Source organism: Acinetobacter proteolyticus, from assembly GCF_000367945.1.
Classification (GTDB): Bacteria; Pseudomonadota; Gammaproteobacteria; order Pseudomonadales; family Moraxellaceae; genus Acinetobacter; species Acinetobacter proteolyticus.
This window is the reverse complement of record NZ_KB849179.1, coordinates 2,000,723-2,058,393: the sequence shown is the minus strand read 5'-3', so window position 1 is coordinate 2,058,393 and position 57,671 is coordinate 2,000,723. Positions and strand designations below refer to the sequence as shown.

Genomic DNA, 57,671 nt, shown 5'->3' with positions numbered 1-57,671 from the left:
CACATTTCGAATCGGTATTTTTAACTCCCTCTGAGCAATATTCATTTATCTCATCGACTTTGGTAAGAGAAATTGCTCGCTTAAAAGGTGATGTGACCAAATTTGTGCCTGCCGTTGTGGTTGAGGCCTTTGAACGTAAACATCAACAAGGTTGGTAGCGTGTCTTTATATATTACAGATGAATGCATTAACTGTGATGTCTGTGAACCTGTATGTCCCAATGAAGCCATTTATATGGGTGAGCTGATTTATGAGATTGATCCTGCACTCTGTACAGAATGTATCGGTCACCATGATCAGCCACAGTGTCAGTTGTTTTGCCCTGTGGATTGTATTCCGCTCGATCCCCAACATGTCGAATCACATGATGACTTGATGGCGAAATACAAAAAGTTGACTGCGCAAAAAAATACGAGCAATTAACGGCGAACTTTGATAAGATGCGCCACGAAGTGGGCCGGACGGTCGCTGCTGTGGAGGTCTCCGTGACTGAAGCAGGGGAGGAAAGTCCGGGCTTCATAGGGCAAGGTGCCAGGTAACGCCTGGGCGGCGAAAGCCGACGGCAAGTGCAGCAGAGAGTAGACCGCCAATCCCTCCGTTCATCCCTTTAATAAAGGGAGGTTAGGTAGGATTCGGTAAGGGTGAAAGGGTGCGGTAAGAGCGCACCGCGTGTCTGGTAACAGTTCACGGCAAGGTAAACCCCACCAGAAGCAAGACCAAATAGGAATCCTGAGGCATGGCCCGTGCTGGATTCGGGTAGGTCGCTTGAGCGTATGAGTGATTGTACGCCTAGAGGAATGATCGTCCTCGACAGAACCCGGCTTATAGGCCCACTTCTCAAATTTTTTAAAATTGTGCTTGACGTGTGTATTGAAAGTTAAGATAATGCGCGCACAGTTTTCGGCTATGTAGCTCAGTTGGTTAGAGCACCGCACTCATAATGCGGGGGTCACAAGTTCAAGTCTCGTCATAGCCACCATTTTATAGACCACGCTCCTGCGTGGTCTCTTTTTATCTGCAGTTTTTGTAATCTTCAAAATAATCTTTTTGGCGCTAATTTTTCTGGTTATTTTTATTCGAATAAAAGTTCAAGCGTATCTACATCTCATCGTTGAGGTATAGATGTGTTGAAATTTGATCAATTAAAGATTAAAAGCCTAAAAACTATCCATATGTTCTATATTTTCAAGATCATAGACTTGACCCATTGTGCGGAACACTAGATAATGCGCACACAGTTTACGGCTATGTAGCTCAGTTGGTTAGAGCACCGCACTCATAATGCGGGGGTCACAAGTTCAAGTCTCGTCATAGCCACCATTTTAAAAACCACGCTCCTGCGTGGTTTCTTTTTATCTGCTTATTGGGTAAAAATAATTCATCAGATGTGCAAAAGCCTGTAAATGAGTCTTTCATTTACAGGCTTTATTTTTATAGATGCTTTTCAATACTGGCGTGGGTTTGTGGGTTTTCATAGAACGGTTTTAGGATCAGCGTAATGATTGGTTCTAATACGCCGTGTTCATCTAAAGCTTTCACAACTTTGGGATAGAATCGCACAGCCTCATTCAGCAGGTCAGTTTCTTCCAAGCCAATTGCTGTAAAGACGTCGGCTAGGCTTTCATCTTTATAGAAGTCATAAAATACTTTCACGCCATATAAAATTAAGTCTTGTATGAAGGTCGACTGGCGTAATTCTTTCCAGTACTCATAAATCATGACAAAGAATTCTTCGACGTCAAGTGGTGTCACTTGTTTGGTGTATTCAGATAGGGGCTGAGCTTTGTTATCGTCCCAGATATTGCGTGCAAGGCTTTCAAGGTCATCATTTGAAAGCAAGCTGAGATCAACCAGCTGTTCTTGAATGAATCGACCAATGCTTTCTTCAATTTTTTGTTCAATACGTTGTTGTTGGCGATACGAAAAGCTTTTGAGTTTTTGTTGCCATTCATATTTGCTTTCAGAAATGCGTTCTTCATCCGATTGCGTAAACAGTTTCGGTAATTTGTTTTGTAGTGTTGTCGTGGCGATGTATTGGCACAACTGCTGAATCGAAGGACTTTCTTTTAAAAACTGATTTAAATAATGGCGGATATTTTCTAGCTCTAAAAACTTGGACAGCCACATTTCAAACTGGTGATCTGAGAATACGTCTTGTAACTGTGCCGAGGATTGCAGCGAAAACACATGCAGTCTCTGCGCAATTTCTCCAATAAATTCTAATAAGCCTGCACCGAGCTGCATTTCAAAGGCATAGCGCTTTACTACAGCCTGAATTTGCGCGAGTTCAACCACTTCCTTAAGTTGAATATTAGGCGCATGTTGCAGAAACAGTTGAATAAATTGCTGGAAAAAATCAGCAGAAAGTTGGGTAGTGAGTTGGTTTTTATAAAATGCAACTTGCTCAAGCATTAAAGCTTGAGCAAGTAATTGTGACTTTTCAGAAACAATTTTTTCAGTCATTCGCGGTCCATCCGTTGACGATCGGGTAGCGTCGCTCACGACTGAAGGCACGTGAACTAATACGTGGTCCAATCGCGCCCTGACGACGCTTGTATTCATTACGATCCACCAAACGAATCACTTTCTCGACTACTTCGGTTGGGTAGCCTTTGGCGATAATATCGGCTTGGCTGAGATCTTCCTCAATATAAGCATATAAGATGGCATCAAGTACATCATAAGCAGGTAATGAATCTTGGTCTTTTTGATCTGGACGAAGTTCTGCCGATGGTGGACGTGTAATCACACGCTCTGGAATCACAGGTGTTTCTTCTAGCGTGTTACGGTATTTTGCCAGTTCAAACACAATGGTCTTGTATACATCTTTGAGAACCGAGAAACCACCGACCATGTCACCATACAGGGTGCAATAGCCCACTGAGATTTCAGACTTGTTGCCTGTCGAGAGCACGAGATTGCCAAACTTATTTGATAAGCCCATCAATAGGGTGCCGCGAGTACGTGCTTGTAAGTTTTCTTCAGTCGCGTCAGCAGGTGAGTTGCCAAAGAATGGGAATAAGGTTTGCATGAAGCTGTTCACGATTGGGTGAATTTCGGCAATACCAAAGGTGACACCCATACGACGTGCTTGCTCAGTCGCATCTTCAACACTCATTTGTGACGTGTAAGTATATGGCATCATCACCGCTTGGACTTTCTCAGCGCCAATCGCATCAACAGCAATCGCCAAGGTTAAGGCAGAGTCGATTCCACCCGATAAACCTAGGATGACACCTGGGAAGCCTGAGCGTTGCACGTAATCACGTGTTGCCATCACGAGTGCTTGGTAAATTTCAGCAAAAGTTTCTAATGCTGGAATCGCTTCACTTGTTTTAAATTGCTTTTGTTCTGCATCATATTCAGCATAGACAAGCGCTTCTTGGAAGCTTGGAATTTGCAGTGCAAGTTGACCATTATTGTTGCTGACAAAACTTGAACCATCAAAAATTAGGTCGTCTTGCCCACCGACTTGGTTGACATAGATCAGATTGAGATTTAACTGTTTTGCCAGTTCATTTAAGGTTTGGATGCGATGTTGTGGTTTACCTACTTCATAAGGTGAAGCATTTAACACCAACACGGTTTCAACATTGAGCTGACTGAGTTGTTTGACGGTATTGAGTGACCACACATCTTCACAAATCAGCACACCAAACTTGTGACCTAGATATTCAAACACAAGGTGTTGATGACCTTGTTGGAAATAGCGTTTTTCATCAAACACGCCATAATTGGGCAAGTTGTGTTTGTTATAAACACCTAAAACCTGCCCATCTTTCATTACCGCAGCCGAGTTATAACGATGACCATCCTCAGTTTGGTGCACAAAACCGAACACCATTAGGATATCTTTCACTTCGCTGAGTTGAGCAAACGCTTTTTGAGTGCGTTTTTGTAGATTGGGGCGAAGTATTAAGTCTTCTGCAGGGTAACCTAGCGTAGAAAGTTCAGGGAAGACGATCAAATCAGCCTGTTGTTGTTTCGCTAAATTTGCTTGCTCAACCATCTTTTGAGTATTTGCATCAATATTGCCAATGTGCGGAGAGAATTGAGCAAGGGCAACTTTAAAATTTTTCATTCAAACCTAATCCTAAGTCTTAACAAGTTCTGATATACAAGTTTTTGATTTATATGGGTATAGTTATTAAAAACAAGTGTATATCATGGCGCCAAACATTTTATATCTTAAAGAAAAATGACAAGTTTACTAATATATACTAAATGCGCATTTTTCTGCGTAAAAATAACAAGTTTTTCTGTATAAAACAGCAACATTTCTCAATGTTTGCGTGATTATGGTGCATGATTGTGAATAAATTGAATAGAGCAATATAAAGTTTTTTTCATGTCATTTTCGCATTTCGCTGTGACACATCAATTACAGAGTCGATAAATATAAAAAATCTGAGAAAAAGTAATTATTTTCACGTCTTTATGTGCTTTATAAGAATATTGAGTACATATGTACTTTTTTAAAAAATAAATTAATTCATTGTATTATGTATTTATTGTGCGTTTTTTATACCGTTTGTCGGGAATATCTTTGCGACACTTGAGTGTACATTTGTGCACTGCTATTATCCTAATTAATGTGAACAGGCGTACACTTTGATGCTAATCCAGTGTACTCAAACACGAAAATGAAGAGGTAACAACAATGTCCGTTTTATTATTTCCTGTGATTGCTTTTGGATTGGCTGTTGTGGTTGGTCGTGTAGGCACCGTAATGTTCCAAGAAAAAGATCAGCAAGTTTAATTGATCACTCAATTTTGATTGATTCATACATGAGGTAAAGACAATGTCGGTTTTATTATTTCCAGTGGTTGCATTTGGTTTAGCAGTGGTTGTTGGTCGTATTGGCACAGTAATGTTCCGTGAGCAAGATCAACAATCTTGATTTATTCATTTCAATAAGAGGTAGACCATTATGGTTTCAACAATTTTATTGCCTGTCATTGCCTTTGGTTTGGCCATTGGTGTAGGGCGTATAGGTACCATTGTTAAGGATGCAATGCGCGTAGATTTTTCGACTGATATGGATGATAGTCATGAACACCCAACTGAAACTGGTAAAGGCACTGCTGCATAATTCTTCTTGCACAATGCTTACTTAAAAAGCCCTGTAGTTAAAACTTACAGGGCTTTTTATTTTTCTAGAATAATGTTGGGGATTTTGTTTAAAAAGATATCGCGCGCAATATCACCTTGTTGCTCTATGTTATAGCTAGAAAAAGTTTTACCTTGGATCAAGTGATATTGATAAGGGTTATATTGTTTAAAGCTGAGGTAATAGCCTGCCTGAAGAATTGCACCTTTAACAATTACATTAGTGTGCTGTTGAAACTGTAAAATATGTGCCAGTTCGTGAATGAAAATTCCTTGCAAGGATATGGAGCAGGTTGAGTAATCTGGGCTGAAATATTTTTGATGGACGAACAGGTTGCCATTCGGTGCCATAAAAATATTGACCGGTTGCCAAGGCAAGTAGGGAATGTTAAAGATTTTGATTTTTGCATAGTCAATTAAATGACCAAAGACTGGACGTGCCATTTCGATTTCGCCAGACGTCAAACCACGATATTGAAATTGATTCATTTTGAGGTAAAAAATTAGGCTGGAAATGAATCGAGCTTTCAATTTTTGTATGGCGTACTGAAAGGGTGTGTTCATCTGAACTATGCGTCTAAAAAAACGTGAAAATCTGGTTTATTCTAGAATAAAAGCGAACTGAGTAGGGTGAATTTTGGTATGCGAAGCATTAAATTAATTGTTTTTGCACTCTGCTGGATGAACTGCACCGCTTATGCAAATTTAGATATACAGCACTATAAAAATTGTACGGGATCGCCATTAAAAGCGTTACAGGTGGATTCCAGGCTTATTTTCTTAACCATCGATGCTTATAAAAATAATCAATACAACTATGCTGCAATCTTGGATGCATCTGAAACTGAAATGACGGAGTGTCTTATTGTTGATATAAGTCGAAAAGTGATTTTAGATACGATACCCAGCATGATTTCTAACAGTTGCAGCGGACAATGGGATAAAAAAAGTCATACACCCGTTTGGATGGCTGATATTGGTGGGGGAAAAGATGGGGTTAACTATTTTCATTATTTATCCTCGGAACAGTTAAAGCAACTCAATAAAAGAGATGCGACTGAGATAGAGCAAATTATTGAAAGTATTGATTGTCAATTACCTACCTACCAAAAACAGGATGTAGCGGAGCTAAATGATGCTGCATTTTTACTCTACAAACTTGAGTATTATGCTGAATCGCTAAAGGTATTAAATCAGGTTGTTCAGTTAGATCCGAATAGAACTGTCGCTTATTTAAATCGAGCGGATACTTACTTAGCATTAAAAAATAAAGCACAAGCCAGAAAAAATTACATGATGTATGCTGATCAAATGAAAAAGTTGGGCTTATCCAACAAAGTCCCGTTAAGAATAAAGAAATATTTATAATCTGAAGATGAGAGCAGAAATATAGAGCAGTCATTGCTAGCAAGAGATGAAATGAATGATGAAACAAACTTTATGGTTGTGCCTATTTTTATCTGTGTGCGTACAGGCCTATGCAAGTAATGAATATTACTGTTTTGCTGATGGCAAAAAAACAATTTTATTGGTTTCACCAGAATATCAAAAGATACAGTTGATTAAGTATTATCCTTATCTGAAAAATATCAAGCTTTCTGCTCCAGTCCATATTGAAGAGGTTGAGATGGGCGAATTCGCGCAGCCTGAAGTTTATAAGACCATGAACGAGCTGATTGATGGTAAAGTGACAGGGCAATATACCTTTATGACGCAAGGTTATATTCTTTATGGTGCAAGCTATCGAAATCTGAAAACAAAAAAACAGACCCACTTTGAGCAAGTGTCTTTAAACTTGAAGGGGATAAGCTGTTTGTAGTTTGGATTGGGGTTAATGCTGTAGTCTAAGCTACAGCATTAGAAAAAGAAGAGTTCTGTTGAGTTAAAATTGAGGTTTTACTACGACTAAAATGACTACGGCAAACAAGATCAGGGTTGGCATCTCATTAAAGAAGCGCCAAAACTTATGCGATTTATAATGCGCATTGCCAATCAGTTTTTTACGGTAATAACCACACACAAAATGGTAAATTACCAATAATCCGACCAAACCGACTTTGAGGTAAAACCATAAAGCTTCATGGTAATGTCGGGTTGCATCGCCCCAATCAACCAAAAAGTGCGCGGTAATGAGTGTGGCAATCATAGACGGCCACATAATACCGCGATACAACTTGCGTTCCATCACCTCAAAGCGTTGATGACTGACGGCATCTTCGCTCATGGCATGGTAAACAAAAAGGCGTGGTAAGTAGAATAAAGCAGCGAACCAACACACCACAGCAATAATATGTAATGCTTTTACCCACAAGAAAGCATCAGAAGGTGCATCCATCGATAATCCTACGCAGGATTATGCATCCCACTTCTTGAAAATGAGGCAGGCATTGACGCCGCCAAAGCCAAAACTGTTACTCATGACAGTATTCAGTTTTGCATCACGTTTTTCAAGTACAATATCGAAACCTTGTGCGCCTTCATCCAGCTCAGTCACGTTGATATTTGGTGCAATAAAATCATTTTGCATCATTAATACCGAGTAAATCGCTTCCTGCACACCCGCTGCGCCTAAGCTATGACCCGTCATTGACTTGGTTGAACTGAGTGGAGGAACTTGACCTTCACCAAATGCACGTTCCATGGCTTTAAGCTCAGTCACGTCACCTGCTGGTGTTGAGGTACCATGGGTGTTGACATAGTCAATATTCTCTACGCCGTGTTGTTTGGCTTCATCCAATGCCATCAAGATACAACGTGTTGCGCCTTCGCCACTTGGTGCAACCATGTCAGCACCATCACTGTTTGCAGCATAGCCAATCACTTCAGCTAGAATGTTGGCCCCACGTGCTTGCGCATGTTCAAGTGATTCAAGCACCACGAAACCACCACCACCAGCAATGACGAAACCGTCACGGTCTTTTGAGTATGGGCGTGATGCAGTTTCAGGTGTGTCATTGTATTTTGAACACAATGCGCCCATCGCATCAAACAATAAGCTTTGTGACCAGTGATCTTCTTCACCGCCGCCAGCAAGCATTAAATCTTGTTTACCCAATTGAATCAGGTTGTAGGCATAACCAATCGCATCGGCAGAGGTTGCGCATGCGCTGGTAATCGAGTGAGACACACCTTGTAGTTTAAATGCCACACCCACATTCGCAGTGATGGTGTTACTCATATTACGAGGTACAAAGAAAGGACCGATTTTACGTGCGCCTTTTTCTTCTAACAGTTTGATCATTTCTGCAACAGATGCAGTTGAGTTACCACCAGAACCGCCAGCAATGCCGTAACGTGGGTTGTTTGCCAAATCTTCTTGTTTTAGTCCAGCATGTTCTACTGCAGCAACTGCCGCGTTGTAAGCATACATCGCACAAACACCCATAAAGCGTTTAAGTTTGCGATCAATGCCATCAAAATCCTGTTCAGCTGCAGCGCTGACATGGCTTTTGAAATTCAGTTCTGCATAAGTTGGGTTTAAACGTGTGCCTGAGATTCCATTTTTTAAAGAATGAGTGACCTCTTCTAAAGAGTTACCGATACATGAGTTAATGCCCATACCAGTGATTACAACACGTTTCATTTACAGATCCCTTTTATGGTAATACTAAGCCTGTGCATCTCGCTATGAATACAAGTCAGGAGAAAAATAACGATTAAAATGGCTTATGAGTGAATGACACCATGATAGCAGAAAGGTTTTTTATTTCTTATGGCAAATTTTATGCCTATTTCCAGTTGTGTAAATATTCGTAAATATTCGCGATGTTGTGACGAAACGAAATGAAAGTACACAGATAAAAGTTGAGATAAATCTGCATTCAACCTAGTATTTACCTAGACATGCACAGATTACACGACAGAGGTACTTGATGACAAAATCTAAAAACAAGCAATCTTCAGGTTTATTTGCACAAGCCTTTGGAGTGGCTAAAAAGCTCAGTTCTGAATTAAAGAAACTTCAAGTTGCCCCAACCACATCGGGTGCAGAACTTGCAAATTCGTCCCAGATTGTTGAAGGAAAAGCACGTTTCAAAAGCCCTTTTGAAATAGAAAAATATGAAAATCCACAACAAATGTTGCGTCAACAATTTCCAAAACTATCTCATCAATTGTTAGGTCGTCATTATAATCGAGTGAATAGTGTAGCTTCGTTTGTCTCACCAGATTTGGGAGAACGGGTTTCCGATTATTTATTTCAATGGTTAAATGAGTTTAGTTCGAATAGTTCTCTGACTGAAAAAATTCTGGAAGAAGCAGGAGTGAAGGACATTATCGAACTCACTCAAGACACAGGCCGTTCTCAGCGCCTAAGTCAGGCCCTAATTGAACAGAATAAGTTGCTTGCAGCGGTTCAAGGTGCAATTACAGGCGCAACTGGTGTCTGGGGAGCTGCAATTGATATTCCTGCTTCAATTGTGTTGGCTTTGAGAACGATTTATCAGACAGGGCGTTCACATGGTTTTGATTTAACTGAAGATGCAGATCAAGAGATTGTTGCTTTTATTTTCAAAGAAATTGATTTGAGTTTAGTTGCAGAAAAACAAACATTATTGGTTGCATTAAAAGCGCTGCAGTCTATGTTGGAAACCCATGATTTACAGCAATTCCAACAACTACTGGGTTCAAATAATGATATTGAGCTAGTGAAAAAATGGTTGGTGGATGAAAGTGGTCAGTTTAAATGGAGTTGGTTAAATCGTATTCCTCAAGCATCAGTGATTGGTAAATTAACACCTGTTGCGGGTGCTGCTCTCGGTGGTTTCTATAGTTGGAGATTGTTAGAAGATGTTGGGCACAAATCTCAATCGGTTTTTGGAGCGGCTCGCTTCTATATCAATGAACATTCTCAAGAAAAGCTTTCACCTTTAGAGGCATACTTCAAAGCAGAAGCAATGTCGAAAAAGAGTCCACGGTTATTAAGTGCCAATGCGCCTGAAACAAACAAAGTTCAATCAGATGAACAGAATGATGTGATTACCAAAGTCAGTGTTCAAGTCAAGGCCAATACACCTTCTCTTGTTTCAGTTGATGATAAGGTAGAAGAGGGCATTCAACAGTTGGCTGAGCAGCATGTGGTTGAACATCCGTATAGTGAACAGCAACCTGCTTTAAAGGATCAGTCAGATGAATTATTGGCTGAAGATGACGCGGAAATTGGTACCGAAACCAAATCAATAGATATTGAACCGGCGTCCACAAAACACAGTTAATACGATGTTGTGAAGTCACTGATATCGAAAAGCAACAAAATTATAGAAATGGTCAACACTTGCCTTGTCCCGCAATGTTGACCATTTTTACTTCTTAGCTTACAATTATGTGCCCTTAAAAAGAGGTTATTTTCTTTTTAAGGTTGTTTAATAACGGGAGAATTGCCAAATGGCAACAACAAATCAGTTGATCCGTAAGGGTCGTACGACTTTGATTGAAAAATCAAAAGTTCCTGCGTTGAAGGCTTGTCCGCAACGTCGTGGTGTATGTACACGTGTTTATACTACTACACCTAAAAAACCTAACTCAGCAATGCGTAAGGTTTGCCGTGTTCGCTTAACTTCAGGTTTTGAAGTATCTAGCTACATCGGTGGTGAAGGTCATAACCTACAAGAGCACAGTGTTGTTCTTATCCGTGGTGGTCGTGTTAAAGACTTACCAGGTGTACGTTACCATACCGTTCGTGGTTCTTTAGACTGTGCTGGCGTTAAAGATCGTAACCAGTCACGTTCTAAATACGGTGCTAAGCGTCCTAAGAAGTAATTCTAGGAAACTTGCCCAAGCAACCCTTTAGCGTTTCGCTTGTTTGAATTCTTCATAGATTTGTAATTCAAGCGACGTATAGTAAGGCCAGCGTCGTGTACATGACACTTGTACAAACTGCTGGATTATCCTGAAGTGTCATATTATTAGGTGTATTAAAATGCCAAGACGTCGCGTAGTCGCTGCTCGTGAGATCCTTCCAGATCCAAAATTTAGCAGCCAAACAATCGCTAAATTCATGAACCACGTAATGCAAGATGGTAAAAAATCTATTGCTGAAAGTATCGTTTACGGTGCTTTAGACCGCGTTCAAGAAAAAAACAAAGTAGACCCAGTTGAATTTTTCGAGACTACTCTTGAAAAAGTTCGTCCTATGGTTGAAGTAAAAGCACGCCGTGTTGGTGGTGCTACTTATCAAGTACCTATGGAAGTACGCCCATCCCGTCGTACTGCTCTAGCGATGCGTTGGTTAGTAGATGCTGCTGCTAAGCGTTCTGAAAAAACGATGGCTTTACGTCTTGCTGGTGAGTTGCTTGATGCAGCTGAAGGTAAAGGTGCAGCGATCAAAAAACGTGAAGACGTGCATCGTATGGCTGAAGCCAACAAAGCCTTCTCTCACTACCGTTTCTAAGCGGATAAAACAGTCCCTAATCAGGAGAATATTCATGCGTACCGCAGCTCGATTCAACATCGCTCTTTACCAAAGTGGGGGCTTTGCGGGTATTTAAGTTGCCTGCTTGGATATTCGTGCGCATCAATTTAATTGGTGCGTCCTGTTTTAAATATAACATTTAGGAATGTAGACATCATGGCTCGCCAAACCCCAATTAGTAATTACCGTAACATCGGTATTTCTGCGCACATTGACGCAGGTAAAACAACTACAACTGAACGTATTTTGTTCTACACAGGTGTATCTCACAAAATTGGTGAAGTACACGATGGTGCAGCAACAATGGACTGGATGGAACAAGAGCAAGAGCGTGGTATTACAATTACCTCTGCTGCTACAACTTGTTTCTGGTCTGGTATGGCTAACCAATTCCAACAACACCGTATCAACGTAATTGATACACCGGGACACGTTGACTTCACAATCGAAGTTGAACGTTCTATGCGTGTTCTTGACGGTGCGTGCATGGTTTACTGTGCAGTTGGTGGTGTACAGCCTCAGTCTGAAACTGTATGGCGTCAAGCGAACAAATATAAAGTGCCTCGTTTAGCATTCGTGAACAAGATGGACCGTACTGGTGCAAACTTCTTCCGTGCTGTTGAGCAAGTTAAAACTCGTTTAGGTGGTAATCCTGTACCTATCGTTGTGCCAATCGGTGCAGAAGATACGTTTGCAGGTGTTGTTGACCTTATCGAAATGAAAGCGATTATCTGGGATGAAGCATCTCAAGGTATGAAGTTCGAATACGGTGATATTCCTGCTGACCTCGTTGAGACTTCTCAAGAATGGCGTACTAAGATGGTTGAAGCTGCGGCTGAAGCATCTGAAGAGTTAATGGACAAATACTTAGAAGAAGGTGATCTTTCTAAAGAAGAAATCATCGCTGGTCTTCGTACACGTACATTGGCATCTGAAATCCAAGTTATGCTTTGTGGTTCAGCGTTCAAGAACAAAGGTGTTCAACGTATGTTGGATGCTGTAATTCAATTCTTGCCTTCTCCAACAGAAGTTAAAGCAATTGAAGGTATTCTTGACGACAAAGATGAAACTAAAGCATCTCGTGAAGCATCTGACGAAGCGCCGTTCTCTGCACTTGCGTTCAAAATCATGAACGATAAGTTCGTAGGTAACTTAACATTCGTACGTGTTTATTCTGGTGTTCTTAAACAAGGTGATCCGGTTTATAACCCAGTTAAGTCTAAGCGTGAACGTATTGGTCGTATCGTGCAAATGCATGCGAACGAACGTCAAGATCTTGAAGAAATCCGTGCAGGTGATATCGCAGCGTGTGTAGGTCTTAAAGACGTTACTACGGGTGATACATTGTGTGATGAGAAAAACATCATTACCCTTGAGCGTATGGAATTCCCTGAGCCAGTAATTTCATTGGCTGTTGAACCAAAAACTAAAGCTGACCAAGAAAAAATGTCTATCGCTTTAGGTCGTTTGGCTAAAGAAGATCCATCGTTCCGCGTTCGTACAGACGAAGAATCTGGTCAAACAATTATTGCTGGTATGGGTGAGCTTCACCTTGACATCATCGTTGACCGTATGAAGCGTGAATTCGGTGTTGAAGCGAATATTGGTAAACCAATGGTTGCTTACCGTGAAACGATCAAAAAGTCTGTTGAACAAGAAGGTAAGTTTGTTCGTCAAACAGGTGGTAAAGGTAAATTCGGTCATGTATATGTTCGTTTAGAGCCTATGGATGTTGAAGAAGCTGGTAAAGAATACCAATTCGCTGAAGAAGTTGTCGGCGGTACTGTACCTAAAGAATTCTTCGGTGCGGTTGATAAAGGTATTCAAGAACGTATGAAGAATGGTGTATTGGCTGGTTACCCTGTTGTGGGTATCAAAGCGACATTATTCGACGGTTCTTACCACGATGTCGACTCTGATGAATTATCGTTCAAAATGGCTGGTTCATACGCTTTCCGTGACGGTTTCATGAAAGCTGATCCTGTTCTTCTTGAACCAATCATGAAAGTTGAAGTAGAAACTCCAGAAGATTACATGGGCGATATCATGGGTGACTTAAACCGTCGTCGTGGTATGGTTCAAGGTATGGACGATCTTCCTGGTGGAACAAAAGCAATTAAAGCAGAAGTTCCATTGGCTGAGATGTTTGGTTACGCAACTCAAATGCGTTCTATGTCTCAAGGTCGTGCGACGTATTCTATGGAATTCGCTAAATACGCTGAAACTCCACGTAACGTGGCTGAAGGCATCATCGCTAAGTTCCAAGCTGGCGGTAAAAAAGGTGACGACGAGTAATCTTTCGATTACTATATTACCCAACTAAATTTAGTTAAAAAACCAAGTGCTCATGGGCGACCCTCATGAGCAGTTTATAAAGGAAGATCATCATGGCTAAAGCCAAGTTTGAACGTAATAAACCACACGTAAACGTGGGTACAATTGGTCACGTTGACCATGGTAAAACAACTTTAACTGCTGCAATTGCAACTATTTGTGCAAAAACTTACGGCGGTGAAGCGAAAGATTACTCACAAATCGACTCAGCTCCTGAAGAAAAAGCACGTGGTATTACAATTAATACTTCACACGTAGAATACGATTCTCCAATCCGTCACTACGCTCACGTAGACTGCCCGGGCCACGCCGATTATGTTAAAAACATGATTACTGGTGCTGCTCAGATGGACGGCGCGATCCTTGTATGTGCTGCGACTGATGGTCCAATGCCACAAACTCGTGAACACATCCTTCTTTCACGTCAGGTTGGTGTACCTTACATCATCGTATTCTTGAACAAGTGTGACCTTGTTGATGATGAAGAATTACTTGAATTAGTAGAAATGGAAGTTCGTGAACTTCTTTCTACTTATGACTTCCCAGGTGATGACACTCCTGTTATCCGTGGTTCAGCACTTGCTGCACTTAACGGTGACGCTGGTCAATATGGTGAGTCTTCAGTTCTTGCTCTTGTTGAAGCGCTTGACTCTTACATCCCAGAACCAGAACGTGCTATCGACAAAGCATTCTTGATGCCAATCGAAGACGTATTCTCAATTTCTGGTCGTGGTACTGTAGTAACAGGCCGTGTAGAAGCTGGTATCGTTAAAGTTGGTGAAGAAGTAGAGATCGTTGGTATTAAAGATACAGTTAAAACAACTGTAACTGGCGTAGAAATGTTCCGTAAACTTCTTGACGAAGGCCGTGCAGGTGAGAACTGTGGTATCTTACTTCGTGGTACTAAGCGTGAAGACGTACAACGTGGTCAAGTACTTGCTAAACCAGGTACAATCAAGCCGCACACTAAATTCGACGCAGAAGTATACGTACTTTCTAAAGAAGAAGGTGGTCGTCATACTCCATTCCTTAACGGTTACCGTCCACAGTTCTACTTCCGTACAACTGACGTAACTGGCGCGATCAAATTACAAGATGGCGTAGAAATGGTAATGCCTGGTGACAACGTTGAGATGTCAGTAGAGTTAATTCACCCGATCGCAATGGACCCAGGTCTACGTTTTGCGATCCGTGAAGGTGGTCGTACTGTAGGCGCTGGTGTTGTTGCTAAAGTAACTGCATAATCGCTTAGAGTGATAAAAAAACACCCCTCTGGGGTGTTTTTTTTGTTTATTGTTAGACAATCCTTTTGTAAGAGTGTCCTTAACTGATAGTTTGCTGTCCCAAACTGCACTTAATTGATTTGCATAACAACGTAATATAAAACGCAAGAAACAGACAAAAGTGCTCAGTGGAAGGTTTCACTGAAAAGGAGTTGGCAGCATGAATGCTAAAGTAAATATTTCAAATCGTGCGGGTGCAAGCTTCCCAGTCCGTCGTATGAACTTTGATTTTGATCAAGTCCCGGAATACTGGATGAACGGTTCGGCAGGTTTAACTCATTTCATGACAGGTTTATCTGCACTGTTCCCAGATGGTGAAAAATTATTTATTGATGCGGTACGTGCAGTTCGTTATTACCCAGCAATTAAAGACAACGAAGAGCTGCAAAAAGAAATCAGTGCCTTTATTGGCCAAGAAGCCATGCATACTCAGGAGCATGTTAACTTTAATGCCTCTGCACAGAAATATGGACATGATGTAAGAACTTTAGAGCAAATTACTGGTCGTTATATTCAATTTGCATTAAATAACTTTTCTAAAGTGGTTAAACCTTTTGGTATGACCCGCGAAATGGTCAACCTCACCGCAACAACGGCCTTAGAACATTTTACGGCGACCATTGCTTCTGAATTATTACGTAATCCGCATATTCAGGACTTAATGACCGACGATACCATGTCTTATATGTGGTTCTGGCATGCAGTAGAAGAAAATGAACATAAAGCGGTTGCTTATGATGTCTATGAGGCAGTATTTGGTAAGGGATTAAAAGCCTATAGCTTGCGTACCTCGGCGCTGGTATTTGCCATGGCCTTGATTTTTATTCTTCAGTCCTATTTTACTTTACGTTTACTGCAACAGGACAAGAAGCTGAACTTTAAAGAATTGGCGATGATTTACAAATATGGCTATAGTCCTTCAAAAGGCATTATTACGGGTATGGCAGGGGAGATGCTGGCTTACTTTAAACCAGGATTCCATCCTAATGATCTGGACACGGTACAGTTGTTAAAAGACTGGAAAGCGAAACTGGGTTTCTAATTTTTATCTTTAAATAAATCGATTTAAAAGGGCAATCAAAATTGCCCTTTTTGTTTTTTATTCAATTATTTCATACATAATTTTCAAGGTGATGACATGTCCTAAGATGATGCTTTTCTGACCTTATCTGCACTTATTCGATGCACTGAAAAGGGCGTATAAAAGAACTATCAAGCATCATTTATCAAGAATATTCACGGATAGGAGAAAAGGGTATGAATGCTAAAGTCAATATTTCAAACAGAGCTGGCGCCAGTTTCCCTGTACGCCGAATGGATTTTGAATTTGGTGAGGTGCCACGTTATTGGGCCAATGGTGATGCTGCTTTAACTCATTTTATGACTGCGCTTTCAGCATTGTTCCCAGAAGGTGAGCAATTCTTTGTGAACAGTACCCGTGCAGTGCGGAATGATCCTAAACTCGCAGATGAGCGACTTCAGAAAGAAATCAGCGCCTTTATTGGTCAAGAAGCCATGCATTCAAAAGAGCATCTAGCATTTAATGCTTCTGCAGAGGCCTATGGTTATGCTGTTCGCGAAATGGAAGGTCAAACAGGTCGTTTAATCAATCGTACTATTGGAATAACTGCAAAATTTTTAAAGCCTTTTGGTTTTACCAAAGAAATGATTGGTTTAACAGGAACTTGTGCGTTGGAGCACTTCACTTCAACTATCGCTGAAGAGTTATTAAGTAATCCCGATATCCAAGCCATGTTTATGGATCAGACCATGTACCATTTATGGATGTGGCATGCGGTAGAAGAAAATGAGCATAAAGCGGTTGCCTTTGATGTCTATCAAGCCATGTATGGTCAAGGTCCTAAAGCGTATTTTATGCGCTCATTGGCTTTAGTCATTGCAATGGGGCTCATTTTTATTACTCAGTCTTATTTCACGGCCAAACTGCTACAAACAGATGGCAAGCTGACATGGCGTGATACCAAATACATGATTAAATTTATGTATGGCTATAAAGGTTTTATGACTCGTCAAATCCCGACCTTATTAGATTTTTTAAGACCGAAATTTCATCCGAATGATGACGATACTACCGCACTTTTGAATAAATGGCGTGCTGAATTAGGTTTTAATCTAAGTTAAGTATATAGGGCAGCAAAACTGCCCATTTTTTTATTCAAATTTTGTTTTAAATTGCTGATAATCTGCACCAGTATTTTATAGAGTGATAGATCGTGATTCGATTGATGCAAGAAAATGACTTGGAGAGGGTGACTGCGATTGAGCGCTTGGTGCAAACCCATCCTTGGTCTAGGCAACAGTTCCAAGAATCCTTGGCTTCGTATCAATGTACGGTTTATGAGCAAGCCAATCAGGTCGTGGGATTCTGTATTCTACAGCCCGTTTTAGATGAAGCAAATTTATTGTTGATGGCGATAGATCCGAGCCAGCAAGGGAAGGGGCTCGGTTATAAATTATTGGATGAGTCTATCCAGCAATTAAAAAACAATCCAATTCAGATTTTTTTAGAAGTTCGTGAAAGTAATACAGCCGCCATTGGTTTGTATGAAAAAATAGGTTTTCATCAAATTGACTTACGCAAGAATTATTATCCAAACCCTGATGGTTCAAGAGAGCATGCCGTGATTATGGTCAAGACATGCACGGATGATTTTGCAGCGTTATTTAATAATTAAATTATTCCACTCGGAAGGTAGCGTGCTCATTAATGAATTGCCGAGCTGATGGATTTCATGGTCTGAAAGAGGACGATTGAGTCGACGCCATTGTCCATCGAGTAATAATTCCAGTGGCGTATATTGCGATTTATAATTCATTTTGGATGAATGTGGTACCCAATAACCGAGGTAGAGATAATCCAGATTGAGTGTACATACTCGATTTGTTTAAGGATCGCGAACACACCTAAAGAACGGCGTTGTTCATCTGGATCAAAAAAAGTATATACCGCAGAGAGACCATCATCCATTAAGTCGCAGGTTGAAACAGCAATCAGTTTTTGATCTTTCCATAATTCGATAAAGAAGCTTTCTGTGCAGCTATGCACCAGAAATTTTTCAAACTGGTCTAGGCTGGCTGGGTACATATCCCCATCTGCATGACGTTCATTGATATAACGTTCGTACAGATCATAATGCTGCTGAGTTGCTTGCGAGGTTGGCAAAATACTCATTTGCAAATCTTGATTGCGTTTCCATGCCTTTTTTTGGCTGCTATTCATTTTAAATTCTTGAACAGGAACACGACAGGATAAACACTGGCGACACAGATGACATTCAGGGCGATAGACAAAATCGCCACTACGCCGAAAACCGACACGAGAAAGTTCTGACAAAGTCACCACATCAATACGGTGAATTGGATCTAAAAACACCATCCGTGCTGATTTGTTATCAAGATAACTGCAATCATGTGGCGGCGTAATATAGTACTGTAAGTCATTTAAAAGGGACTTGGGTTGATATGATTTCATTAATCTGTCCCTCCAAGGTGTTAATCCGTTAACCGTCTAATTTTGCAAAAACTGCTATTGTTTTACTTGAAAATACACGTTCTTGATAACTTTTCCAATTGATAGAGGGGGCAATAATTACATCTTGTAACGATTTAAGATAGTCTTGGCGAGAAAGTGTACATGCACCAAGGCTTAAAAGATGGTCATTGACCAATTGACAGTCAATCCATGGCAACTGATTTTCCTGTCCAATCAGCATCAGCGTATAGAAAGCCATTTTAGAGACATCGGTTTCGGTACTAAACATGGATTCACCAAAGCAGCCTTTACCAATAGTGACACCATAGAGTCCGCCAACCAATTTATCCTGCTGCCAGACTTCAATACTATAAGCATAGCCTGCTTGGAATAATGCACAATAGCCTTCAATGATATCTTCACTGATCCAGGTTTCATTGGCATAGCTTCGAGGCAATGAACAAGAACGAATCACGTCTTCAAAAGCATGATTGACGGTAATCCGATAATCATGTTTCTTCATATTCCGAAGCAAAGATTTACTAGGTGTATAAGCATGAGGTTCGATAATGCAACGGGGTTCAGGACTCCACCAGCAAATCGGGTCATCTTCATTGAACCATGGAAATAATCCATGCGTATAGGCTTCGAATAAGGTAGAAGGGCTAAGGTCGGCGCCAATACAGATAAATCCCTGACCGTCTGGATCCGCTTCGATTGGATTGGGAAAAATATATTGTGAGGGAGGGAGTTGTTGCATAGTGGAAGAAATCAATCAGACTCATTCTAAGCTAACTGATGTTATCGGGAATGGCAATCTTTGTCGTTGCCATTCCCCAAACACCTTTAATTAAATAAACGGAGTTGTTTCGCAATCAATAGCTTTTTGCTGTCTAAGAAAATTTGTGCTTTGCCTTGAATAATTTCAAGACTCTTGGCTTGGTCAGAGACGGTTTTGCCATCTTTATCTAAGACTAGCCAATTAAGTTGGCTGATCACATCTTGTACATATTGCGCAAATTCACTTGCCGATTCTAAGCCGTCAATAAAATGTGCGCGATAGAACAGCTGATGGAAATGTTCTGTTGGGATGCCGATACCAGTAATTGGGCTGATCAGAACATTGTAGTTCTGGTGGAAACTCGCTTGCTTTAATAAGTAGTGATTTAAACGATGGCATTGCTCTAGCGTCTGTCGCTTTGGTTCTAGACTTTGGCAAGGTTGTGCCAAGCCTAAATGCGATAAAATGACTAAGGCATTGAGAATCTTTGCATAGCTGAGCGTAGGCAGACTCTGTTCTAACTCCGCAATGGTTAGAGCTTGGTAGTTGGCCTGTGCAAAGGTATCACCGATCGGTTGATAGATTTCCTCAATTAAATTAAAGGTGCCTAACAGGCCACTGATACTGGTTGGCAGTTGTTCTTTGGCTGTAAGCAATACAAAGGCGGTTTTACGTAGTCGTTCTTGGGTCTGTAACGGCGTTAAATTATTTTTCCCGCGAATAAACAGATCACGTCTGAATTGGGTGTTGGCAAAATAATCACGGCACTGCTCTTTAAAAATAGGATGTTCAATGGCATTCAGAAAAGCTTGGTGTTGTTCTGAAAAATTAATGTTATCGAGGTGGGTGCTTAAATCGGTAGAACCAGCATAAGACAGTTTAATTTCATCCAAAATACGGACAATTTGCTGGAAGGAAAAACATTGCCAATCTTGATTCAGATATTCATGGATTAGGTAATTCGGGTTTTGTTGTTTTAAGTCAGCAACTTTCTGCACTGCATTAGGATTGCGTTGTGCAAAAATCGGATTCTGTTTAAGTAAATCCTCACTGAAGCTGAGAGCTTCATTGACCTTTTGCAATGGATTGGTACTTTTACTGTTGAATTTAAAATGACTGTGGAATAACTCGCGAATTGGCATATTGGCAGCCCAACCGGTAACGCAGTTATAGCTGATATAGACAATACCGTTGGGTTTTAGGAATTTACGAATAAATTTGAGAATAATGTGCTGGTTTTCATAGCTGATCCAGCTCCAAATTCCATGTAGGCTGATCGAATCAAACATGGGAAGATCAGAACGATTAAGCAGCTCTTCAAAACTATCATCATAGAAATAATGTTCAGTTTGGGTTTGTTCGGCCAGTTGATTGGCATGGGCAGCATGGGCTGGGTTAAAATCCGTCCCGTAAAATGCCGCTTCATTACAGGTCGCATGAATATTGATACTGACGCCCTGTCCAAAACCAAGTTCGCAATGCTTGTGATTTTCCTGAAAGTCGGGGCTATCGATACCATTTAAAAGTAAGCAAAACTTTTGGAAATTCGGGCTGAGGTCTCGATAATAACCGTAGGTATAATTTACTTCTGTTTGATAGCCATTCGTCCAGGTCGTTGTCATTGAAATATCCTATAAACTGATTGTTGGAGTGTTTAAAAAGTCATCATTTTTTTGATTGTATGGATACTGGCAAAAAAAAACCACCAAAGATTGGTGGTTTTACGATATTGGCCTAATTAGTTTAAATTATCGAGATATTTCTCTGCATCTAAGGCAGCCATACAGCCTGAACCCGCTGAGGTAATGGCTTGACGATAGATACTATCTGCGACATCACCCGCAGCAAATACGCCTTCTACAGAGGCAGCAGTGGCATTGCCCGCTGTACCACTATGCACTTGGATATAGCCATCACGCAGATTCAACTGACCATCAAACATGCCTGTATTTGGCTTATGTCCGATCGCAACAAACAAGCCTTGAACTTGGATATCCTGAGTGCTTGCATCTTGTGTTGATTTGATACGAACAGCGGTTACGCCGGTTTTATCACCCAAGACTTCATCCACTTGATGGTTCCAGATAATACTGATTTTGCCTTCTTTTTCTTTGGCAAAGAGGTGATCTTGTAAAATCTTTTCAGAACGTAAGCTGTCACGACGGTGAACCAGTGTTACATGCGCTGCAATATTCGATAGATACAGTGCTTCTTCAACCGCAGTATTACCACCACCCACAACCATGACATTTTGGTTCTTATAGAAGAAGCCATCACAGGTTGCACATGCACTTACACCTTGCCCCATAAACGCAGCTTCAGATTCAAGCCCTAAATATTGTGCAGTTGCACCTGTTGCAATAATCAACGCATCACACGTGTACTCTTCCATATCGCCTTTGAGAACGAACGGACGAATATTCAGGTCTACTTCATTGATATGGTCGTAGACGATTTCTGTGCCGAAACGTTCTGCATGTGCTTGCATACGTTCCATAAGCACAGGACCGGTTAATCCTTCTGGGTCACCTGGCCAGTTGTCAACTTCAGTGGTCGTCGTTAATTGACCACCGAGTTGCAAACCTGCAATCAGTGTTGGTTTGAGGTTAGCACGTGCAGCATAGACTGCTGCGCTATAGCCTGCAGGACCAGAACCCAAAATAATTAACCGTGAGTGACGAGCGCTCATTAAAGAACATCCTTTTTATATTAAAACTGCTAAAATTATACGTGAATCCAGAGGGGAGTGGGGCAAATCGATCGGGATAATATTGATTAACTCAATCGAATTGAACTATATCCGTGCAGGATGTTAACAACAACAGTAAACAATCGTGCATCTTTTTTGTAAGAACGAGTGCATAATATAAAACTTATTGATTAAGGTAATTTAGACCTTAAAAGATACCAACAAATAACGAATTGGGTTACAGGACTGTATATGACTGCGGTGTCAAGTGTTTATGCACAACGCTTTTTAATGACATTATTTTTGATTTCTTTTGGCATTTATTTATTTCTTGCCACAGTAACCTATACACCGTTTGATCCGGGCTGGATGCATATTTCCAGTGATACTCAGCAGGTTTCCAACGCCAGCGGTGTAGCAGGGGCTTGGATCGCAGATTTACTGTTCGGTTTCTTGGGATGGGCAAGTTTGCTGATTCCACTGTTTCTGTTTATTGAAGCCATTCAAGTTTGGTGGCCAAGAAGCTTTCTTAATCGCCCATTTCGTTATGCTGCCCAGTTTTTCTTAATTCTGTCCATTTCCAGCCTATTGTACCTGCATTGGAATACCCCAGCAGATACCTTGGACAATGCAGCGGGGGGGATCATTGGTTATGAATTGGGACAGAGTTTATCGCAGTTATTGACCATTTATGGCGCAACCTTGTTCTTACTCGCATTTAGCATTTTATTATTGACCTTGGCTTTTGGGATTCAGTGGAACAAGACCTGGGCCACATTAAAAAATACGCCTGCCTATTTACAAGATTTATTTTATAAAAATGTGCCTCAGAATGAGTCTGCGTATGACCTGACAGAGCAATTGGCAGCTGATGAAACACCAGCAATCAAGAATAAAACTCAGAAAGAGTCTGATCCAGAATTCGAGACAGAAGCGCCTAAATCCAATCAGGTTCAGGCAAAACTGATTAAAATTGATGATTCACATCATCAGCTCATGGCAGAAAAACTATTTGCTGATGTGGTTGCGAAAGAGCAGCAACATAGTTCCCAACCTGCACAGACTGAGCAGCTTGAAGATTTTGAACAAACCTTACAGCGCGCGCATCAATTTGAAACTGAAAGCCAGCGTTTGGTGCAAACTGGTGAAGTGTGGCGTGCATTGCAACGCGATGATGCAAGTCATAAACAAGAGATTGATGCCTTATTAAGAGCGGCGGATGATTCTGCCAATGCGGCGCATTCTTATGCAGCGCCTGCTGCAACAGCACAAAAAGTCAATCATAGCAATTTAGATTGGAATGATGACCAAATCTTTGATGAGTTATTAGCTGCTGTTCCAAACAGTAAGACGGCGACAGATTTACATACCCCATTTACCCAAGAGCCTCAGACACATTCTAGCCCTCATGTGAATGAGGCCGAATTTGAGGCAGATATTGAAGCGCTGATTAATGAATCTGCAAGACCAACAGCTGTACAGCCAGAGACTGCGCCGATTCAAAATGCAATACATCCGACACAGGAAGAAGCGTATAGTACTGCTGGACAGCAAATCGATGATTTTAGTGATCTTCTGGTTGAGGAAGAGCGTGAACAAGCGCCTGTTCGAAGCACAAGTTATGCGCAATCCTCTGCTTTTGTAAAAGCACCGATTGAGGTTTCAACGGCACCTAAAGAAACCCTGTCTAAAGAAGCCTTTATCGAAGCATGGCAGGAAACGGCAGGCAAAGCAGATCCAGATACGGATTTAGAGATTGAAGATGATTTTGATCTGGATGCACCATTAACGGATGCATTTGGTCGTCCGATGTCACGCGCTATGCAAGTCGCGCAAAAACGCCGTGATCTACCGACTTTACCGGGTCTGGAATTGCTAGATGAAGTTGATCCAAACAAAAAGGTCAATTTTACCGCTGAGCAATTAGCACGTCTTTCTGAGCTTTTAGAGATCAAACTACAAGAGTTTAATGTGAAGGCTCAGGTGGTCGAAGCTCAGCCGGGACCAGTCGTAACACGCTTTGAACTCGATCTTGCACCGGGAGTAAAAGCCTCTAAAGTGACCAATATTTCACGTGATCTGGCACGTTCAATGTCGATGGCTTCTGTGCGTGTGGTTGAAGTGATTGCCGGAAAACCATATATCGGAATTGAAGTGCCGAACAGTAGCCGTGAAATGGTACGGTTGATTGAGTTATTGAAAACGCCAGCTTTTGAAGATCCTGCGGGTTTGCTCTCTATGGCGATGGGTAAAGATATTTCAGGTAATCCTGTCATTACTGACCTCGGTAAAGCGCCACATATGCTGGTTGCGGGGACCACAGGTTCTGGTAAATCAGTTGCTGTAAACTCGATGATTTTATCGATGCTATTGAAATATACACCCGACCAGTTACGCTTGATTCTGATCGATCCAAAACAGCTTGAATTAGCCAACTATAATGATATTCCACACTTGTTGACACCTGTGGTCACTGACATGAAAGATGCAGTCAGTGCTTTAAACTGGTGTGTCAATGAAATGGAACGTCGTTATAAGCTGATGTCCTTCCTGAAAATTCGTAAACTCAGCGACTATAACCGTAAGGTCGAAGAGGCAATTGCCAATGGGGAAGACCTTATTGATCCAACCTGGAAAGCCAGTGATTCGGTTGTCGGTGAGCGTGCACCGCGCTTGACGCCGTTACCGTCGATTGTGATTGTTGCGGATGAGTTTGCTGACATGATCATGCAGGTGGGTAAAAAAGCCGAAGAAATGATTACTCGCTTGGCACAGAAATCACGTGCAGCAGGGATTCACTTACTGCTTGCAACGCAACGTCCTTCGGTAGATGTGATTACTGGTTTGATTAAAGCCAATATTCCAACCCGTGTTGCATTGCGCGTAAACAGTAAAATTGACTCACGTACCATTCTCGATGCGGGTGGTGCAGAAGACTTACTTGGTCATGGTGATATGTTGTTCCTAGGACCAGGTAAAATCGAGCCTGAGCGTGTGCATGGTGCCTTTATTAGCGATGATGAAGTGAACCGTATTTGTGATGCTTGGCGTGAACGTGGTGAGCCTGATTATGTTGATGAAATCCTGACGCCATTTGATGAAGAGCCAAGCTCGCGTGGTTTTGAAGATGGGGATGGTGATCCAAGTCGCGATGCGCTGTACGATCAGTGTGTTTCCTTTGTACTCGAAACTCGTAAGGCTTCAACTTCGTCGCTACAACGTAAATTTAGCTTGGGTTATAACCGTGCGGCGCGCATTATCGACCAAATGGAAGAGAATGGTATTGTCAGCTCAATGGGTGCCAATGGTAAGCGGGATATTCTAGTTTAATCAGAAAGATTGAATAAAAAAGCCTCTATTGATAGAGGCTTTTTTATTGGTATTCAGTGGCTTTATTGAAACAGCGATTAAGCGAATTTTGCTAAAACTTCTAAGAAGCCATCTTTTTGACGTGGAAATTGAGCAATCACATCATGAATGCGCTGTCCTTCAGGGTTGGTTGCATTCAAGTCACGACCATCTGCCAAGAACTGCTTAATCAAGCGCTCATAGTCATTTGGACGCATATGTTTGAATGCATGATAAAGCACATGAAAGTCAGCATTTACGCCAGTTGGAGGAAGTTGGTTAAGGTAGGCAAACACACGCTCATCTGACCATTCTTCATTGAAAGTTGCTGGCTGTGATAATGCCATGACAATCTCCTCAGTCTTATAAAATAATAAAGGCAAAATCCTTGAAGTGGAGGAAAGCCATGCTTTCCAAATCCACTCGCGTATTTTGCCTTTATTTGCGAAAAATCGCTAATGAAAAAACTGCTATCGATCTTCAGGTAAATTGATATTCATTTCTAACATTTCGATATTTGCTTCTGAACGAACTTGCATTTGAATATGCTGTTCATCCACACCACGAACATAGCGACTCACCACCTGCATGATTTCTTTTTTCATTTGGTCGATTTTGTCTTGGCCTAGACGACGACCTAAACCTTGTTCAGAGGCAACAATCACCTTTAAACGATCTTTGGCAGTTTGTGCACTTGATGGTTTTTCATCACTGCTAAAAAGTTTACTCCAGAATCCTGCCATAATTACGCTCCAAATAGTCTAGCTAACCAACCTTTTGGCTGTACTGCAATGTGTCGATAAGGACGCTCTTCACCAAGGAAGCGAGCCACTAAATCATCATAGGCTTGACCCGCTTTTTCTTCTGCATACAGAATCACTGGCTTACCTTCGTTTGATGCTTGAAGCACGCTTGGACACTCAGGAATGACACCCAATGTCGGCACTCGTAAAATATCTTTAGAAATATCGTCAATCGTAAGCATTTCTTGACGATCAGCGCGTTCAGGGTTGAAGCGAGTGATACATAGATGCTTACGGATACGACCTTCGTTTTGTTCAACTTTTTTGGTCTTGCTGTCGAGCATGCCAATAATGCGGTCAGAGTCACGAACCGATGAGATTTCAGGGTTGGTGACAATGATGGCTTCATCAGCATGATACATTGCTAAAATTGCACCGCGCTCGATCCCCGCTGGTGAGTCACAGATGATGTAATCAAACTCTTGAGAAAGTTCATCAATCACACGTGCAACACCTTCATCGCTCAAGGCATCTTTATCACGAGTTTGTGATGCAGGGAGAATATATAAGTTTTCAATATCTTTATCACGGATCAGCGCTTGTTGTAAGCGTGCTTCATTATTAATGACATTGACAAAATCATAAACAACGCGGCGTTCGCAGCCCATGATCAAATCTAGATTACGTAAACCTACATCGAAATCAATCACAACAGTTTTATGACCACGTAGGGCTAAACCTGTTGCAAAAGATGCGCTTGTTGTAGTTTTACCTACACCACCTTTGCCTGACGTTACGACAACAATTTTGGCCACCGAATCCACTCCTATTTATGGTCATACGCCCCTAAAAGGGCTTATTTGGTGCTTTAAAACTCAATTAAATAAATTAAAACTGCAAGGCTTCAAATTCAAGTTCTTGCTTGTTATTTAAATAAATATGTACAGGCTTTTTGATCATATCTTTGGGAATATCATCTGCTACACAATAGGTTCCTGCAATCGAGATTAATTCTGCTTCTAAAGAATGACAGAAAATACGTGCTGCAGCTTGCCCACCTGCACCTGCAATGACTCTACCACGAGCATTGCCATAAATGTGAATATTTCCAGATGCAATTACTTCTGATCCACTATTCATGCCCGCATTTAAGATAATATCGCCTTGATCTTGGACCAAACATTGGCCTGTCCGCAAAATCTCATCATGATAAGAGGTGATATATGCATTCGATGTGTTTTTTTGTGGTGTTTGTATTGCAGCATTATCCGCTGTTTTTACAGGAGCATGATCAACCACTTGTTCTTTAGATGCCTTGATGCGCTGTAAGGGCTGATCGGCAGGTAGAACAGGGAACTGAATCGCCCGAGCTTCATCACCCAAAATGCCATCAATGACGGCCATCGGTTGTAAACCTAAATCAATTAAAAGCTGAATTAACGCAATCAGCTCTTGTTCTACGGTACTGTCAATAATGACGAGTGTACCGACATAAGAACCTTCATTCAGTGTACTACTCAGTTGCTGTCGGATTGCATTATGGTCATTAGTGTCAAAAGTCAGACGACTAAAATTCACCATTCTGCCCGTAATCCGTATATCAGCCATAATTTATCCTTCAGGGCTTTTTAAGCGCTCTATTGTGTTGAAGCATGTTGTAAATAAAAGCAAATGCTAGAACAAATTACACGAATTCTCTAGCTTGATTGGTAATTTTTCTTGTAATCATTCTGCTTTTTTATCCAATTGATCAGATTCTTGCAAAGTTTGCTGCCATTGTTTGACTTTTACCTGTTTTCGAATCGCTTCAAGGCTTTCAAATACGACAGATTCGACCAATTCTTCTAAGTAGTGATTATCAATATTCAGCTCACTGACTTGCTCTGCAATAAACTGGTAGTTTTCATTTGGTCTTTGCGCAGAGCCAGCTGTAAAGGGTTCGATCAACCCTGCACTGATATTTTCTCCCAATCGTTGTCCAATACTTTGTATTTGTTGTTCGATCCGGCCGCCTACAATCGGGATTAGACGCAACAATTGGGTCAGTTCAGGGGTATCTTCAATGGCTTGATTGACAATAACGCCTACTTTTTGGGTGATCACGGGTTGCTGTTGTTGTAATGCGGTCGCCAAGGACTCTTGTAACATTGAGGTCAGTGTTACAGTAAACAGTTGGCGATGATGATCAACCAGATCATGAATAATTTTTTTATGACTGGAGCTGGTTTGCAATTCGTGTCGAATTCCATCAATCACGGTAATGACGACACGATCAGACAGCTCTTCCATCACCACGCGATAATAGAATAGAGCTTTGATACGAATGCCATCGGGAACAACTTTATAGCCGAGTTCATGTAATCGATAAGCGATAATCCCAGCACGGAATAAACGTAGGAAACGTAAATGTGGAATAATGGCTAAGATTTCATACCAGTGGATAAAGGGGAAAAACCACCAACGCGCATGATGTTTTTGTGCTATTGAAATGATCCAGCGTATAACCAGTTCAACAATCAAAAAGATAATGAACCATGCTTCAGTGGTAATCACCCACGGATGTAAATGCGTGCGATAAAAATCAAGCACGCTGGAGAGATGGATAAAATTAAAAAACCATGCCCCAATATTACTCATCAGGAAAAAGTTCATGCCTAGGCAGAACAAGTTAAAAACTATAATAAACACCATGAAAATGTCATAGACGAGGAACAGTTTGAAGAACACGCTGTTCGGATTGACATAGTTATATTTAGAGTTTTGTCCTGAGTCCTGCTGGGTCATGTCTTTACTCAATTCCTGATGAGAATATTAATTATATTTTGCTTTCATTTGTGAAATCAGCTGATCTTTTTCAGTCCAGATTTGATCAACCCATTTTTGGAAACGTTCACGATAGACAGGATCATCTTCATAATTACCACCAAGGACCCAGTCTGGAATTTCTATTTTACGTAAATCGACAGCGATACGTGAGACATCTCCCAACCAGAACTCACCATAATCAGGTGCACCATCAGGATAGACAATGGTCATATCCACCAAGGCATCAATTTTATCCCCCAGAATATTGAGTGCTAAAGCAAGGCCACCCGCTTTGGGTTTGAGTAGATTCTGAAAAGGGGATTGCTGTGCAGCATGTTTTTCAGCAGTAAAGCGGGTGCCTTCTAAATAATTTAATAATGTAAACGGTTGACTCAGCAGCTGTTCACAGGCTTTGCGTGCTTCCAGCATATCGCGAGATTTCAGCTCTGGATTTTTTGCAATTTGTTCTTTGCTATGACGTTTCATCATCGGAAAGCCCAAAATTTTGAAGGCTTGTCCCACAAAAGGAATAAAAATAAGTTCCCACTTGGTAAAGAAACGGGTAAGCGGCATGCGGGTTAAACCAAAATACTGATTCACCGTAGTATCGACCCAGCTTTGATGATTACACATCATCAAGTATCGCCCCTGCAAATTCAGATCAAGTTGTTCATCAATACTGATGTCCCAGTGTAAATTTGGTAGAACATGGTCAATTAACCAGTTATTTACCGCCAACCAACTATTGGTAATTTGAATATTGGTTTCATCTACTTTGGCCGATTTTTTAAATAATTTGGTTAAACCGAGTGCCAGTACGGGCGGACCATGAAAAAAGGTACTGCCTGTAATCACGGAACTAACAGTTAATCCTTTACTGACTTTTTGCAATAGGGATGCTTTTTTATTAGCGGTAGCCATAAATCGAACCTTGAGTGCATATGTTTGAAAAAAGAGATGTTCCAACTATAAACAACAGATGTTGAAATACAACTGTATATTTTCAGATATTGACATTTTTTATATATTCAAAAGCGTACATCGGTTTTTATTGGTAAAAGATAGAGGCTTTCTTGTCAAGGTCGCATGTAAATCGCATATTTTTATTATGTGACTTAAGTCTCATTATTATTTTATTCTGCGAATAGCACAACAATGAAGAAATTGTGTTGGCTTGATCAAGTAAAATGCATCAAAATATTACAAAACTACAAATAAAGTGTTTATTATTAACAAAAAATCAATGGTCTAGCGCCATTTTCTCATTCATCATTTGTCCAGACAACAAAATACATAGACAGGAGCAACGCAATGCGTGCATTAGTAATTTCAACACTCGTAGGGGCTGGATTGGTACTTTCTGGTTGCCAAACGACTGGTAATAACATCGGTGGCGTGGAATACGACAAATCTGCTTTAGGTGCATTAATTGGTGCAGCAGCAGGTTACGGTGTATCTAAGGGTAACGCAAATACAAGTAAGCAAAATAACCGTGCTGCAGCAATTGGTGCGGTACTTGGTGCAGCTGGTGGTTTATATCTCGATAATAAAGAGAAAAAATTACGTGAACAAATGGCGGGTACTGGTGTAGAAGTTGGTCGTAATCCAGATGGTTCTGTTCAATTAATCATGCCAGGCAGCATTACGTTTGATACTAACAAATCAAACATCAAACCTAACTTCTACGGTACTTTAAACAAAGTAGCACAAACTTTAGGTGAAGATAACAAGAGTGCGATCCTTGTAACAGGTTATACAGATAACACGGGTAATGATTCAATCAACATCCCATTATCTCAAGCGCGTGCTCAATCAGTGAAAAACTACTTAGCTGGTCAAGGTGTTTCATCTAGCCGTATCGATGCGCAAGGTTATGGTTCTTCTAATCCAATCGCTTCAAACGCGACTGCTGCTGGTAAAGAGCAAAACCGCCGTGTAGAAATCAGCATTTATGCTAAACAGTAATTTTTACTGATTTCAAAAAGCCACCTTCGGGTGGTTTTTTTATTGCAAAACAAAATAGGCGACAAGCTACGGCGTGTTATTTAGATAAGGCATCATAATTTATACATATCGCTAGATTTACTATTGGGATTCTAAAACAGAGATGTCTATAATTGTGCTCGAAAAATTAGGCTCGGAAACGAGAGAGGTATAAACCATGTCATCTGCCAGTCAACTTAATGACAAGCAACTTGAGGCCATGAAATATGTTCAGGGGCCATTGTTGGTACTTGCAGGGGCAGGTTCAGGTAAAACCTCTGTAATTACCCGAAAAGTCGCTTTCTTAGTACAACAGTGTGGTATTCCTGCCTATCGTATTACGGCTATGACCTTTACCAATAAAGCGGCACGTGAAATGAAAGAGCGTGTCGGAAAGTTACTCTCACGTGAAGAAGCAAAAGGGCTTTCGGTCTCGACTTTCCATACTTTCGGTTTAAATTTACTCCGCCTCGAATTAAAACATTTACCGCTTAAAAATAATTTTTCGATTTTAGATGCCGATGACTGCAAACGAATCTTGATGGATTTGATGCAGCGTGACAATTTATCGGGTGCTGAGAGTAAAGAGTTGTTAGCCAAGGCGATGAAGAAAATTTCCGACTGGAAAAATGATCTGATCGTTCCTGAACAAGCTCACTCAACTTGTGAAACGGTTGAAGACGTCCAGTTTGCACATCTATATCAGCTTTACGAACGTAACTTACGTGCTTATAACGCCGTAGACTTTGATGACTTGATCGTGATGCCAACACGTTTGCTTCAGGAAAATGCCGAAGTGCGCGACAAGTGGCAGAACCGTGTCCGTTATTTATTGGTGGATGAATATCAAGACACCAACACGGCACAATATACCTTGGTAAAGCTGTTGGTTGGGGTCATGGGGCAGTTTACCGCTGTAGGTGACGATGACCAATCCATCTATGCTTGGCGTGGTGCAAAGCCTGAAAATATGGCCTTGTTAAAAGACGATTTCCATAATCTTAAAGTGATTAAGCTGGAGCAGAATTATCGCTCAACCAGCCGTATCCTAAAAGCGGCCAATGCCGTGATTGAAAATAATCCGCATATTTTTGATAAGAAATTATGGAGTGATAAAGGTCACGGCGAAACCATTCGTGTCATCACCTGTTTGAATGATGATGATGAAGCAGAACGTGTGGTGAAAGATTTGATCACGCATAAGCTAATGAATGGTAAAAACTGGAAAGATTATGCGGTGCTATATCGTGGTAACTTCCAAGCGCGTGTGATTGAAACCCAACTGCGTCAGATGCAAATTCCGTATAAGTTGTCAGGCGGGCAGTCTTTCTTCGCACGTGCCGAGATTAAGGATGTGATGAGCTATTTACGTCTCATTATTAACCCTGAAGATGATAGTGCCTTCTTGCGTATTATCAATACGCCAAAACGTGCTATTGGCCCAGTGACGCTAGAGAAACTCGGTTTATTTGCCCAAGAAAATACCTTGTCTTTATTGACGGCTTCTTCAGATCAACGTTTAAGTATGGTGTTACCGAAAAAAGCAGCAACACAATTACATGAGTTTGCTGATTTTATTGCGACCTTCACCCGCGAATTGCTTGATGATGATGAGCCGATGCCGAAAGTTCGTCAGATGATCAACGAAGCTGGCTATATTGACTATATTCGTGAACAGGCGGCGACTCCTGCACAGGAGAAGACCAAACTCGACAGTATTGAAAGCTTATATAGCAGTATTCAAAATTTGTTGAATCGTACTGATGATGTCGATGAGAAAAATATTGAAAGTGTGATTCGTAAACTGGTACTGCTGGATATGCTTGAGCAGCAGCAGGAAGAAGAAGATACCGATAAAGTGAACTTACTAACCTTGCATGCAGCCAAAGGTTTGGAGTTCCCTTATGTGTATATGATTGGTTTAGAAGAAGAGTTATTGCCACATAAGAACTCGATTGCATCGGAAACTATCGAAGAAGAACGCCGTCTGATGTACGTGGGCATTACCCGCGCGCGTCAGGGTTTGACTTTGACCTTGGCAGAGCAACGTAAGAATGGCGGACAAATGCGTCAAATGACGCCAAGCCGTTTCTTGGATGAAATGCCGCAAGATGATTTGGAGTGGCATGGTCGTAAAAAGAAACTGGCACCGAATGTCGATCCAAAAGAACAAGCTCAGCAATACCTTGCCAATTTAAAAGCATTGTTGAAACGTTAAGAAATTGTAAGTAGGAAATTTTAATGAAAGTTCAAGTTAAAGTATTAGATGCCCGTTTAGGTCAAGAGTGGGCATTGCCTTCTTATGCAACCACAGGTTCAGCAGGTTTAGATTTACGTGCATGTCTTGATGAAGCAATTGACATTGCTGCTGGTGAAACCGTTTTAGTGAAAACAGGTTTGGCGATCTATATTGAAGATCCAAATTTTGCCGGTTTGATTTTGCCGCGTTCAGGCCTCGGCCATAAACATGGGATTGTGTTGGGTAACTTGGTGGGTTTGATTGATTCTGATTATCAGGGAGAGCTGATGGTATCGGTTTGGAACCGCGGACAGAATACTTTCCGTTTAGAACCAGGCGAGCGTTTAGCACAATATGTATTGGTTCCTGTGGTACAGGCCGAGTTTGAACAAGTGAGCGAATTTGTTGCGACTGAACGTGGCGCTGGTGGGTTTGGACATACTGGAAAACAATAAGTTTTTTAGTAATTATCACTTTAAATGCAATGTTTTGCTGAAAAACGTTGCATTTTTCATATTGATTGTTGCCTCGATATATATTACAAAGCAGCTGATTCATTATTTTAATTTTTCTGAATAAGGGTTAATTAATTTCTTCATAGTTTCTGCTTTTTTTATGGATCATAAGATTATAAAAATAGGGGCTTGCAGTGAATATACAACATACATTTCCGCTGAATATTTTCCGTGCTTATGATATTCGTGGAAAGCTGAGTAATTTAACACCGAATATTATTAGCTCGATTGCTTATGCTTTAGCTGCGCAATATCTAAATGCTGAACAGACACATGTGGTGATTGGTTATGATGCACGTTTAACCAGCCCAGCTTATGCAAATATCATCCAACAGATCTTTGAGCAGCAAGGCTTAGCGGTTACCAATATTGGCTGTTGCTCATCGCCAATGATGTATTACATTGCCCGTGATTTTGGTGGTAATGGGATTATGGTGACAGCGAGCCATAATCCAAAGTCTGATAATGGAATTAAATGGATTTTAAAAGGTGAACCGCCGACACCAGACATTATTCAACAAGTCGGGCAATTCGCACAAATTTCTTTAATTCATCGTGATGATTCATTGTATTCAGCTCATACGGCACATCAGATTATCTCTAAATACTGTTTGCAATATCAGCATTCATTACTGACTGATATTCAACTAGCACGTCCTTTAAAAGTGGTTCTAGATGGATTAAATGGTTCAGCAGGGCGTTGTGCCAAAATGGTTTTAGAAAAATTAGGCTGTACGGTGATTGCTTTACGCTGTGAGGCCAACGGCCATTTTCCAGACCATGCCCCAGATCCATCCCACGCTGAGCATTTATCCAAATTACAAGCCACAATTGTGGCTGAAAAAGCCGATCTTGGGATTGCTTTAGATGGTGATGGTGATCGTGTGGTTTTACTGGACGAAAATGCGCACATCATTAGCCCCGATCGTTTATTGTCATTATTTGCGCAGATCTGCTTGCAGCAACATCCACACAAAGAAATTGTCTTTGATGTCAAGTGTTCGCGTATGGTGGCAGATACGGTGCAGCGCTTAGCTGGACAAGCCAAAATGATCCGTACAGGGAGTAGTTTTTTACGTGCTTACCTATCTCAATCTCAAGGTACGGCGGTCTTTGGCGGTGAATATGCTGGACATTATGTGTTTAATGATGGTCGTGGCTTTGGCTATGACGATGGATTATATGCCGCATTGAGAGTGATGGAATATCTGACACAATCTAGCGCAGCCAGTTTATCTGAATTATTGGCGGATTACCCAGAACGTTATTGTACTGAAGACACTTATATCAGTACCCATGACGCCAATCCAAAGCAGGTTTTAAATGATATTGAAATTTTAAGTCATCAATTCGGTGCGCGTTTAAGTAAAATTGATGGTGTAAGACTTGATTTTGACGATGGATTTGGCATTATTCGAGCATCAAATACTGGCGAATATTTTACCGTGCGGTTTGATGCAGATAATCAAAGCCGATTAATTGAAATTCGCCAGACCTTTGTTTCTATGTTGCAAATGCAATATCCGCAGATCGCACAAGAACTCGCACAGGCTTAATAAGGAGAGACGCATGCCACATGAGCATATCGGCATTGATAAAGCAAAAATTTTGATCGAAGCTTTGCCGTATATCCAACGTTTTGCAGGAAAAACGCTGGTTGTAAAATATGGTGGTAATGCGATGACTGATCCTGAATTGGAAAGCTCATTTGCCCGTGACATTGTGTTGTTAAAGACCGTTGGTTTAAACCCGATTGTGGTGCATGGTGGTGGTCCACAAGTGGATTCATTGCTAAAACGCTTAGGACAAGAGTCTGATCGTATTGATGGCATGCGTGTGACCGACCAAGCGACCATGGAAGTGGTCGAAATGGTGTTGGGCGGTAGTGTCAATAAATCGATCGTGAATCTGATTAATAAACATGGTGGTCGTGCCATTGGTTTAACCGGTAAAGACGGTAATTTACTGCGTGCACGTAAATTATTGATGGAAAAACAGGAAGCTGACGGCTCTATTTCGCAAATTGATTTGGGCATGGTTGGTGAAGTGACTGGCGTAAAAACTGATGTACTAGAAATGTTTACCCAAAGTGATTTTATCCCCGTGATTGCACCATTGGGTGTGGATGAAGAAGGCAATACCTATAACATCAATGCGGATCTTGTAGCGGGTAAAGTTGCAGAAGCACTTGGCGCTGAAAAGCTGATTTTACTGACCAATATCACAGGTGTATTGGACGAAAATAAAAATCTATTGACTGGTCTAAGCACGCAAGAAGTCGATCGTTTGATCGAAACAGGCGTGATTTACGGTGGTATGATTCCAAAAGTGGGTTGTGCATTAGATGCGGTTAAAGGTGGTGTAGTCAGCGCACATATTGTTGATGGTCGTGTACCACATGCAAGTCTATTGGAGATTTTTACCGATCATGGGGTTGGTACATTGATTACCAACCGCGCCAAACATTAATTCACTCTATTGATTTGAGAAGAGACCTTAAACGGTCTCTTTTTTCGTCATCAGTTGTTCATGTTTTAGTCATCGCAATGTCATTTAAGCGCTTTAAGGTGAATCTAGCCATAAGGAGCTTTCATTATGCTAGAAAAATTAAATCAATATCGCCAGACATTGACTTTACCTTTACGCCACAAACCAGCTCAAAATCAATTCCGTTTTGAATGGGTGGATAATTTAAAAGAATTACAAGAAGTACAACGTTTTAGAGCGACACAATTCAGCCATCAATTTGGGATGCGCTTTGAAGACGGTTTAGATCAAGACCTATATGATTTCGGTTGTGAGCACGCGGTATTACGTGAAAAGTGGACAGGCGAAATCGTAGCCTATACACGGCTTAAATTGTTCCAAGGCCATGAAATCGGGCAGAGCTATAGTGCTCAAGAATTTGAAATTGTCCCGCATTTATCTCATTTACCAAGTGTCTTAGAAATTGGACGTACTTGTGTACACCCTAAATTTCGCTCCGGTAAAGCGCTCTCAATGCTCTGGTTGAATCTGACGCCTAAAGTACTATGGTCGATGCGTGCCAAGTATTTGATGGGCTGTGTCAGCATTCATTTAGAAGATAATTTGGCGCGTGCCTACTATACCCATCGCCAGATTCAACAGTTGGGTGATCATCAGACGATTGATATCCGCTCAAAACGTAGCTTTGAACCAGAACGTCCTGACTATAGTTTTCCACAAGATGAGCGGATGCCAAAGCTTTTCCAAACCTATTTGGGCATGCAGTCGAGATTGTCAAAACAAGCATTTTATGATGAAGATTTTAAATGCTTGGATTATTTCGTTTTCCTTGAAGTGAATAAGATTGCGACCTCTTTTGTGATGAATAAAATGGTGCAGCGCTAGTAAGGTTTTGTTGATACTACAACCATGCATTGCGTTATCGGCTAAAACAACATAATCAATGCATGAAATACCTACTATGCTGGCTCTTATCAAGTTTCATACTGACGTTTAGGGCTGTTTTAGCAATAATCCTACGGGACAGGGATATTTTTTGCCGCTACGTCGTTATGTCTTGTTCATTTAGAGTCACTAAATTTTACAAGCCCTGCCTCGTATCAGCTAAAAATATCCTCTGTCGCAATGAGAGCTCTAGCTCGTAAGGTGAATATCAACAGAACCTCTTATCATTCTTAATCTAATAGTGAGCACATATTGAGATTTACAAGGCATCTCTCCCTCATGCACAATAGGCATAGATGTTAGATAGTTAAAAGATATGTGCCAGCTATTAGGAATGAATTGCGCCACCCCGACAGATATTACTTTTTCTTTTCGTGGGTTTTCACAACGCGCAGGAGTGACCTCTGATCACTGTGATGGTTTCGGGATCGCTTTTTTTGAAGATAAGGCCTGCCGATTATTTGTGGATAATCAATCTGCGGTTGAATCTCCTATTGCTGATTTAATCCGTAATTATCCAATCAAGTCTCGTAATGTCATTGCGCATATTCGTAAAGCGACTCAAGGTAAAATCAATTTAGAAAATTCACATCCTTTTTTGCGTGAGTTATGGGGCAGACATTGGATTTTTGCCCATAATGGCGATTTACATGATTTCAAACCTGCGTTAAGTGGTCGTTTCGAGCCGGTAGGTAATACCGATAGTGAACTGGCATTTTGCTATTTACTGGATCAATTTGTTGAAGCCTTTGGTTATACCGAACCCAGTCTAGAAGAAATCTTTGCGCTGCTACAGCAAATTGCCCCGCAGATTGCAGAGCACGGCACATTTAATTTTTGTTTATCAAATGGCAAGGCGCTATTTAGTTATGCCACAACAAAACTGCATTGGTTAGTCCGTGAATATCCATTTCGACCTGCCCATTTGATTGATCTCGATGTTGAAGTCGATTTTAGTCAAGTCACCACACCAGAAGATCGCGTTGCAGTGATCACAACAGAGCCTTTAACGCATAATGAAGCATGGACAGCATACCAAGCAGGGGAAATGATTTTATTTCAGCACGGTAAACCGATTCTGCATGCTTTAACACGCGTTGAGCGGTTAATCCGCGAAGCAGAAAACCCAGCCTTAAAACGCGTGACCAAAGCGGACCAGTATTGAAGTAGCTCAATGGATAAAAGAGAACTCATCGCTCAACTGATTGCTTTAGATTTACCTAAAGATGAGTATGTGGTTGTCGGTGGTGGCGTATTAACCGCACATCATATCCGTGATACAGCGGTTATTGATTTTGTGGTAAGCCCAGATTTGTTTTGTCATTTACAGGCGACTTGGAACCAGAAAATTCGCCCAAATGGAAAAATTGGACTTGATCAGGGCTGTTTTGAAGCCTATTTAGATGTGAACTGTGGTGACAGTCAGGAAAGTTTTCAAACCCTATTGGCAAGTTCTGAGCTGATTGCCGGAATACATTTTATGCATTTATCTACACTCGCTGAATTTAAACGACATTATGGGAGGAATAAGGATTTATCCGATTTAAATTTAATAGCAGAGTTTCAAAACAATAAATAAGACTATTTTGCTTGGATTTTTTGAATTTTAAAATTATTTTTTATAAAAATTAGATAGATATTTTTTCTTGTTGGTTAAAAAATACTTGAGTGTTTTGATCGGTTAAAATATTTAAATAAATATAAAACAAGGGTTTAATTTGTTTTCTTTATCAATAGTTAAAATCTGACAAAAATGCTGTGTTTTTATTTAGTTGCTTTGCCGATATTATATCCTTATTCAATAAATCAAATATGGTTTGGGGTTCGATATGGGTATGAAATGGTCTGTCGAATATAATACAGGAATCGAGGTGATCGATGATCAGCATCGTCGTATTCTAGATTATATTAATGAAATTGATGAATTAAATGAGGGTGATGATCGGGCAAAATTAAAAGGTATCTTGGATAATATCATTGATTATACCCAGTCCCATTTTACCTTTGAAGAAAGCTTACAAGAAGAAGCAAACTATAAATATCGTGTACCACATAAACGTGTACATGACTTATTTATCAAGAAGATAGAGACTTATCGTCAACGTTTTGAGTTGGGGCAAGAAATTGATAGTGAGCTGCATGAAGCGCTATCAAAATGGTTGATCAACCATATCCGTCATGATGATGCGGATTATGTGGGTGCTGTAAAAGAAAATATGATAGGAATCATTAAAGAAAATGAAAAGAAAAAAGGGAAAAACTGGTTCTCTCGTTTCTTCTCATAATAATAAGACAATAATAAAAGACCCCTTATGATAAAAAATAATAAGGTGTGGTATGAGTGAACATAAGGGGTCTACTTAATAATATAATAATTCGTGCGCAGCAAATCATCGTAAGGTGATTTGCTTCTTTCTTTCGATATCTTTTGTTTTGATTTTCAGGCGTGAGAAAGGCAAAATAGATTGAATATTTCATTGCAAACTCCATAAAGCGCAATGAGTTCAAAGATTTTTCAAGGAATGCATTATGCAGGACACAACTCTGTCACGCTGGCTGGCACCAGTGATGGCGTTTTGCCTATCTTTTGTCATGATTACCACATTGGCACCGACTGTTGGCATCCAGATTGATCGTCAATTCGATTTCTGGCTACTGTGGTTAGGTACCATGATTTTATTGGCATTACCTATCGGTTATCTTGAAATTGCTTTAGCGAAACGTTCACAAACGACTGCATTACAGGCGCTTTCCAGCTTAACGCGTGATGCAGATGCGTCACCAAGATGGCGTATCGTAGGATGGTTGGCTGTTGTTTTTGTCCCATTCTTTGCCGGCAGCATGTTGATGACGGCAACACAGGTGACGAGTCAACAACTTGGCTTAGATATTTCTAGCCAAATCGTTTTTGCGATTTTTGCAGTTGTGGCCTTAGCACTGTCTTTTATTCCTCGTCAGTTTTTAATCGCTTTAACCATGCTTGGCGTACTCGCTGCATTTGTACTTGCCAATGTAATGGGAACCCATTTACAAGCATGGCATTGGACGGGTGTCGAGTTTAAGGAGTGGGGCAATGCGACGGTACTTGCTTTAGTCGCAAGTGGTTTAGGTCTGGGTCTATACTGGCAGAGCAGTTTAGCCGCAGTGAAGCAACAAGATGCTGCGACAACTGCGGTATTGCCGATTTGGGTGGCTCAACTGCTTGCGGTGATCGCCTTTGGCTTTTTCTCAGTTCAGACACAGCTTCCTGCCTTGGTATGGGTGTTTGCTGCAACAATGTCTGCTGCCTTATTAATTCAATTTGCCAAAGAGCAATTGGCACAGCGTCAGCTTGCGATTGTGATTCAATGGCTGATTTTGCTGGCGGCAATTGCTGTTTGGGCGGTGCCACAAGTCGAGCAAATTTTTAATACGCTATTAATTCTATGGGGACTGGTGATCTGCCTGATTTATGCATTGTTTGCTGGTTGGATCATGAAGATTAGCCATCTGCGTAAAGCCATGGGCTTTAGCAATGAGCTGTTTTATAACCTCTGGCGTATTGCCATCCGTATCGTGTTGCCACTTTCGATTGTGGTGGCAATGATCGCGGTGCTTGGGCAAGTGTTGTAATGAAACAGGCTCAACAGGTTTGGGTGGCTTATGCATCACCCGAGCAGCAATTTCATATCGCAGTTCGCTTTAATGAGGGTATGACGGCGCAACAGGCCATTGATGCCAGTGGCTTAGCCGATAAGGTGAGCTTACCAGAGGTTTTGCATTTGGGGATATTTGGTAGCAAGATTGAAGCAGATACCGTATTGCATGCGGGTGACCGTGTTGAGATCTATCGTGCGCTTACCATTAACCCAAATGATATTCGGCGTAAGCGGGCAGCAAAGAATCCAGTCGGGCGGTTTATCAAAGGTAATCGCTTTAGACCATCAAGCTGATAAATAAAACCCCTCACGATTGAATCGATGAGGGGTTTCTTTTTACGGGAAAGCCGTTATAGTGGTGGCGCAGTCAAAATCGCTTCTTTTGATGCCGGTAAACCAGGTTGTGATTCTGGAATCGTATCTAAGCCTTCTAGACGTTCGACATTACCATTCGCATCAAAATAAACTTTTAAATGTTGACCGTGAGCCGCAGGTATTTTTGCTTTTTTCGCATAAGTACCTGGGATATAGTTGTAGATGTAGTCCCAACGTTGTGGATTCAGTGGATCTGTCACTGTTGGACTACCAAGCAAGAAACGGACTTGCTGAAAGCTCATGCCCACTTGTACTTGAGAAGCTTGTGCTTTGGTTAATGGTGTTCCCTGTGGAATATCGACTTTATAAACACCAAAGACTGAACAACCGCTAAGTACTGAAGTGACGAACAACGCCAGCATGATTTTTTGCATTTTGCTACACTATCCTGATAAATGATGATGCATTTGGTTCAAGGATAGATCATACTGCATCTAAACTCTATTGCCTATTCCAACTTAAGATTTGTTGAGAGACCTTTTTTTATGCCGATTTCCAATCAAGACTTACGCAAAGCTGGACTTAAAGTTACCCTTCCTCGTATTAAGATTTTGGAATTATTAGAAAATTCAAAACAACATCATTTAAGTGCTGAAGATATTTATAAAACCTTGCTTGAACAAGGTGAAGATGTTGGCTTAGCGACGGTTTACCGTGTGTTAACACAATTCGAAGCTGCGGGTATTATTCAGCGTCATCATTTTGAAAACAATCACTCCGTTTTTGAAATCATGCAGGAAGATCATCATGATCACCTTGTTTGCTTAAACTGTAATAAAGTTATTGAATTTACAAATGATATTATCGAGAAAGAGCAACATTCAGTTGCAGACCAACATGGTTTTGCCTTAACTGGACACTCTTTAAACTTATACGGTTACTGCAGTGATGCAGAATGCCAAGAGGCTTATCGTAAAAAATAAGCGCGATTGTGTTAAAACCAAAAAGTTCACGAAAATTGAACAAATAAAAAAGGGAAGGTTACAAAAACCTTCCCTTTTTTAATGGCTTAATTTGAATTACTGGCCATCAAAAGTGATGTTGCGGCTGGCACTTAATAACTGGTCTGCGCCTTCTTCAGACAGTTTGATGGTCAGGCGTAGGTCGTTTGGTGAATCCGCATGCTTTAAGGCATCTTTGTAGGTGATTTGGCCTGCCTTATAAAGGTCGAATAAGGCTTGGTCAAAGGTTTGCATACCCAACTCGCGTGAGCGCTTCATCAGATCTTTAATCTCATGAATTTCACCTTTACGGATATAGTCAGCCAAAAGCGGTGTATTGATCAAAATCTCAATCGCAGCACGACGTGAATTACCATCTGGTGTTGGAATCAATTGCTGTGCGACGAGTGCTTTTAAGTTCAGCGACAAGTCCATATACAATTGACTATGACGGTCTGCTTCAAAGAAGTGAATGATACGATCGAGGGCTTGGTTGGCATTGTTGGCATGCAGGGTCGCGAGTACCAAGTGACCTGTTTCAGCGAAAGCGATGGCATAATCCATAGTTTCACGTGAACGGATCTCACCAATCAAGATCACATCTGGTGCCTGACGGAGTGTATTCTTCAGTGCAATCTCAAATGAATCGGTATCAATCCCGACTTCGCGCTGTGTCACAATACAGCCAGCATGTTGATGCACAAATTCAATCGGGTCTTCAATGGTGATGATATGACCTTTGGAATTTTGATTACGGAAACCAATCATTGACGCCAAAGAGGTCGATTTACCTGTTCCTGTTGCACCTACAAAGATGATGATGCCGCGTTTGGTCATCGCCAATTCTTTCAGCACTTCAGGTAGCTTCAAATCGTCCATACTTGGAATATGGGTTTCAATCTTACGCAGTACCATGCCTGGCATATCACGTTGTTGAAAAGCACTGACACGGAAACGCGCCGTCTTTTCACGGTTCATGATCGCGAAGTTACATTCACGTGTGTCTGCAAATTCTTTACGCTGTTTGTCGGTCATGATGGATTGCACCAGTTGACCCACAATTTCCCCAGACAGCTTGGTTTTTGAAACAGGTACAATCTGCCCGTTAATTTTCATTGAAGGTTCAACATCCGCAGTGACAAATAAGTCCGATGCATTTTGTTGAATCATCAAATTGAGTAAATCATTAAAATCCATGATATTTCTCGAATCCATTTTTTTTATAGGAATGATTCAGGTTGTTTAGCTACAGTACGTGCAGTTTGCGGGCTAATTAAGCCTTTAGACACCAGTGTTTTCAGGCTTTGATCCAGTGTGGTCATCCCGTAGTTGGCACCCGTCTGGATCGCAGAATACATTTGTGCGACTTTATTTTCACGTACAAGGTTACGAATCGCAGGAATACCGATCATGATTTCATGTGCAGCCACACGACCACCGCCATTCTTTTTCAACAGGGTTTGAGAAATCACGGCTTGCAGTGATTCAGACAGCATGGCACGCACCATGTCTTTTTCTTCTGCAGGGAAGACGTCGATGACACGGTCAATGGTTTTCGCCGCAGAGGTGGTATGTAGTGTGCCAAACACCAAGTGACCTGTTTCCGCAGCTGTAAGCGCCAGGCGAATGGTTTCTAAGTCACGCATCTCGCCGACCAAAATAATGTCAGGGTCTTCACGCAGTGCTGAGCGAAGTGCTGCATTAAAGCCATGGGTATCACGATGCACTTCACGTTGGTTGATTAGACATTTTTTCGATTGATGTACAAATTCGATTGGATCTTCGACGGTTAGAATATGGTCATAACGGTTTTCGTTAATATAGTCGATCATCGCTGCAAGGGTGGTGGATTTACCCGAACCCGTTGGACCTGTCACAAGCACAATCCCGCGTGGATAATCACAAATTTCTTTGAAAATTGAACCTAAGCCCAAATCTTCCATGGTCAACACTTTAGATGGAATGGTACGGAACACCGCACCTGCACCACGATTCTGGTTAAATGCGTTGACACGGAAACGGGCAATATTCGGTACTTCAAATGAGAAGTCAGTTTCTAAATCTTCTTCAAAGTCACGACGTTGTTTATCATTCATAATGTCGTACACCAAGCGATGTACATCTTTATGTTCAAGTGCTGGTAAGTTAATACGACGAACTTCACCATCCACACGAATCATAGGAGGCATACCCGCTGAAAGGTGTAAATCGGAAGCACCGTTTTTAACTGAAAAGGCGAGTAGTTCTGTAATATCCATAATTTCCCCGAAACAAACTAAAATGTCTCATTATTTTGTAGAATAATATAAGGCTTTCATTCGGGCTTACCAACACCTTAAAGAATGGAAAGCAAAAAAAGATTTCGTAAATGAGAACTGTGTCAATGAATCAATCGCAACAATCCCGCCAATCTGTTTTAAATCAAATAGAACAAGCCTGTCAGCGTGTTCAACGTGATCCTGCAACAGTGCAGTTGTTGGCGGTTTCCAAGACACATCCCAGTGCTAGCCTTCGCGAAATGTATGCAGTCGGGCAGCGCAGTTTTGGTGAAAACTATTTACAGGAAGCACTAGAAAAAATTGAGGAATTAAAAGAGTTAGAGATCGAATGGCATTTTATTGGACATGTGCAGCGTAATAAAACCAAACATTTAGCAGAAAAATTTGATTGGGTGCACGGGGTTGATCGTTTGATCATCGCTGAGCGTTTATCCAGTCAGCGTTTAGATGCTCTACAACCCTTGAATATTTGTTTGCAGGTGAATATTGATGGACAAGACTCTAAAGATGGTTGCCAACCTGCTGAAGTCGCTGAACTGGTTCAGAAAATCAGCCAGCTCCCCAATATCCGTTTACGTGGTTTGATGGTGATTCCTGCACCCGAAAATCATATTGCATTTGCTGATGCCAAAGTTCTATTTGAGCAAGTAAAAGTTCAACATCTACAACCGCAAGACTGGGATACCTTGAGTATGGGCATGTCCGCTGATCTAGACGCTGCAATTGCGGCGGGTTCAACTATGGTGAGAGTAGGAACTGCATTATTCGGAGCACGGGATTATTCAAACTAATATAGGGCGAATTGAATAAAGAGCCGTAGAGATAAATAACAAATTACAATTATATAAAATATCTCTGCTGCTGAAAAAAACGGCATAAATTACAATGACGTGTTTATTCATTTATATTCAACCTGAATATAAATGAATCACGATTATTTTTACAAAGATAAAAATTGAATTTAGGATCACGTTTAAAATGAAAAAACTGTATTTTTTAATCTCTTTTATTTTATGTCTATTTTTAGCAGCGTGCAGTAAAAAACAGAGTGATGTGGCTGCAGAGGCTGCAGATAGTAATGCGAATGCTCAAGTGGCTGTAGATGAGAAACTGGGTACCAAATGGGGCGATGAGATTAGCTCACATGTGACCGAGGTGAATTTAAGCCGTTTAACCGAGCAACCGATTGCTGAATCACAAGTCCGTTATGCCAATAAACAATATCAAGGCAAGACCGTTAACAGTATTTCGTTGGCAGCAGGGAAAATTAGTTTTTCTATTGTTGATGATGCTGGTCAACCCTTTGCTTTATCTCGTGATGGTCAAAACTATTATCTCTCAGCAAAAGATGGTCAAAGCTACCAATTAAAATATGAAAACCATACCGATAACACCTATGAAGTGGTGGCAAGTGTTGATGGAATTGATGTTTTAGATGGCAGTACTGCTTCACGAAATAATGCAGGATATGTACTGCATCCGCATAGTGAGATTACCATTGAAGGTTTTCGTAAGAGTGATTCTGCTGTTGCTTCTTTTACCTTTAGTAAGCCTGAAGATGCGTATGCGGCAAACTCGGATAATGGCTCAATTCAGAATACAGGCATTATTGGAACAGCGATTTATCAAGTTGAATCACTGAAATCTGCTGATGCAGCCGCAGAAGAAGAACCGTCGAAATATGCGCCTCCACCGAAGGCTTTCCCAGCTGATAAGAATGAATAATGGATGAAAACATCCCTTTAAGATTGGTTATCTTGAAGGGATTATTATTCTCGAAGTTATTTACTCGAGGCATTTTAATGTTTCGATGAAGTTTTTAAAATCATGAAGATTTTGATCAGCTGTTGTTGAGGAAATCGCTGGATTGGGATGAAAGAAAATGGTTTTCATCCCGACAGCCCGTGCACCTTGTATGTCTGCCAGTTCATTATCTCCGACAAAGATACAATTTTTTGGGTGAACACCAAGCTGCTGACAAGATAATAGAAAAATTGCGGGATCTGGTTTTCTGAGTCCGACTGCCTCGGAAACAATGATGCTAGAAAAGAATTCAGCCAGACCTAGCGCATAAAAATTATGTTCTTGAAAGGGTGTTCTGCCATTAGATATTAATCCAATTAAATAGCCTTGCTGTTTTAATTGGATGATGATGTTTTCTACATGTTCAAAGCAGCATGAGAATTTATTAAAATCGCGAATATAACTGGTTAAAAGTATTTCTTTAGAATGATGTTGAATTGAAAATTCATGAATCAGATTTTCATAAACATGATCTTTCCAAACTTTGCCATTATCATCTAATTCAAGAAAGCGTTGGATAAATTTTTCTCTGTCATCGGCAGGCACCAATTGAAAGAAATTAACCTGCCAAGTAAGGAATTTTATTAAGGATGTGGTTCGATCCAGTAAGGTTTGATCAAGGTCGAAAATAACCGCTTTTTTCTGATTCATTTGATTTAAGCATTGTGATTATTTAATCATCATAATGCTTTAACCAACAATTTCAATCCGACTCGATCCTGACCCAATTGGCTGTACTTGAATTTGTACAGGAATACGTTCATGCATTTCCTGAATATGTGAAATCAATACGACTTTACGGCCTTGGCTTTGTAATTGATCCAGCGCATTCATCACCATATGCAACGAAGAAGCATCCAGCGTCCCAAAACCTTCATCAATAAACAGTGATTCGATTTTCATGGAACCAGAAGCCATGTTGGCAATTGCCAAGGAAATTGCAAGAGCCGTGAGGAAGGACTCACCACCAGACAGAGAAGCCACTGAACGAGTTTCTCCATCCATATCATGGTCAATGATGGCTAGGCTGAGAGAGTTATCCAAACGTTTTAAGGTATAACGCTGTGACAACATGCTGAGTTGTTGGTTAGCATATTCCAGCAAAATATCCAGATTATATTGCTGGGCTAAATCACGAAAATCTTTACCTTTAGAATCGCCAATCAAACTGGAAATTTTATTCCAACGGTGTTCCTGCTGCTGAATCTGTTGGATTTGCTCTGCAAATTGCTTTTGCTTGGCAAGGTTTTGTTGATGTAGTTCCAATTTTAGTTTGAACTGATCACGTTGTTCAGCTTGCTGCTCTAAGTTTTCATGATTGAGATGGATATACTCAAGCAACTGGGTATATTCGATGGATGGCTGTTGTTGCTGATGCATCTGTAATTGCTGTTGCAGCGTTTTTAGAGCAGAGGCGGCCTCATTGAGCAAACGTTCTGCATGTTGTAGCGATGTTCGAATCTGCTGTTCTTGTTCAGCTCGAATAGCAAGTAAATCAGCCAATTGCTGTTCTTCTAACTCAGGATGCTGGCTTAACCATGCACGAATTTCAGTTTTAGATTGGACAAGGCTAGCTTGTTGCTGCTGCTGTTGGGCTTTGAGCTGTTCTAGTTCATTTTTTTGCTGTTCAAAGCTTTGACGAGCCTGTTCAAAATCTTGCTTGATCTGCTGATATTGATTTTGGAGTTGCTGGCGCTGTTGATCGTGTTGGTTTAACCATTCATTGGCTTTGAGTTCAGTTAAACCTGTCATTGCCACAATTAGTTGATGCGCTGACTCTGTATTTTGTTTACCTTTAATCTCGACATCTTTGAGTTGCTGGCTAAACTCGGTATGTTGAGTGATTAAGCTGGTTAAATTGGATTTTAATAGATTCAGTTGCTGTTCAAGCTGCTGCTGTTGTTTGCTGAGTGTTTCAGCTTGTTCAAGCTGTTGAACACGTTGCTGTAAACGTTGAGCTAGCTGTTGAGCAGAGCTCAGCGTTTGCTGCTGCCATAAGCTTTGTTCATCGCTGCTCAGGCAATCTACAACATGTTGAATCTGTTGCTGTGACTGCTTTACGCTTTCCAGTTGATAGCGGATATTTTGAATCGTTTGAGTCAGATGATAGTGGTCTTTATTGGCCTGATGCAGCTGCTGTAACTCAATTTCAATCTGCTGTTTGAACTGAGTTGTCTCATCAATGTATTGCTGTTGAACTCTAGTTGTTTCCACATACGGTTGAGTTAAATCTAACTGAATCTCGAACTGTGCTGCATGTTTGACTAATTCTTGATGTTGCAGTTTGAATTTGTCATCCGCTTGTTGCGTCGCAGATTGCAATTGGGTCAGTTCCGTACGAATCTGGGTAAATTGCTGTTGTGTGTGTTGCCAATGCTGAAAGCATTGTTGCTCTTGTTGAATGGCCTGTTGCTCTTGTTGTTGTTGCAACTCATACAGGGCTTTGGAGAGCGGGCTGGCATCATCACGATAGGGGTGTTCTGTGCTGCCACAGACTAGACAGGCTTCGCCGTGTTTGAGTTCAGCACGCAGATGTTCAATATTTTCAGCATGCAATAAACGTTGTTGTTGCAATATCTGCTGTAATTTTTCCCGTTCAGTTTTGGCAGACTGGAACTCACCTTGGCTGCTTTGTAGTTGTTGTTCAAGCTGCTGGTGGTGTTGCTGTGTGCTACTGAGCTTATGGTTTAGCTCATCACGTTCTTTTTTAAGTTCAAAATAATGCTGTAACTTTTGCTGAATCAGATCCAGTTGATTCAATCGGGCTTGTTGCTGTTCTCTGAGTTTTTGTTTTTGTTCAAGCTGGTTTTCAATCTGTTGTGGTGTGCCAAATTTTTGAATGAGCTCATTCAACACGATTTGATCTTGTTCAAGCTTGGACTGAGCCTGTTGAATCGAACCTAAATTCTGTTCGACTTTTTGGTATTGCTGAATAAATTGCTGCAACTGCTGAATATGTGCATTCAAGCCTTTATCTAAAGTGGAGAATTGTGCACTCTTTTGCAGTTGTTCAGAGCAGCTTTGTTGTTGTATAGATAGGTTGTTGCGGCTTTGTTCAAACTGCTGCTGTTGCTCAAGTAAGGGTTGTTGTTGCGCTTCGTTTTGGTTTAAGCGAACTTTGGTTTTTTTATATTCCTCGGCAATATATTCACGTTCCTGTACATATTTACGCACTTGAGTAAGTTCATGCTGATGGTTTTGTTCAAAACTCTGAAATTGTTGTAAGGCCGTTTCAGCCTGCGTATAAGCTACTTTTTCTTGCTCAAATTGGGTGCTTACAGCAGTAAAGTGCTGCTGCTTGAGTTGAATCTGGGGTTCAAGCTGTTGCAGTGCTTTTTCTAGCTGTTGTTGTTGGAACACAATAGGACGAATGCCTGAAAAGGTTTCGAGTTGGCTGAGTCGATTGCGATCTGCGGCTAAAGCCTGATGTGCTTGAATTTGAATGTCATGCTGTTGTTGTTTTAGTGTGATTTCAGTTTCGAGTTTCTGTCGCTGCTCAAACCATTGTTGCTGTTGATTAAGCAGAACTTTGTCGGCTTCCAACTGTTGAACCTGTTGTTGTATCTGCTGAAATTGAGTCTGTAATTCAGCAACTTCCTCATCTGAGCGAATTTCAATATGACCGAGCACATTTTCCAGTTGCTTGCGTTGGTTGCTGATTTCACGGGTCTTTTCAAAAGCCAGTTGTCCAATTTTGGCAAAAATACTGGAATTGGTCAGATATTCGAGTAATTCACCACGCTCATTATCACGTGCCTTTAAAAAAGCGGTGACTTCGGACTGCGCCAACAATACCGCACGGGTGAATTGCTCAAAACTGAGTTGGGTAATCTGTTGAATATGTGCTTCAACCGCTTTGGTTTTATCTGCAATCACTACACCGTCGGTCAGGCATTTAAGTGAGCGTTGCACACTTTGCAGTTTGCCATTGGCATTTTCACGGGCACGTTTAATTTCCCAACGTGCGAGATAATGTTTCTGATCTTGCGCCACAAAACACAGTTCGGCAAAACCATGTCCTGTGCCACGACGTAAAACTGTTAAAGGGGAGTTGGTCAGTAGCTCAGAACCATCGACATCTAACAGTTTGCCATCACTTTCTTTCAGGCGGGGAATTTTATTAAATAAGGCCAGACACATGGCATCTAGAATTGTGGATTTACCCGCGCCGGTTTTTCCAACAATGGCGATCAGTCCAGCACTGGCCAAAGGCTCAGTTTCAAAATCAATAAAATGCTCATCTGCCAGAGATGCCAAATTTTTCAGTCGAATTGATAAAATTTTCATGGCAGGTCCTTAAACAGTTTGATCATCTTCAAGTTGCTTTTGCGCTTCTGCGACCAAACTCATAAAGTCTTGAGTGACTTCATCATCGGCGTGATAGCCTTTTTTCTCCCAAATTTGCTGAAATAATTTTTCGGGTGTCGGTGGCTCTAAGCAAATACTTTGCTTGCTCTCGGTATTGTTTTCATTAGAGAGATATTGTCTGGAAATCCGCACCAGTCGATAACGATCTTTGGGCAAGGCATCTTCAAATTGTTGTCGTAGATTAGGCTGTGGTGGTGTCGTGGTGTGATATTCGATATCGATATATTCACGGTGCTCGAGATTTTCGATCGGTTCATTTGGTAGATTGCGAAGGCGTTGCATAACTACGGTGAGTTCATCTTTAATTTTATGCAGTTGAATACTTCGTGGTATCGCTAAAGTATCAAAGCTAAATGGGGCTTCACTTTTTGTAGGATCAATGCTGACTTCAACGACTTGATGTTTATAGTTGATTTCACTAAATGACAGTGGAATCGGTGAACCACTATAACGAATATGTGGATGCTGTACTTTTTGCGGTTTATGCAGATGCCCCAGTGCCACATAATCAATGCTATCGTCGAACAGAGCCGTAGACAATGCTTCCTCATTACCAATAATAATCGGTCGTTCTGAGTCGGATGTTTCTCCACCTTGCATATGCGCATGTGACATTAGAATCAGGGCTTGATCATCAGTCTTACGACGTTTGGCTTCAGCAATCAGTTGCTGATGTAGATAAGCAATCGCATTTTGGCTGTTGGTGGTGTGCTCATTAAAGCCAGTAATTTCAGCTGAACGTAGGAATGGCAGGGCAATACACCACGCCACGATCTGCTTTTGTTCATTATAAATCGGTAAAATTAAACGTTCTAAATCGAGGCTTTTATCTTGATTCCAGCGAATCACACCGACCGTTTTAGCATTGTATTTTTCTAATAAGGGCTCGACTTGTTCAATGCGATAGCCCGAATCATGATTGCCTGCAATCATCAAAGTTTGCATATGTGGGGCAAGCTCATGTGCATCGGCAAGGAATTGATACAGTTGTTTTTGTGCCTGTGAGCTCGGGTTGATCACATCAAAGATATCACCCGCAATCAGTAAAGCATGCGGTTGTTTGGCTTTGATCTGCTCAAGTAACCATGCCAGAAATTGTTCATGTTCGTAGTGGCGGGAATGATTATAAAAAAACTGCCCCAAATGCCAGTCAGACGTATGAAAAAAACGCACGGTCATAAATGAATCTAAAAATAAAATAAACCTGAATAAGGTAGCACGTATTCAGGGGGAAGGGAGAGTCTTACTGAGCAGAAAAGCACTACAAGATCTGCCTTGATCATTTTTCAACGATGCTCTAGTTTGATCTCCAGACCATTATTTTAACAATGAGGAATATAAAATGAGCTTAGGTCAAGTAAGCCGCGAAATTATTGATCAGATCATGTTGATTGGCTTGGATCGAGTCGCGAAGCGCAATGCTTTTGATAGCCATATGATTCAGGATTTATCCCTTGCTTTAACAGAATATGAAAACAATGCTGAATTGCGTTGCACCGTGATTTTTGCGCATGGTGATCATTTTACCGCGGGTTTAGATCTGGTTGAATTACAGTCTAAAATTTCGCAAGGCATTTTTAATTTTGCAGCGGATCAGGTGAATCCGTGGGGAACGGGCGGTCGGCATCGGACTAAACCTGTCGTTGTAGCTGTACAAGGGATCTGCTATACCGCTGGGGTGGAGTTAATGCTGAATGCCGATGTGGTGATTGCCAGTGAAAATACGGTCTTTGGTCAGTTGGAAGTATTACGTGGCATCATGCCATTTGGCGGTGCAACAGTCCGTTTTGTTCAGGCTGCAGGTTGGCAAAAGGCGATGCCTTATTTATTGACGGGTAAAACGTTTAATAGCAAAACGGCGTATGAGCTGAATCTCCTTTCGGAAGTGGTGGAATCAGGGCAACAACTTGAACGTGCCTTGGAAATTGCTAAAGAAATCTGTGTTTCTGCGCCGTTGGCAGTACAAGCTTTATTGGCATCTGCAACTGATGCAGTCGTGGAAGGGCAAACAGTTGCATTTGAAAAAATGAACAATTATTTAATGCCGCTATTTGTATCGGAAGATGCACAAGAAGGGGTTCGCGCCATGTTAGAAAAACGTCCAGCGCAGTTTAAGGGGCGGTAACAATTTTAATTTAACTTGAGTTTAGCAAATTATTGCGCCTGTTCATCGATTTCACAAATCCCAAAGGTATTATGATCGAGGTCGATGAAATAGCCTTGCCAGCAGCGGTTTGGAATCGCAAATTTATCCATGGCGATAATCCCACCTAAACTTAGAATTTTAGCTGTAGTTTCATCGAAATTTGCCACCTCTATACTACAGGTAAAGGCATTAGTTCCACATCCTGTTGCTGGTGTTGCTATAGGACGTTGTAATAATCCGCCATGAATTCCTGTGGTTGCGATACGATAATATTCAATCGGTAGGCCTTCTACTTTTTCAAATTGCCAGCCAAATACGGATTGATAAAAGTGAATGTCACGTTGTGGATCTGATGACTGAATTTCAAAATAAATAATGCTGTTCATTCAACCTGTCCTTAATTTTTATTGTCGTAGAATTATTCTAAAGAGATATGGAATTGAAAGATGAGAGATTTATGTAAGCAGGTGTGCATTTGGGTGTTTGATCATAAAATCGCGTTGAATACAATTGAGTAAGATATAAGAGGTTAATCCTGTATTGATGAATATTATTAAATTAGCGAATCATCCTGAATTGCGAGAACAGGCTGCAATGTGGTTTTCAGATAAATGGGGGATTCCTGTTGAGGCCTATAGGGATAGTATTCAAAGCTCGATTGAACAGCCAGACGGAATTCCACAATGGTATGTGATGCTGAATGAATATCAGCATATCATTGCTGGCACTGGGGTGATCGACAATGATTTCCATAATCGTAAAGACCTTAGCCCAAACCTATGTGCTTTGTTTGTTGATGAGGCTTATCGGAAGCAAAATATTGCCAGACAGTTGCTGGATTTTGCTCGAACAGAGATGAAAACTTTAGGATATGAAAAGCTCTATCTGGTGACAGACTTAGATGATTTTTATGAAAAATGTGGTTGGACATTTTTAACTAGGGTCATAGAAGATGAAGGTGAGTTGATCAAAATGTATGTAGCCAATACCTAATCAAACTCAAATCGCAGGCAAATAAAAACCGACGATTCGAGTGATGATAAATCGTCGGTCAAAATCTTTTTCAATGGTTGTGGCTGCTAACACAACCATTGTTAAAGATGGAGAGTCATAATGAAAGGTCACCGAAAACATTGCGGATGCCGTGCAATGTGCAATTCGGTTGCTGCGACCTTGTACCTTATATAACGCTGCTGGTTGAGGATTGGTTGACATAAAAATGAAAAAAAAGTGAAAAAAATTTATAATTATTTTCTAAAGCCAGTCTAATTAGGTTTATCTTTATGATTTCATTGCGTTTGTACTATATCTGGTTTTTTATAATTTGTTTTACTGTGACATTGTTGGCAGGTGTACTGGCAGCGATTTTACCCAATAGTATTGGGGGTGTGTTGACTGCGGTTCCTTATTTAATTGCGATCATTGTTATTTTATTCAAATTTCTCAAGCAACAACGCCGTGCACCGACGCCACAGGAACGGAAACGTTTAAGCATCGGCTTTAGTCTGATCTTTTGGGGCTATAACGCATGTGGCTTACTCTTTGGTCTGTTTATTTTTGCACGGAAAGATCCCGAAGTTTGGCAGAACTTTTTACTCTATCTGAAACAGCCCCAATTTTTGCTCACCGTATTGGCGATGTGGTTTGTGATTGCTGTACCGTTATTCTTAATTACCTATTGGTTTTATGGACCGCAAGCACAAAGAATGGCCAATAAAATGTTCAACTAGTCGAACAAAGTTCACTTGTAATTCACTTTCATTCTGCTAAGACTGAGATATCGAGCTGATCAATATCATGCAGGATGAGAGTGCAATGCAGAAACAGACAGTTTTAATCACAGGCGCAAGTGGCTTTATTGGTGCTCATTTATTGCCTTTTTTATTGGAAAGACAATATCAAATCATTGCACTGACCCGACAGCCCCATCGGCATTCTCAGCATTCAGCGCTACGTTGGGTGAATGATCTTGATCAAATAGAAATGCAACAGATTGATTATGTAATTAATCTGGCGGGTGAAAATATTGGTGCAAAACGCTGGACTGAACAGCGTAAGCAGCAATTAATACACAGCCGTGTTGCGGTGACAGAGCAACTGTATCAATGGCTGGAACAACGGCAAATTTTTCCGAAATGCATTATTTCTGGTTCTGCGATTGGTTATTACGGTATTGATCCACAAGAACAGTGGAAGCTTATTTGTGATGAAAATACACCACCGCAATCGATTTTTATGTCCGAACTTTGTCAAAAGTGGGAGCAAACCGCTTTAAAATTTAGTCAACAAAATACCAAGATCATTCGTTTAGGTGTGGTTTTTGGACAGGGTGGGATTTTACCGCAAATGCTGTTACCGATTCGATTGAATGCGGTTGCAAAAATTGGCTCGGGGCAGCAACCTGTGGTGTGGATTCATATCCAAGATGTATTAAATGCTATCGTTTTTTTGTTGCAATCTAATCACAGTCAAAAGGCGTATAACCTTGTCGCGCCTGAACACGTCAATCAACAACAATTTGCTGAAACGGCTGCCCACATTTTAAAACGCAAACCTTTTATAGTAATGCCTAAGTGTGTGTTTAGATCGATACTTGGTGAACAATCACAGCTTATTTTAAATGGTCAATATGTGGCGCCTAAGGCATTGTTAGAACAGGGTTTCCAATTCCAATATCCAGATTTGAATGTGGCATTAACTGAAATTTTAGCAAGAAATTAAATCCTGTCGCTTTAAGCGCAGCGGTGAATAAGCATTCGGGTCAACCAATGTGTCTTGCCTTAAAATGAGTTGGCGTAGCAGACGTGCCGAACCAGCGCCCATACATAGACCATTGCGGAAATGTCCAAAATTGGCCCAAAGATTTTCCAGTTCAGGCATTGCACCGATATAGGGAATACCGTGTGGGGAGCTTGGACGTAAACCCGCCCAGCGTTTTACAATCGGGAATTGTTCTAACTCAGGGATCATCTCTAAGCAGGCAGAGAGAATATCCTGTTGAATATGTTCATCCACCGCAGTGCTAAAACCAGTCTCTGTCATGCTTGAACCACAGACGATATGACCATCTTGACGTGGAATCAGATACATCACCTGATTCATACACATGGTTGGTAGCCAGTTTTCAGGGGTTTTAAATAACAGCATTTGCCCTTGCACGGGATGTACGGGGATATGGCGTTGAATTTGTTGCTGCCATTGCTGACTCCATGCACCTGAGCTGAGGACGACCTGATCTGCCATAAATTTTCGACCATCATCAGCTTGTAGACCCTGAACTTTTTTATTTTGAATCATCAATTTTTCTATTGGACAATGTTCAAAAAAACGCACAAATGGATGTTGCTTTAAGTAGCAAATTAATGATTGTAATAAGCGTGGATTACGGACATTGGACAGGTGTGGAAAATAGATGGCCTGTTGGAATTGTGCTGAAATATGAGGGTTAACTTGTTGGAGTTGAGTGCGATCGAGCAGTTCACAGTGTTGCATCGGCTCTTGATGTCGCGTGGCATAATTCAAACCGATTTCGAAATCTTCCTGATCAAAGATCAGCATGCCTGTATCGTGGATTTGAAAATCAATGCCAGTGACTGGAAGTAGCTTTTCATTCCATGTTTGATAGAGTATTTTGCCGTATTGAGCCAGCTGATTGACTTCGGGCGCATAACGCCAAGGATACATCGGTGAGAGGATGCCTCCACCCGCCCATGAGGCTGCTTGACCTGCAAGTTGTTGGTCAAAAATATCGACAGAACAGCCTTGTTCAGCAAGTTCCAATGCTGACATTAAGCCACTAATACCCGCACCAATGATGGCAATATGCATGATAAAGTTAAACCAGTTTAAAAATCCCCCTCTTTATCAAAGAGGGGTTAGGGGAGATTTTATTTCATCTCTTTTAATTTACGTGCTGCATCTTCCGCAAAATAGGTCCAGATCCCATCTGCACCTGCACGACGGCAACACATCAATGATTCTAGAATCACGCTGTCTGAGAGCCAACCATTTTGAATCGCACCCGCAAGCATGGCGTATTCACCACTGACTTGATAGATGAATGTCGGAACGCCAAAAGTATCTTTAACTTCACGCACCACATCCAGATAAGGCATACCCGGTTTGACAATCACCATATCCGCACCTTCTTGTAGATCCAGTGCAATTTCATGCAGCGCCTCAGCACGGTTGCCAATATCCATCTGGTAATTGTATTTATTGCCACCTTTCAGGTTGCTGGCAGAACCCACCGCATCACGGAATGGACCGTAGAAGCTTGAGGCATATTTCGCTGAATAGGCCATGATGTTGGTATAAATAAAATCGTTTTGCTCTAGCGCTTGGCGAATCGCACCGATACGACCATCCATCATGTCACTTGGTGCAATTACGTCTGCACCAGCCGCAGCATGACTGAGTGCTTGTTTCACTAAGCATTCAACGGTTTCATCATTCAGTACATAACCCGTATCATCGATAATACCGTCTTGACCATGCGTGGTATAAGGATCAAGTGCACCATCAGTAATCAGGACCATTTCTGGCAATTCTTTTTTCAGTAGACGGCAGGTCGCCTGAACTAGGCCGTTGTCATCCCAAGCGGCTTCTGCTGTTAAGCTTTTATCTTGTTGTGGTGTGACAGGGAATAAGGCAAGTTTTGAAACCCCAAGTTCAAGCAAGGTTTCTGCTTTTTTAAGTAATAAATCAGCTGACAAACGTTGCACATTTGGCATGCTTGGAATGTCTTGGGTCTGTTGCTGTCCTGGTAATACAAATACTGGATAAATCAAGTGATCTGCCGTTAAATGAGTTTCGCTGACCATGGCACGAAGTTGGTCATTTTTACGGATACGGCGCATGCGAGTCGCAGGAAAAGCTGGACGATTGAACGTATAAGTCATAACAATCTCGATGTTCAGTATTACACTATAGGAATAATTGAGGTATTCAGTCACGC

56 protein-coding genes, 2 tRNA genes, 1 other RNA gene and 1 pseudogene (1 of these 60 cut by a window edge) are annotated in these 57,671 nt (G+C 41.1%); 35 read left to right on the top strand and 25 right to left on the bottom strand.

The window, feature by feature from the left end; genetic code table 11:
- The 5 genes from coaD to F993_RS07495 form a co-directional block, all read left to right on the top strand.
- A protein-coding gene (gene coaD / locus F993_RS07480) for a pantetheine-phosphate adenylyltransferase (protein ID WP_004655230.1) crosses the window boundary here: on the top strand, positions 1–158 show its final stretch. It extends 334 nt beyond the left edge of the window; the window shows 158 of its 492 coding nt (coding positions 335–492); its start codon lies off the left edge, out of view; it ends in the stop codon at positions 156–158.
- Between the two features lies 1 nt (position 159).
- On the top strand, positions 160–423 hold the full coding sequence (locus tag F993_RS07485; RefSeq protein WP_004655229.1) for a YfhL family 4Fe-4S dicluster ferredoxin: 264 nt from the start codon (positions 160–162) through the stop codon (positions 421–423).
- Between the two features lie 26 nt (positions 424–449).
- Positions 450–841: RNase P RNA component class A (gene rnpB / locus F993_RS19920), an RNA gene on the top strand.
- Between the two features lie 61 nt (positions 842–902).
- Positions 903–979 (top strand) — tRNA-Met (locus F993_RS07490).
- A gap of 264 nt (positions 980–1,243) precedes the next feature.
- Positions 1,244–1,320, top strand: a tRNA-Met gene (locus F993_RS07495).
- Positions 1,321–1,431: 111 nt separating this feature from the next.
- Here F993_RS07495 and F993_RS07500 read toward each other — a convergent pair.
- Both F993_RS07500 and F993_RS07505 read right to left on the bottom strand, forming a co-directional pair.
- A complete protein-coding gene (locus tag F993_RS07500; RefSeq protein WP_004655227.1) occupies positions 1,432–2,463 on the bottom strand; it encodes a hypothetical protein in 1,032 nt (343 codons plus the stop codon).
- Positions 2,456–4,081: an NAD+ synthase gene (locus F993_RS07505; protein WP_004655226.1), complete on the bottom strand. Its 1,626-nt coding sequence runs from the start codon at positions 4,079–4,081 to the stop codon at positions 2,456–2,458. Before F993_RS07505 ends, F993_RS07500 begins: the two co-directional genes overlap by 8 nt.
- An 850-nt stretch (positions 4,082–4,931) precedes the next feature.
- On the opposite strand from F993_RS07505, the gene F993_RS20540 reads away from it, so the two are divergent.
- Positions 4,932–5,093: a hypothetical protein gene (locus tag F993_RS20540; RefSeq protein WP_004655219.1), complete on the top strand. Its 162-nt coding sequence runs from the start codon at positions 4,932–4,934 to the stop codon at positions 5,091–5,093.
- Between the two features lie 56 nt (positions 5,094–5,149).
- Here the strand turns inward: F993_RS20540 and F993_RS07510 are convergent, their stop codons facing one another.
- The gene (locus F993_RS07510; RefSeq protein ID WP_032812502.1) at positions 5,150–5,674 is read right to left on the bottom strand and encodes a hypothetical protein; all 525 of its coding nucleotides are present in this window, start codon (positions 5,672–5,674) and stop codon (positions 5,150–5,152) included.
- Positions 5,675–5,752: 78 nt separating this feature from the next.
- On the opposite strand from F993_RS07510, the gene F993_RS07515 reads away from it, so the two are divergent.
- Together F993_RS07515 and F993_RS07520 are read left to right on the top strand one after the other, a co-directional pair.
- A complete protein-coding gene (locus F993_RS07515; protein ID WP_004655213.1) occupies positions 5,753–6,478 on the top strand; it encodes a tetratricopeptide repeat protein in 726 nt (241 codons plus the stop codon).
- 55 nt (positions 6,479–6,533) lie between these two features.
- Entirely contained in the window at positions 6,534–6,929 is a 396-nt protein-coding gene (locus tag F993_RS07520; protein WP_004655210.1) for a hypothetical protein, read from the top strand.
- Between the two features lie 63 nt (positions 6,930–6,992).
- Here the strand turns inward: F993_RS07520 and hemJ are convergent, their stop codons facing one another.
- Positions 6,993–7,445, bottom strand: coding sequence for a protoporphyrinogen oxidase HemJ (gene hemJ / locus F993_RS07525; protein WP_004655209.1), 453 nt, complete (start codon positions 7,443–7,445; stop codon positions 6,993–6,995).
- An 18-nt stretch (positions 7,446–7,463) separates the two neighbouring features.
- The gene (locus F993_RS07530; RefSeq protein ID WP_004655207.1) at positions 7,464–8,693 is read right to left on the bottom strand and encodes a beta-ketoacyl-ACP synthase II; all 1,230 of its coding nucleotides are present in this window, start codon (positions 8,691–8,693) and stop codon (positions 7,464–7,466) included.
- 289 nt (positions 8,694–8,982) lie between these two features.
- Here F993_RS07530 and F993_RS07535 point away from each other — a divergent pair, with 289 nt between their 5' ends.
- The 8 genes from F993_RS07535 (at position 8,983) to rimI (ending at position 17,832) form a co-directional block, all read left to right on the top strand.
- Positions 8,983–10,323, top strand: coding sequence for an EcsC family protein (locus tag F993_RS07535; RefSeq protein WP_004655206.1), 1,341 nt, complete (start codon positions 8,983–8,985; stop codon positions 10,321–10,323).
- Between the two features lie 169 nt (positions 10,324–10,492).
- Positions 10,493–10,867, top strand: coding sequence for a 30S ribosomal protein S12 (gene rpsL / locus F993_RS07540; protein WP_004638184.1), 375 nt, complete (start codon positions 10,493–10,495; stop codon positions 10,865–10,867).
- A 160-nt stretch (positions 10,868–11,027) separates the two neighbouring features.
- On the top strand, positions 11,028–11,498 hold the full coding sequence (gene rpsG / locus F993_RS07545; protein WP_004655203.1) for a 30S ribosomal protein S7: 471 nt from the start codon (positions 11,028–11,030) through the stop codon (positions 11,496–11,498).
- Positions 11,499–11,675: 177 nt separating this feature from the next.
- Positions 11,676–13,814 carry an elongation factor G gene (fusA, locus tag F993_RS07550; RefSeq protein ID WP_004655201.1) on the top strand — a complete coding sequence of 713 codons (2,139 nt, stop codon included), beginning with the start codon at positions 11,676–11,678 and terminating at the stop codon, positions 13,812–13,814.
- A gap of 92 nt (positions 13,815–13,906) precedes the next feature.
- Positions 13,907–15,097 (top strand): elongation factor Tu, encoded by a 1,191-nt coding sequence (gene tuf, locus F993_RS07555; RefSeq protein WP_004655200.1) that lies wholly within the window; start codon positions 13,907–13,909, stop codon positions 15,095–15,097.
- A 199-nt stretch (positions 15,098–15,296) separates the two neighbouring features.
- Positions 15,297–16,178, top strand: coding sequence for a metal-dependent hydrolase (locus F993_RS07560; protein WP_004655198.1), 882 nt, complete (start codon positions 15,297–15,299; stop codon positions 16,176–16,178).
- A gap of 215 nt (positions 16,179–16,393) precedes the next feature.
- Positions 16,394–17,278, top strand: a complete 885-nt coding sequence (locus F993_RS07565) for a metal-dependent hydrolase (RefSeq protein ID WP_004655197.1) — start codon at positions 16,394–16,396, stop codon at positions 17,276–17,278.
- A gap of 92 nt (positions 17,279–17,370) precedes the next feature.
- Positions 17,371–17,832, top strand: a complete 462-nt coding sequence (gene rimI / locus F993_RS07570) for a ribosomal protein S18-alanine N-acetyltransferase (protein WP_171066009.1) — start codon at positions 17,371–17,373, stop codon at positions 17,830–17,832.
- Here rimI and F993_RS07575 read toward each other — a convergent pair.
- From F993_RS07575 to trxB, 4 genes and pseudogenes are all read right to left on the bottom strand, one after another.
- Positions 17,818–18,629 (bottom strand): annotated as a pseudogene (locus tag F993_RS07575) (arginyltransferase). The gene rimI and the pseudogene F993_RS07575 overlap by 15 nt on opposite strands.
- Positions 18,630–18,657: 28 nt before the next feature.
- Entirely contained in the window at positions 18,658–19,389 is a 732-nt protein-coding gene (gene aat, locus F993_RS07580; protein WP_004655191.1) for a leucyl/phenylalanyl-tRNA--protein transferase, read from the bottom strand.
- 86 nt (positions 19,390–19,475) lie between these two features.
- Entirely contained in the window at positions 19,476–21,032 is a 1,557-nt protein-coding gene (locus F993_RS07585; protein WP_004655189.1) for a methyltransferase regulatory domain-containing protein, read from the bottom strand.
- A gap of 116 nt (positions 21,033–21,148) precedes the next feature.
- Entirely contained in the window at positions 21,149–22,099 is a 951-nt protein-coding gene (gene trxB, locus F993_RS07590; RefSeq protein ID WP_004655187.1) for a thioredoxin-disulfide reductase, read from the bottom strand.
- Positions 22,100–22,351: 252 nt separating this feature from the next.
- On the opposite strand from trxB, the gene F993_RS07595 reads away from it, so the two are divergent.
- A complete protein-coding gene (locus tag F993_RS07595; RefSeq protein ID WP_004655185.1) occupies positions 22,352–25,429 on the top strand; it encodes a DNA translocase FtsK in 3,078 nt (1,025 codons plus the stop codon).
- Between the two features lie 77 nt (positions 25,430–25,506).
- Here the strand turns inward: F993_RS07595 and F993_RS07600 are convergent, their stop codons facing one another.
- The 6 genes from F993_RS07600 to F993_RS07625 form a co-directional block, all read right to left on the bottom strand.
- A complete protein-coding gene (locus F993_RS07600; protein ID WP_004655182.1) occupies positions 25,507–25,794 on the bottom strand; it encodes a PA4642 family protein in 288 nt (95 codons plus the stop codon).
- 123 nt (positions 25,795–25,917) lie between these two features.
- Positions 25,918–26,190, bottom strand: a complete 273-nt coding sequence (gene minE / locus F993_RS07605) for a cell division topological specificity factor MinE (RefSeq protein ID WP_004655180.1) — start codon at positions 26,188–26,190, stop codon at positions 25,918–25,920.
- Positions 26,191–26,192: 2 nt separating this feature from the next.
- Complete coding sequence (gene minD / locus F993_RS07610) at positions 26,193–27,005, bottom strand: septum site-determining protein MinD (protein ID WP_004655179.1); 813 nt, start codon at positions 27,003–27,005, stop codon at positions 26,193–26,195.
- A gap of 73 nt (positions 27,006–27,078) precedes the next feature.
- Complete coding sequence (gene minC / locus F993_RS07615) at positions 27,079–27,798, bottom strand: septum site-determining protein MinC (RefSeq protein WP_004655177.1); 720 nt, start codon at positions 27,796–27,798, stop codon at positions 27,079–27,081.
- Positions 27,799–27,915: 117 nt separating this feature from the next.
- On the bottom strand, positions 27,916–28,974 hold the full coding sequence (locus F993_RS07620) for a hypothetical protein (protein WP_004655175.1): 1,059 nt from the start codon (positions 28,972–28,974) through the stop codon (positions 27,916–27,918).
- Positions 28,975–29,001: 27 nt separating this feature from the next.
- Complete coding sequence (locus F993_RS07625) at positions 29,002–29,916, bottom strand: acyltransferase (RefSeq protein ID WP_004655172.1); 915 nt, start codon at positions 29,914–29,916, stop codon at positions 29,002–29,004.
- A gap of 390 nt (positions 29,917–30,306) precedes the next feature.
- On the opposite strand from F993_RS07625, the gene F993_RS07630 reads away from it, so the two are divergent.
- The 11 genes from F993_RS07630 to F993_RS07680 all read left to right on the top strand — a co-directional run bounded on the left by F993_RS07630 (position 30,307) and on the right by F993_RS07680 (position 41,096).
- Positions 30,307–30,960 (top strand): YiaD family glycine zipper/OmpA-like lipoprotein, encoded by a 654-nt coding sequence (locus F993_RS07630; RefSeq protein WP_004655170.1) that lies wholly within the window; start codon positions 30,307–30,309, stop codon positions 30,958–30,960.
- 196 nt (positions 30,961–31,156) lie between these two features.
- Positions 31,157–33,196, top strand: coding sequence for a DNA helicase Rep (gene rep, locus F993_RS07635; RefSeq protein ID WP_004655168.1), 2,040 nt, complete (start codon positions 31,157–31,159; stop codon positions 33,194–33,196).
- Positions 33,197–33,219: 23 nt separating this feature from the next.
- Complete coding sequence (gene dut / locus F993_RS07640) at positions 33,220–33,672, top strand: dUTP diphosphatase (RefSeq protein ID WP_004655166.1); 453 nt, start codon at positions 33,220–33,222, stop codon at positions 33,670–33,672.
- Positions 33,673–33,866: 194 nt separating this feature from the next.
- The gene (locus F993_RS07645; RefSeq protein WP_004655165.1) at positions 33,867–35,288 is read left to right on the top strand and encodes a phosphomannomutase/phosphoglucomutase; all 1,422 of its coding nucleotides are present in this window, start codon (positions 33,867–33,869) and stop codon (positions 35,286–35,288) included.
- Between the two features lie 13 nt (positions 35,289–35,301).
- Complete coding sequence (gene argB, locus F993_RS07650; RefSeq protein ID WP_004655163.1) at positions 35,302–36,201, top strand: acetylglutamate kinase; 900 nt, start codon at positions 35,302–35,304, stop codon at positions 36,199–36,201.
- Between the two features lie 126 nt (positions 36,202–36,327).
- Complete coding sequence (locus F993_RS07655) at positions 36,328–37,104, top strand: GNAT family N-acetyltransferase (RefSeq protein ID WP_004655161.1); 777 nt, start codon at positions 36,328–36,330, stop codon at positions 37,102–37,104.
- A gap of 376 nt (positions 37,105–37,480) precedes the next feature.
- A complete protein-coding gene (locus F993_RS07660; RefSeq protein WP_032812501.1) occupies positions 37,481–38,329 on the top strand; it encodes a class II glutamine amidotransferase in 849 nt (282 codons plus the stop codon).
- Between the two features lie 9 nt (positions 38,330–38,338).
- Positions 38,339–38,743, top strand: a complete 405-nt coding sequence (locus F993_RS07665; protein ID WP_004655157.1) for a hypothetical protein — start codon at positions 38,339–38,341, stop codon at positions 38,741–38,743.
- Positions 38,744–38,993: 250 nt separating this feature from the next.
- The gene (locus F993_RS07670) at positions 38,994–39,449 is read left to right on the top strand and encodes a bacteriohemerythrin (RefSeq protein WP_004655155.1); all 456 of its coding nucleotides are present in this window, start codon (positions 38,994–38,996) and stop codon (positions 39,447–39,449) included.
- Positions 39,450–39,693: 244 nt separating this feature from the next.
- A complete protein-coding gene (locus F993_RS07675) occupies positions 39,694–40,776 on the top strand; it encodes an SLC5/6 family protein (RefSeq protein ID WP_004655153.1) in 1,083 nt (360 codons plus the stop codon).
- Positions 40,776–41,096 carry an RnfH family protein gene (locus tag F993_RS07680; RefSeq protein ID WP_004655150.1) on the top strand — a complete coding sequence of 107 codons (321 nt, stop codon included), beginning with the start codon at positions 40,776–40,778 and terminating at the stop codon, positions 41,094–41,096. Before F993_RS07675 ends, F993_RS07680 begins: the two co-directional genes overlap by 1 nt.
- Positions 41,097–41,152: 56 nt before the next feature.
- On the opposite strand, the gene F993_RS07685 is transcribed toward F993_RS07680, so the two are convergent.
- Positions 41,153–41,551: an outer membrane protein assembly factor BamE gene (locus F993_RS07685; RefSeq protein ID WP_004655148.1), complete on the bottom strand. Its 399-nt coding sequence runs from the start codon at positions 41,549–41,551 to the stop codon at positions 41,153–41,155.
- A 111-nt stretch (positions 41,552–41,662) separates the two neighbouring features.
- Between F993_RS07685 and fur the strand changes: the two genes are divergently transcribed.
- Entirely contained in the window at positions 41,663–42,100 is a 438-nt protein-coding gene (gene fur / locus F993_RS07690; protein ID WP_004655147.1) for a ferric iron uptake transcriptional regulator, read from the top strand.
- 96 nt (positions 42,101–42,196) lie between these two features.
- Here fur and F993_RS07695 read toward each other — a convergent pair whose 3' ends face one another.
- Positions 42,197–43,315, bottom strand: a complete 1,119-nt coding sequence (locus F993_RS07695; RefSeq protein WP_004655145.1) for a PilT/PilU family type 4a pilus ATPase — start codon at positions 43,313–43,315, stop codon at positions 42,197–42,199.
- 23 nt (positions 43,316–43,338) lie between these two features.
- Entirely contained in the window at positions 43,339–44,376 is a 1,038-nt protein-coding gene (locus F993_RS07700; RefSeq protein ID WP_004655144.1) for a type IV pilus twitching motility protein PilT, read from the bottom strand.
- Positions 44,377–44,501: 125 nt separating this feature from the next.
- Between F993_RS07700 and F993_RS07705 the strand changes: the two genes are divergently transcribed.
- Together F993_RS07705 and F993_RS07710 are read left to right on the top strand one after the other, a co-directional pair.
- Positions 44,502–45,188 carry a YggS family pyridoxal phosphate-dependent enzyme gene (locus F993_RS07705; RefSeq protein WP_004655141.1) on the top strand — a complete coding sequence of 229 codons (687 nt, stop codon included), beginning with the start codon at positions 44,502–44,504 and terminating at the stop codon, positions 45,186–45,188.
- Positions 45,189–45,375: 187 nt separating this feature from the next.
- The gene (locus F993_RS07710) at positions 45,376–46,122 is read left to right on the top strand and encodes a hypothetical protein (RefSeq protein WP_004655139.1); all 747 of its coding nucleotides are present in this window, start codon (positions 45,376–45,378) and stop codon (positions 46,120–46,122) included.
- 60 nt (positions 46,123–46,182) lie between these two features.
- Here F993_RS07710 and F993_RS07715 read toward each other — a convergent pair whose 3' ends face one another.
- The 3 genes from F993_RS07715 to F993_RS07725 are packed head-to-tail and all read right to left on the bottom strand — an operon-like array spanning position 46,183 to position 51,747.
- On the bottom strand, positions 46,183–46,851 hold the full coding sequence (locus tag F993_RS07715; RefSeq protein ID WP_004655138.1) for an HAD family hydrolase: 669 nt from the start codon (positions 46,849–46,851) through the stop codon (positions 46,183–46,185).
- Between the two features lie 39 nt (positions 46,852–46,890).
- A complete protein-coding gene (locus tag F993_RS07720; RefSeq protein ID WP_004655136.1) occupies positions 46,891–50,487 on the bottom strand; it encodes an AAA family ATPase in 3,597 nt (1,198 codons plus the stop codon).
- Positions 50,488–50,496: 9 nt separating this feature from the next.
- Entirely contained in the window at positions 50,497–51,747 is a 1,251-nt protein-coding gene (locus F993_RS07725; protein ID WP_004655133.1) for an exonuclease SbcCD subunit D, read from the bottom strand.
- Between the two features lie 163 nt (positions 51,748–51,910).
- Between F993_RS07725 and F993_RS07730 the strand changes: the two genes are divergently transcribed.
- Entirely contained in the window at positions 51,911–52,693 is a 783-nt protein-coding gene (locus F993_RS07730) for a crotonase/enoyl-CoA hydratase family protein (protein ID WP_004655131.1), read from the top strand.
- A gap of 29 nt (positions 52,694–52,722) precedes the next feature.
- On the opposite strand, the gene F993_RS07735 is transcribed toward F993_RS07730, so the two are convergent.
- The gene (locus F993_RS07735; RefSeq protein WP_004655130.1) at positions 52,723–53,100 is read right to left on the bottom strand and encodes a VOC family protein; all 378 of its coding nucleotides are present in this window, start codon (positions 53,098–53,100) and stop codon (positions 52,723–52,725) included.
- A 157-nt stretch (positions 53,101–53,257) separates the two neighbouring features.
- On the opposite strand from F993_RS07735, the gene F993_RS07740 reads away from it, so the two are divergent.
- Entirely contained in the window at positions 53,258–53,707 is a 450-nt protein-coding gene (locus tag F993_RS07740; protein ID WP_004655128.1) for a GNAT family N-acetyltransferase, read from the top strand.
- A gap of 6 nt (positions 53,708–53,713) precedes the next feature.
- Here F993_RS07740 and F993_RS07745 read toward each other — a convergent pair whose 3' ends face one another.
- Positions 53,714–53,929: a hypothetical protein gene (locus F993_RS07745; protein ID WP_004655127.1), complete on the bottom strand. Its 216-nt coding sequence runs from the start codon at positions 53,927–53,929 to the stop codon at positions 53,714–53,716.
- 68 nt (positions 53,930–53,997) lie between these two features.
- On the opposite strand from F993_RS07745, the gene F993_RS07750 reads away from it, so the two are divergent.
- Together F993_RS07750 and F993_RS07755 are read left to right on the top strand one after the other, a co-directional pair.
- Complete coding sequence (locus F993_RS07750; protein WP_004655125.1) at positions 53,998–54,444, top strand: ABZJ_00895 family protein; 447 nt, start codon at positions 53,998–54,000, stop codon at positions 54,442–54,444.
- Between the two features lie 85 nt (positions 54,445–54,529).
- A complete protein-coding gene (locus F993_RS07755; RefSeq protein ID WP_004655123.1) occupies positions 54,530–55,435 on the top strand; it encodes a TIGR01777 family oxidoreductase in 906 nt (301 codons plus the stop codon).
- Here F993_RS07755 and thiO read toward each other — a convergent pair.
- Both thiO and hemB read right to left on the bottom strand, forming a co-directional pair.
- A complete protein-coding gene (gene thiO / locus F993_RS07760; RefSeq protein WP_004655122.1) occupies positions 55,421–56,542 on the bottom strand; it encodes a glycine oxidase ThiO in 1,122 nt (373 codons plus the stop codon). The genes F993_RS07755 and thiO overlap by 15 nt on opposite strands.
- A gap of 59 nt (positions 56,543–56,601) precedes the next feature.
- Positions 56,602–57,615, bottom strand: coding sequence for a porphobilinogen synthase (hemB, locus tag F993_RS07765; protein WP_004655121.1), 1,014 nt, complete (start codon positions 57,613–57,615; stop codon positions 56,602–56,604).
- Positions 57,616–57,671 lie beyond the last annotated feature (56 nt).

What these genes read in the sequence shown, in the direction of transcription:
- F993_RS07500 (WP_004655227.1), bottom strand. Translation starts at nt 2,463, where the DNA reads ATGACTGAAAAAATTGTTTCTGAAAAGTCACAATTACTTGCTCAAGCT.
- F993_RS07505 (WP_004655226.1), bottom strand. Translation starts at nt 4,081, where the DNA reads ATGAAAAATTTTAAAGTTGCCCTTGCTCAATTCTCTCCGCACATTGGC.
- F993_RS20540 (WP_004655219.1), top strand. Translation starts at nt 4,932, where the DNA reads ATGGTTTCAACAATTTTATTGCCTGTCATTGCCTTTGGTTTGGCCATT.
- F993_RS07510 (WP_032812502.1), bottom strand. Translation starts at nt 5,674, where the DNA reads ATGAACACACCCTTTCAGTACGCCATACAAAAATTGAAAGCTCGATTC.
- F993_RS07515 (WP_004655213.1), top strand. Translation starts at nt 5,753, where the DNA reads ATGCGAAGCATTAAATTAATTGTTTTTGCACTCTGCTGGATGAACTGC.
- F993_RS07520 (WP_004655210.1), top strand. Translation starts at nt 6,534, where the DNA reads ATGATGAAACAAACTTTATGGTTGTGCCTATTTTTATCTGTGTGCGTA.
- hemJ (WP_004655209.1), bottom strand. Translation starts at nt 7,445, where the DNA reads ATGGATGCACCTTCTGATGCTTTCTTGTGGGTAAAAGCATTACATATT.
- F993_RS07530 (WP_004655207.1), bottom strand. Translation starts at nt 8,693, where the DNA reads ATGAAACGTGTTGTAATCACTGGTATGGGCATTAACTCATGTATCGGT.
- F993_RS07535 (WP_004655206.1), top strand. Translation starts at nt 8,983, where the DNA reads ATGACAAAATCTAAAAACAAGCAATCTTCAGGTTTATTTGCACAAGCC.
- rpsL (WP_004638184.1), top strand. Translation starts at nt 10,493, where the DNA reads ATGGCAACAACAAATCAGTTGATCCGTAAGGGTCGTACGACTTTGATT.
- rpsG (WP_004655203.1), top strand. Translation starts at nt 11,028, where the DNA reads ATGCCAAGACGTCGCGTAGTCGCTGCTCGTGAGATCCTTCCAGATCCA.
- fusA (WP_004655201.1), top strand. Translation starts at nt 11,676, where the DNA reads ATGGCTCGCCAAACCCCAATTAGTAATTACCGTAACATCGGTATTTCT.
- tuf (WP_004655200.1), top strand. Translation starts at nt 13,907, where the DNA reads ATGGCTAAAGCCAAGTTTGAACGTAATAAACCACACGTAAACGTGGGT.
- F993_RS07560 (WP_004655198.1), top strand. Translation starts at nt 15,297, where the DNA reads ATGAATGCTAAAGTAAATATTTCAAATCGTGCGGGTGCAAGCTTCCCA.
- F993_RS07565 (WP_004655197.1), top strand. Translation starts at nt 16,394, where the DNA reads ATGAATGCTAAAGTCAATATTTCAAACAGAGCTGGCGCCAGTTTCCCT.
- aat (WP_004655191.1), bottom strand. Translation starts at nt 19,389, where the DNA reads ATGCAACAACTCCCTCCCTCACAATATATTTTTCCCAATCCAATCGAA.
- F993_RS07585 (WP_004655189.1), bottom strand. Translation starts at nt 21,032, where the DNA reads ATGACAACGACCTGGACGAATGGCTATCAAACAGAAGTAAATTATACC.
- trxB (WP_004655187.1), bottom strand. Translation starts at nt 22,099, where the DNA reads ATGAGCGCTCGTCACTCACGGTTAATTATTTTGGGTTCTGGTCCTGCA.
- F993_RS07595 (WP_004655185.1), top strand. Translation starts at nt 22,352, where the DNA reads ATGACTGCGGTGTCAAGTGTTTATGCACAACGCTTTTTAATGACATTA.
- F993_RS07600 (WP_004655182.1), bottom strand. Translation starts at nt 25,794, where the DNA reads ATGGCATTATCACAGCCAGCAACTTTCAATGAAGAATGGTCAGATGAG.
- minE (WP_004655180.1), bottom strand. Translation starts at nt 26,190, where the DNA reads ATGGCAGGATTCTGGAGTAAACTTTTTAGCAGTGATGAAAAACCATCA.
- minC (WP_004655177.1), bottom strand. Translation starts at nt 27,798, where the DNA reads ATGGCTGATATACGGATTACGGGCAGAATGGTGAATTTTAGTCGTCTG.
- F993_RS07620 (WP_004655175.1), bottom strand. Translation starts at nt 28,974, where the DNA reads ATGACCCAGCAGGACTCAGGACAAAACTCTAAATATAACTATGTCAAT.
- F993_RS07625 (WP_004655172.1), bottom strand. Translation starts at nt 29,916, where the DNA reads ATGGCTACCGCTAATAAAAAAGCATCCCTATTGCAAAAAGTCAGTAAA.
- F993_RS07630 (WP_004655170.1), top strand. Translation starts at nt 30,307, where the DNA reads ATGCGTGCATTAGTAATTTCAACACTCGTAGGGGCTGGATTGGTACTT.
- rep (WP_004655168.1), top strand. Translation starts at nt 31,157, where the DNA reads ATGTCATCTGCCAGTCAACTTAATGACAAGCAACTTGAGGCCATGAAA.
- dut (WP_004655166.1), top strand. Translation starts at nt 33,220, where the DNA reads ATGAAAGTTCAAGTTAAAGTATTAGATGCCCGTTTAGGTCAAGAGTGG.
- argB (WP_004655163.1), top strand. Translation starts at nt 35,302, where the DNA reads ATGCCACATGAGCATATCGGCATTGATAAAGCAAAAATTTTGATCGAA.
- F993_RS07655 (WP_004655161.1), top strand. Translation starts at nt 36,328, where the DNA reads ATGCTAGAAAAATTAAATCAATATCGCCAGACATTGACTTTACCTTTA.
- F993_RS07660 (WP_032812501.1), top strand. Translation starts at nt 37,481, where the DNA reads ATGTGCCAGCTATTAGGAATGAATTGCGCCACCCCGACAGATATTACT.
- F993_RS07665 (WP_004655157.1), top strand. Translation starts at nt 38,339, where the DNA reads ATGGATAAAAGAGAACTCATCGCTCAACTGATTGCTTTAGATTTACCT.
- F993_RS07670 (WP_004655155.1), top strand. Translation starts at nt 38,994, where the DNA reads ATGGGTATGAAATGGTCTGTCGAATATAATACAGGAATCGAGGTGATC.
- F993_RS07675 (WP_004655153.1), top strand. Translation starts at nt 39,694, where the DNA reads ATGCAGGACACAACTCTGTCACGCTGGCTGGCACCAGTGATGGCGTTT.
- F993_RS07680 (WP_004655150.1), top strand. Translation starts at nt 40,776, where the DNA reads ATGAAACAGGCTCAACAGGTTTGGGTGGCTTATGCATCACCCGAGCAG.
- F993_RS07685 (WP_004655148.1), bottom strand. Translation starts at nt 41,551, where the DNA reads ATGCAAAAAATCATGCTGGCGTTGTTCGTCACTTCAGTACTTAGCGGT.
- fur (WP_004655147.1), top strand. Translation starts at nt 41,663, where the DNA reads ATGCCGATTTCCAATCAAGACTTACGCAAAGCTGGACTTAAAGTTACC.
- F993_RS07695 (WP_004655145.1), bottom strand. Translation starts at nt 43,315, where the DNA reads ATGGATTTTAATGATTTACTCAATTTGATGATTCAACAAAATGCATCG.
- F993_RS07700 (WP_004655144.1), bottom strand. Translation starts at nt 44,376, where the DNA reads ATGGATATTACAGAACTACTCGCCTTTTCAGTTAAAAACGGTGCTTCC.
- F993_RS07705 (WP_004655141.1), top strand. Translation starts at nt 44,502, where the DNA reads ATGAATCAATCGCAACAATCCCGCCAATCTGTTTTAAATCAAATAGAA.
- F993_RS07710 (WP_004655139.1), top strand. Translation starts at nt 45,376, where the DNA reads ATGAAAAAACTGTATTTTTTAATCTCTTTTATTTTATGTCTATTTTTA.
- F993_RS07715 (WP_004655138.1), bottom strand. Translation starts at nt 46,851, where the DNA reads ATGAATCAGAAAAAAGCGGTTATTTTCGACCTTGATCAAACCTTACTG.
- F993_RS07720 (WP_004655136.1), bottom strand. Translation starts at nt 50,487, where the DNA reads ATGAAAATTTTATCAATTCGACTGAAAAATTTGGCATCTCTGGCAGAT.
- F993_RS07725 (WP_004655133.1), bottom strand. Translation starts at nt 51,747, where the DNA reads ATGACCGTGCGTTTTTTTCATACGTCTGACTGGCATTTGGGGCAGTTT.
- F993_RS07730 (WP_004655131.1), top strand. Translation starts at nt 51,911, where the DNA reads ATGAGCTTAGGTCAAGTAAGCCGCGAAATTATTGATCAGATCATGTTG.
- F993_RS07735 (WP_004655130.1), bottom strand. Translation starts at nt 53,100, where the DNA reads ATGAACAGCATTATTTATTTTGAAATTCAGTCATCAGATCCACAACGT.
- F993_RS07740 (WP_004655128.1), top strand. Translation starts at nt 53,258, where the DNA reads ATGAATATTATTAAATTAGCGAATCATCCTGAATTGCGAGAACAGGCT.
- F993_RS07745 (WP_004655127.1), bottom strand. Translation starts at nt 53,929, where the DNA reads ATGTCAACCAATCCTCAACCAGCAGCGTTATATAAGGTACAAGGTCGC.
- F993_RS07750 (WP_004655125.1), top strand. Translation starts at nt 53,998, where the DNA reads ATGATTTCATTGCGTTTGTACTATATCTGGTTTTTTATAATTTGTTTT.
- F993_RS07755 (WP_004655123.1), top strand. Translation starts at nt 54,530, where the DNA reads ATGCAGAAACAGACAGTTTTAATCACAGGCGCAAGTGGCTTTATTGGT.
- thiO (WP_004655122.1), bottom strand. Translation starts at nt 56,542, where the DNA reads ATGCATATTGCCATCATTGGTGCGGGTATTAGTGGCTTAATGTCAGCA.
- hemB (WP_004655121.1), bottom strand. Translation starts at nt 57,615, where the DNA reads ATGACTTATACGTTCAATCGTCCAGCTTTTCCTGCGACTCGCATGCGC.